The organism is Cyanobacterium sp. T60_A2020_053 (genome assembly GCA_015272165.1).
Taxonomy (GTDB): Bacteria; Cyanobacteriota; Cyanobacteriia; order Cyanobacteriales; family Cyanobacteriaceae; genus Cyanobacterium.
Genome location: JACYMF010000086.1, coordinates 1 through 57,671 on the forward strand (window position 1 = coordinate 1; position 57,671 = coordinate 57,671).

Sequence of the window (57,671 nt, forward strand, 5' to 3'; positions counted from 1 at the left end):
AAATCAAGAAGGGGGGAAATAAATAAGGGTGTCGCTATCCTTCCCCAATCCGCTTTGCTGAGATTGGGGACTGTCGCAACGAACGTTCAAAAGCGCCCTCATACTCTTTACCGGGCGTTTCGGAATGTACCACTCCGGCGGCATCAGGGCGAGAATTATCGATGGCATCAAATAAGTGCAAACGCAATTTTAACACCGAGGAAGATTTACTCACCGTTGGAGCAAACACATCGCGCAGATAAGTGCGGAATTGTTCCACCGAGATATGAGGTTGTTTTCTGAGCATGGTGTGGAATTTAACAGCGCCCGTCACCCCATTAGGAGTACCATCAGGGATACCATCCACATAGGTGATGGAATTACCCGCACTGGTGGTATAACCGATGGCTTTTTTAAAGATATTGCGCTCATCATCCATTAAAATTCCAGCCGCCGTAAACCATGTCGTGCGCTGGTTTTCATCGGTAAAAGTCAACTCAGCGATACCATCAAAATTATCCGCAGGATCAAAACGAGAACTTAAACCCGCCACAGGAGGGCAAAATCCCCCTCATTGTGGGCAACGTGTAATTGCCAGTATTGATATTGACCGGGGAGACGGGCGCACACTGGCCCATGTACATCCTTCCAGTATTCATCAAAAAGATCGAGGGAAATTCCGTCTCGTTTCCACAATAGAACATAGAAGGCAACTTTCCCTTTTTGATCCCTTGGGGAGTAATCTATCTTATTTGATTGATTGATCGTTGAAACCATGAAAGCATCCTTAAAATTAAAAATTAAGCGATTTTTTTATATACCAAGCAATGGAAAGTAATTACTTTAATCTGATCAGGATTGTGACAATTACTTCGGGTTAAATCCACTAATCTTAGCTATGTGATTTAGCTTAATTTTACTGTTGGTTATTGTTAATCTCCTTAATTCTTAATGTAGTTTTTATTTTTGACACATTTTTAGCAATTTTTGTAATATTTCTTTACACCAACTCAAGAAAAATCATGAAAAATGATGACTTTATGGAGAAAATATAGATTAAATTTAAAAGCAAAGATTTATTTAAGTATAAATTCTAGCATGGAAACTCATAGTTAATTACAAAATAGTTATTAAGTATAATAACTAATTAAAACTAACAATAAATATATTTTTCAAAGTAACAAAATAATAAAATTATGCATAGCGATAATTATCGTCAATTAGAACAAAAGTCGATTTATCTTTCTATCGGTACAACATTTATAATGTCAATTTTTGGCATTAGTTTTGGTATCTGGATTCAATCGGATGCGGTAATGTTAGACGGATTTTTCAACATGGTGAATTTCATCATGGCTTCTGCTTCTTTGTGGATTATTTGGTTAACCCAAAAATCTGAAAATAAGGTTTTTAATTTTGGTTATGCTGGTTTTGTCCCTTTACTCAATCTCTGTAAGGGTTTATTGATGTTTGGGGTATCTCTTTTTGCTCTTACCTCAGCCATTGGTGCGTTGTTTCACGGTGGGCGCCCGTCAAACACGGGGATAGCAGTTCTCTATGCCGTCATAGCGTCTGTTGTGTGCCTCGTGGTTGCCTTCATTCAGAACATTTTGGCAAAAAAGACCAATTCGCCCATTGTTAACGTGGACGCTAAAAATTGGTTGATTAACGGTATGATTTCCGTGGCAGTGGGGGTATCATTTTCCATTGCGACATTTTTAGGAAAAACTGATTTTGATTGGCTTGTGCCTTATGCTGACCCCACCATCGTTACAATTTTGGTGTTAATTGCTTTTCCCATACCCATTATGATCATTTCTGGTAGTCTAAAACAGTTGATGCTTGGTTCGGCTTCTCCTGAGATTCAAAATACTATTAACGGTATGATTGCCGATAGTTTGACTAATTTTCCTTGTCAGCGATACGCACTGAGAATGACGGAAGTGGGTAATTCTCTTTATTTACACTTTTATTGGTTGTTGCCTGTGGGGGCGCAGGATGTGACGATAGCGACTATGGATGGGTGGAGGGTGCACCTCACCGATCCATTATTACAGAAGTATCCTAACATGACGGTGGATATTATTTTCACGCAAAATGAGCCTTGGTTTTTGTCCATGAATGATGAAAGGGGGGTTAATTCCATTGAGGTAACAAGTTAGTAATTCTTCTCCCTCTCCTCCAACCCTTCCTAGTTTAAATTTTTGCTTCAACTTTGCAACTGGATATGAGGTGGAGGGCGCTTTTGCCTGAGTTTTTTTCACTTTCAGGTAAACTAAGCTAAATCTCTTCCAAAGGGAAATAAAGCAATCGGAATTAATTTAAAATGTTGTTTTGCAAACGGTAAACCAATAATTGTAATGGCCAAAATTAAGCCATGAATCAGGTGAGATAAAGCTATTTCCCAGCCAAATAAAAATAACCAAATTACATTAAAAATTGTGTTAATAGGGTTAGAGTAATCAGGAGAAACCATGTCTTTTTTACCAAAAGGTGTCATGGTTGCTACTCCTAACTTGATGGTTTGCCATCCGAAGGGAATACCAATAATAGTTAAGCAAAGACTTAAACCACCCAGAATATAACCCACACCACTAATAAAACCACCAAAAATTAACCAAATAACATTGCCAAGTAAAGTCATATTTTTCTTCAACAACAACATTTTTATTTTAACAGTGAAAGAAAAACATGAAGATTGGCATAATTTCAACAGTTGGAAAAATATATTTGTAAACTATAGAATTATGATTCGACCAATGATCGTATTTGGAGCAATGCAGAACCATTATCAGATTTTCAGGGTATAAAAAATGTAGAAAATGGGTTAATTAATGACTGTGAGAATTTAAAAAAGCGCCCTCCATCATCACTTAACAATAACTTAACTTAATAAACATTTACAATCTGTTGCAGAGAGAAAAAAGATCGACATAATCAAAGTAGTGCAAGTGATCGGGTTAAAAATGGCAAAAACAAAAACTGTTTATATCTGTAATGTCTGTGCCTCAGAATCTCTACAATGGTTTGGAAAATGCCCCACTTGCGATACTTACGGTAGTTTGGAAGAACAGGTCATTAACCCCAATAATAACGTAGGAGCTAGTTTTAGTCGAGCTGGCTGGCAATCCAAAACGAGAAATAATAGCCAAAGGGAAACGGAAGCAAAACCAAGGGCATCGGTTAAATTTTCTGACATTACCGAAGAAGAACAACCGCGCATCGAGTCAGGTTATCATGAATTAGACCGAGTTTTGGGGGGAGGTATTGTCCCCGGTTCATTAGTTCTCATTGGTGGGGATCCGGGTATTGGTAAATCAACTCTTTTATTGCAAACCGCCAACCAATTATCTTTACGTTTACCTCGTATTTTATATGTATCGGCTGAAGAGTCAGGACAGCAAATCAAATTACGGGCTACTCGTTTACAGGTAGGCGCCCTCCACCATCAACCACAAGAGTCAGAACAACATAAGCAGAATGGTAATGGGAAAAAAACCACTGAAAACGGCACAGGCAAAGCCCAAACCATCGCCTCACAACCTAATCTCTATGTCATGCCAGAAACTGATTTAGAGGAAATTCTCAAGGAATTAGAATCCCTCAAGCCTCAAGTGGCAATTATTGACAGTATTCAAACCCTCCATTTTTCTTCCATCACTTCAGCGCCCGGCTCCGTTTCCCAAGTGCGCGAATGTACTTCTGCATTAATGCAAGTGGCAAAAAGGGAAAGTATTACCTTATTTATTGTCGGTCATGTCACGAAGGAGGGCGCTATTGCCGGACCAAGAGTTTTAGAACATTTAGTGGATACAGTGCTATATTTTGAGGGAGATCGCTATGCTTCCCATCGTTTATTAAGGTCTGTCAAAAATCGTTTTGGTGCAACCCACGAAATCGGTATTTTTGAAATGGTCGATCATGGTTTAGTGGAAGTTTCCAACCCGTCCGAATTATTTTTAAGTAGTCGAGACGAACAAGCGCCCGGCACCGCCACCATCGTATCCTGTGAAGGCACGAGGTCTATTGTCGTAGAATTACAGGCTTTAGTAAGCCCCACCAGTTATACATCCCCACGCCGTTCTACCACTGGCGTTGACTACAACCGTTTACAACAAATTTTAGCAGTATTAGAAAAACGAGTGGGCATTCCCCTTTCCAAATTAGATGCTTATATGGCTTCAGCCGGAGGGTTAGGGGTAGAAGAACCGGCAGCCGATTTGGGCATGGCAATCGCTTTGGTGGCTAGTTTTCGAGATCGAGTAGTCGATCCGCGCACGGTGTTAATTGGCGAGATCGGCTTGGGGGGGCAAGTGCGCTTGGTTTCCCAAATGGAATTAAGGTTAAAAGAAGCGGCCAAACTGGGGTTTCGGCGCGCTATCGTACCAAAAGGGCAAACTTATCCCAGTGATCTTGGTTTAGATATTGTTACCGTTGGTCGAGTTATTGATGCTATCGTGGTGGCAATTCCTAATAATCAACAACCTGTTACCGATCCAGAGGAAGAAATGGAAGGATAGGCAGGTGTTGATGAAAAAGTGGGGTCATGAGGGCAAATTGACAATGGATAATTGACAATTATGGGGTTTTACGATACTCATGTAGTAACTATAGGTAGGAGGAGAATGGAAGAAAGGGAAGCAGGGGAGTTCATAATTCATAATTCATAATTCATTTAGCCTAGGTTAATGAGAATGAACAATAGCCGTTACTCCGTTTGTTTCTAACAAATCACCGTGATTAACCCTAGCGTAAATTAACCACTTACCCTCTAAAGGCATGACTTGTTCTACAGTACATTCTAAATGAGCTAAAGCCTCAGTGAAAATCAGACAATCATTATTAGCCCTTTGAGTCTCTAACGGCGTAAAGGATTGAGAAGAAACTGCCCAACGGGGGTCAAAATAATGGCGCACATTACGCCCTTCTCTGAGAATATTAACCACAAAACCCTTACCGATTTCTCCAAACAACTGCCCTTTTTGTTCTTCACTTACTGAAAACATAATACCGGGTGGAGTAAAACTAGCTTGAGAAATATTACTTGTTAAAATAGCCCAATCACTTTCCCCTTCTTGAAAAGTCACCACACACAAAGAACCAATAATACGATTTACCGCTTGTTCGGTGCGCGCTGAACTCAAACTACTACTCGACTCCAGCGTTATCGGTCGATTTTTTTTGAATTTTTGTAAAGTTTGGGCGAAATCTGAGCCTAATTTTTCTGCTTTAATCAAATCTTCTTCAGTAGGAGTAAAACGAACCCTGAGAGTTTCACCACCAAAGCGATAATTAGCATCCCGTAATTTGCCTTCAATTATATCCACAGCCTCTCCACTCCAGCCATAAGAACCAAATACTCCTGCTAACTTATTTTTATTAGCAGTATTAAGAATAATTCCTAAAGCCGTTTGAATCTGTACCGGCGCGTGACCTCCCAGAGTAGGAGAACCAATAATTAAACCATCCGCCCATTGAACAGCGCCCGTCATCTCTTCAGGAGTCGCTATCTCACAATTAATTAATTGAACAGCAACCTCTTGCCCTGATAGTCCTTGAGCGATGGAGTGCGCTAATTTAGTTGTATTACCATAAGCAGAAGCATAAAACAAAGCTACAGTTAAAGTCTTATTTTGTTGCTCTTGACACCACTGACGATAATCATAAGTTAAACGACTGAGACTATAACGAATTATCGGTCCATGATTCGGCGCGTAATACTTAGTTTGAAAAAGTTTTAACTTTTGTAATGTTGTTTCTACCTGCTTAATTTGATTACTATGAAGACAGTCAAAATAATAACGCCGATCCCTATCTAATTGCTTCCAATCATCATCCCAAAGAGTATCACCACAAACATGAACCCCAAAAAACTTATCCGTGAAAAGAATGGCAGTAAGAGGATCATAAGTAAATAAACCATCAGGCCAACGAGGCGTTGCCACAGGCATAAACTGTAATAAGTGTCCTTGCCCTAAATCCACATCAGAGTTAGCCGTCAAAAATTTATCCTTCCATTGAGGAAAAACAGTTTTTAAACTTTTAGCCGCCGGTTTAGAACAAATAACTTCAAGATGAGGGGCAATTTCTAAAATACTTTTTAAAGTAGTCATGCGATTAGCATTAATATGACCCAAAATTAGATAATCTAACTTTGCTAAATCCCAATATTTTTGTAATTGCTCTAAAAAGATATGGGTAAATGATTCCCCAGGTGGATCAATTAAAGCGGTTTTCTCCCCCTGAATTAAATAAGAATTAGCCGTAGTGCCTTTTTGTCGTGCATATTCCACCTCAAATTTAAGACGATCCCAAGTACGACACCTAAAAACTGTAGTATCATCAGCAATTTTTTCTACTTGAACATCACGGATATTAATATTTTGGTTCTTTAAACTTACAGTTGTCATAATTTTATCCTCTAATAATTTGATGTATCAAATTAACTTATTCTCTTTTGGTGTTTTTCCGAGACCTTTTTTTCTGGATCAATTCCCTCAAAAGTAGCTGGAAGCCAAACTCTCAATGTCATTAACACTCCCAAAACCAGTAAAAATGCACAGGTAGCCAAAACTTGAGTGGAAGCTGTTTCTAACACACCATTAACAAATACTTCCCTTAACACTGAAACAATAGAGACTTCCACAGCAACACCGATAGAAATTCGTTGTTCTTTGAGATAGATAATGAGTAACCGAAATAATTCGACTAAAATCAATAAAGATAGAATATCGGCAGTAATCGTATGAAACTGTAAAGGAGTTAATAAGGCGACAAACATAATCTTGATTTGCAATACCATGAAAGCAAATAAACCGAAACAAAGACTAACAATAATTAAATCTTGAATTAACTCTAAAATTCGCACAATACGATTTAGGTTTAACCAACTGTCTCTTTCTACGGGTGAATCAAGAAAAGATTTTTGCATAATTTGTATATTAATTAGGGTCTGCTGAAAAAGTATTTTGGTGAGGAGAGGTGTCAGGTGAAATGCTTATAAATCAAAGATTTTGCCAGAATAATCATTTTCTATAAATTGCTATTGTGTATCAATAATTTTTGATTAGGGGATCAGAAATACAGATTTTTTGGAGAAAAAAGATTATTTTTGGCACTTTTTTTCAGTTGTATTGTGCTTAAAACTTTCTCAATAATGATTGCCGACTTTGCGATGATGTACGGCGGTTTTGGCGCAAGGATGAGCAACTCGACCATTTTTAACTTTGCTATAAACAATCCAATGATCGTGACAATCTTGGCGACTCTCCACTTGACATTCCATATAGGCTAAGGCTTCCGCTAAAATTGGTGAACCGCAGTTACTTTGAACGGTTTTTACCCCTGCAAAGCGATCTTGTCCGGGTGCAAAACGCTTGAGAAAATGTTTCATTAAGTCTTGGTAGTTGTCTTCTTCTAAGACATTTAAGATAAAATGATCACCGACTTTTAGTAAGGATTCAATGGCTCGATCTTTAGCCACTGCAATGGCGACTCCCAAGGGAGAATTACTAGCTTGAATTACCCAAGAGGCTAACATGGCACTAGAAACCTCTCCTTTTGTGGCTGTAATAATATATAGTCCACCACTGATGCGCCCTAATGCTTTATCTAAGTTGTTGTCAAGGGATTTCATTTTTTTGAGGTTGCGATCTCTGGTTAGCCATTGTCCAAAATCTACTCCAGCCTCTTCAGCGCCCTTCACCATAGCAGGAGTCAGGTTTTCTTTAATCAAAATCGGTGGAAATGCCTCAGTTAAACCAATTTCTTGAAATTTATTGCGTAAAGGATAAATTGGTTCATCTTGCCAACCTCCTGTTTCAAAGAGTCCTATGGCTTGTTTTTGATGAGCAGAGGCTAAAATGGTGCTTAAAATAGTATGATTTTTGACATCCGTTTGAGAGGGCATCCCCATCACTAAACCGGCGGCTTGGCTGACTATTTCTCTGGTTTCGGTGGTGTCAATTTCTTCATATTCAATTAATTCTACCCCTACCCCCGTTTTTTCCATTCCCAAGGCAATTGCCCTAGCAATATCTGCGCTATAACCATAATCAGAACTATAAAATACTGCTCCGAAAGTTTGGGTTTTGGTTTGGGCTTCACTCCATTTTTGATAAGAGTTGACCCAATCGGCAAGATAATTTTTTAATAAAGGACCATGACCTGTGGCAATTATTTTTAGATCAAAATTACTAATTCGTTTAATTGCTCCTAAGACAGATCGGGCATTGGGTGCCATCAAGCAATCATAATAGTTTTGGAAGTCTTCTTGTAATAAGGTAGGTTCTTGATCATAGGTGTGATCATCACAATAGTGCATCCCAAAAGCGTCACAAGTAAATAAAGTTTGGGTTTTGTGATTATAAGTAAAAATAGTATCGGGCCAATGTAAATTAGGAGCAGAAACAAATTCTAATTGATGACCATTGCCTAGGTCTAATTGCTGTCCACTTTTGACGATTTGAGTTTGAAAGGGTTGATGTACCATATTTTTGAGAAATTCAATGGCAACTTTAGCGCCCACCACCGTGACATCGGGCGCTAGGGAGAGAATTTCTTGAACTAAACCACTGTGATCTGGTTCGGTGTGACTGATAATTAGGTAGTCTAAGGTGGATAAATCAATCAGTTGAGGGATAGTTTCTAAATATAAAGATTTGAATTTGCCATGGGAAGTGTCAATGAGGGCTTTTTTCTCCCCTTCAATAATAAAAGAGTTATAGGTTGTACCATTTTTTAAGCCAAATTCAATATCAAAACGATCTCGATCCCAATCTAAACAACGGATTGCGGTGGTATTGTCACCAATATTGACTGTTTCTATTGTTAGTCTCTGGGAAATTGCTTGATTTTTTTTCTCTGCAAGTATAACCATATCTAATATTCCTACAATAAAAAGATTTATTTACCTTATCTTCATTGTGACTTATAGTTTGTGCTTTTGTAAAATACTAATTATCAAAGTTTTAGATAGGTTTTATTTATCTTTTAAGATTTTAAAGATAAGTTAAGAGTATCAAGTGGGCAATGGATAATGGATAATTGATAATTGACAATGGATAATTTACGCATCAACCATTAAGTATTCAAACTTCATAATTGATAATTCATAACTCATAACTCATAATTCATAATCTCCCGACTTGGTGAAGGATAATCCTGTGATTTTGAGCAAAAAAAGAGAGATAATAAGAAAATTAAGAGATTTACTAAATCTTAGATTTTCTATATAAACGGATCTAAAATGACATAAAAGGACAAATAAATAAAAAGTTTGTGAAAGTATTCGATTTCGGTTTCAGAAAAGTAATATTTGATGTACGATAAAGGGAGATTTTGGTTGCCCCTTTTGGGGAAGTACCTTACAAAAATAGGATAGTAATACTATTAACGCTTCCGTGGGTGAAGCAGTCTGTTAAATCAGATAACATAAGTGTCTTAAAAATATTTTTTAAGGCTTTGAGGGATACCTCCTTTTGAGTATTTTACTCAAATGCTATTGCAGTTTATTACGGTATATGCCGTTTTATTCTGCATAAACGTATCAGCAGTAGATTAAAATAATTATTATGAGTAAGGGAACATTGTTTGATAAAGTTTGGGATTTGCATACCGTTGGCACGTTACCTTCTGGACAAACTCAATTATTTATCGGCTTACATTTAATTCATGAAGTAACTAGCCCTCAAGCCTTTGCGATGCTGAGAGAAAGGGGATTAAAAGTATTATTCCCAGCGCGCACCGTCGCTACCGTTGATCATATCGTGCCTACAGAAAGCCAAGCGCGCCCTTTTGCGGATACTTTAGCCGAAGAAATGATCCAAGCGCTGGAAAAAAATACCGCCGAAAACGGCATCAGATTTTATAATACTAACTCAGGCAATCAAGGTATTGTCCATGTTATCGCGCCTGAACAGGGTTTGACCCAACCGGGCATGACCATTGCTTGTGGTGACTCTCACACTTCCACCCATGGCGCTTTTGGAGCCATTGCCTTCGGTATTGGTACTTCTCAAGTGCGGGATGTGTTGGCTTCTCAAAGCCTCTCTTTAACTAAATTAAAAGTTAAAAAAATTGAGGTAAACGGCGCCCTTCCCCCCGGGGTTTACGCTAAAGATGTAATTTTACATATTATCCGCACCCTTGGCGTTAATGGTGGTGTGGGTTATGCCTATGAATACGCAGGTACTACTTTTGATGCTATGTCTATGGAAGAAAGAATGACAGTGTGCAATATGTCCATCGAGGGTGGCGCGCGCTGTGGTTACATTAACCCCGATCAAGTTACTTTTGACTATTTGCAAGGGCGTGATTTTGCACCGCAAGGGGAAGCATGGGAGGGCGCCGTGCGCTGGTGGCAAAGTATTCGCAGTGACGATGACGCGCAATATGATGACGTTGTTACTTTTAACGCTCAGGATATTGAACCCACCGTAACATGGGGCATTACACCCAGTCAAGGCATCGGTATTAATGAGCATCTTCCCACCGTAGAAACTTTAGGGGAAGGTGATAAAGAAATCGCCCAAGAAGCCTTTAGATATATGCAGTTACAGCCGGGGCAACCCATCAAAGGCATTCCCATCGATGTTTGTTTTATCGGTAGTTGCACCAACGGCAGATTAAGCGATTTACAAGAGGCTGCCAAATTTGCTCAAGGTCATCATGTGGCTCAAAACGTAAAAGCCTTTGTTGTACCCGGTTCTGAGCGTGTGAAAAAAGAAGCGGAAGCGGAAGGATTAGACAAAATTTTTGTTAATGCAGGTTTTGAATGGCGCGAACCGGGCTGTTCGATGTGTTTGGCGATGAATCCTGATAAATTGCAAGGGGATCAAATTAGTGCATCTTCTTCTAACCGCAATTTTAAAGGGCGACAGGGGAGTGCGCAGGGACGTACTTTATTGATGAGTCCGGCTATGGTGGTGGCTGCTGCCATTCATGGCAAAGTCTCAGATGTGCGAGAATTACATAATTAAACTAGATATTGCCAAAATTAATTGGGCATTTCATTGTTAATGTAGGGACGTTATCTGCAACGTCTCTATTGCAATTTGAAAGACTAAATAAACTTACCCATATACTAATTAGGGTTTACTGAAAAGTATTGTGGTGAGGGGAGGTGTCAGGCTTCGGGTGTCGGGTTTCAGGTGAAATGCTTATGAATTAAAAACTTTAGCCAAATAGTTATTTTTCATAAATTGCTCATTTGTATCAATTATTTTTGATTTGTAACTAAGAAATACAGTATTTTTGAAGAAAAAACGTTATTTTTTGCACTTTTTTTAAAGTAAATTATGCTTAAAGTTTTTGTTTAATTAAGTTTCTGAGTTATTCAGCAAACCCTATCTACTTTGTAAAACTTTTCTGCACCACTAAGGGTGATGACTTAAACTTTTTCAACAATTCAGACTTATGTATCGATCTCAATAACTGCAATTCAAGTTATTACCAAAAAATGCTGAAAAGTCACGAAAAAACGACGCTTTTTTTGATTCAATAAAAAAATGCACCAGTCAACTTTCGACTGATACATTGTAGGTGAATTAATTAGTCAAGTCAAAATCCCAATAAACGGTACAAATCATTAAAGATTCTTCCGTATCAGTTGCCCTTGCAATGATTCTTAATCCGCGCAGATTACCAGTCCATAATTCATAGACTGTATTCCGTAAGCACTTATCAAGTAGTGTCCATGTGAGCGCCCGACTATAAAAAGCAAACTCTCCATAGGCTAAAGCCACTTTAATCATATTGACGTCGATGGCTCTTGGTTGCATTCGTCTTTGAGCGTGGTTTTCATCTTTGAGATTGCCACCAATGACAAATTCAGGAACTTGATTAATTTTCGAGTCTTGGATAATGAGATCATGCAAAGCTGTGCTAAATTTCATGGGGTTTTTCTTACCAATCCAATTAACGTTCTATTTAATTATCAGTTAATTTTTCTCAATTAATGCACTTATTTACAAATTTTTAGTTAAGGTTTCATCAAGAGGTGCTGTTAAAGCTAATATAATTATTTCTGATCAAAATCGCCCTATAGCACTTTCTATTATTGTAGAAGTAAAAAAACTAATTTAAAAGACAGCAGTAATCAACTCAAACTTTATGGTAATGGGAAGGGCGCCCTTCACCCTGTGACAAAAAATAATCTAAATCTTCAGGACGATCTATATCACGCAATACGGGTAAGTTGTTATAAACCTTTAAACCAATATTTTTTGCTTTCTGCATCGTGCGCTGAAAAACTTCATCTGTTCCCCAATTAATATTGGTAAATAATTCTTTTTTTGGTTTTCTTAAACCTATTAAATAATAACCACCATCTTCTGCTTCTCCTATTACCATATCATGATTATCCAGCGCCCTCAACCCTTGTAATAAAATATCAGGGGTAATAAAAGGACAATCAATCCCTATAATTATTGCCCCTTGTGGAGACATAAAATAATTAGTTTCTATGGCGGAAAACATTTTTTCTCCTAAATCCTTTCCCTCTTGCGGAAAATAAGCCAAATCTTTTCCTAACCAGTCTTCAAATAACTTTAAATTGCCACCAGAAAAATAAATTTTTAAATCTAAATCTTCTTTAACTTGTAAAACAGTCTGTAAAGTCTTTTCCGTTAATTCTTTTTGTAAAATAGTTGCTTTCTCAGCACCAATGGCGGGAATTAATCTAGTTTTTGTTTTACCGACTTCAGGATAACGAGTAAAAACAATTAAGGTTTTTTTGCCCATTAATTTCAGCTAATTTATACCAATAATAAAAGTTAGAGTAGTGAAGTTTCAATTTTTTTTGATAAAAGATTTGGCTCTGCTTAGTTCCAGTGTGAAGTACTATTGTAGTATAGCAAGTATCTAATACTCAAACTGTTATTCTCATTACCTATCTAAACTGGAAATTATATCTTAATTCACCAACGTCAAGTATTTTAACATTTACTCCTCAGTAATGGAAGAAGTAAGATAGCCACTCAAAGCATTGAATTGAAGAGGATTTATTCGGTAATAAATCCAGCGCCCATCTTGTCTAGTTTGTAATAATTTTGACTCTCTTAACACTTTGAGATGGAAAGATAATTTAGGTTGGGCAATTTCTAAAACATCACAAATATCTCCCACACACATCTCATTACTTTGTAATAATTCTATCACTTTCAGTCGAGTTGGGTCAGATAAGGCACGAAAACAGGCTAACATTTCACCCAAGTTTGCTCTTGGTATTGATGACATTATTTTCTCTAGTAAATAGGACAATAATTTACTTTTGTTCGTAAACTTTAGAATACCATTATAATCACCCATACTTATTTTTTCATCAAGAGCTAATAAATTTTTTGTAAAGATAATATAAAGCTATTTTTATCTTTTTTCCCTACACTTTTTATTTATATAAAAATATTTTAATATTTTACAAAAACTAAAGATGTATAGATGAGATTAAAGGAAAACAACAACATAAGCTCAACCAAGTGCTAAAGATTAATTACTATATTTTAATTTTATTTATAGTAAAATGCTGTAATAAGTGTATATAAAAATTTAAAATATTTGTGATAAAAAGATTACTAAAATAAAAAAAGTAATAGCTTTCGTGTAATTATTTTATAACATTGATATTTAGGCTCATCAAATACTAATTACAGACTTAATAGATATTTTGTCGATGTAAATAAATATTATAATTTGTGATTTTGATCTGTATCTATTTTTGTTAAATATTTTATTTTTATTAACATGAATTAAATGATCATTTGAGAATATCCATATAAAAAAATTTGCACCTAACTAAAATTACTGGCTCTTTTACTTTGAGTATGTAAATTTTTAGTTAAGGTAGGCAACAGGCAAAAGGCAATAGAGAATTACTAAATAATAATTTATAAATTTTTCAATTTCATTTTACTATAAATGCTATTGAGTAAGAGTTATAAAGGTTATTTTCTATTAATTTATCATAACCACTGTATAAGAGCTAAATTACTAATCTTAAAATGCTAGGAGTAGGGAAAACTTTTCATTATAGTTTTACTAAACTTTTTTAATATATCCCCCCTCTAAAATAAAGCAAAACATGATAAATAAACTTTTATTTATACTTATATAGCGTTTTTCATAGTTACGAGGTACAAAAATAAAATTAAAGTTATTAGTTATTGTCATTAAAAGAATTAAGCGTACCGCATAAGGGTAGAAATTGCTATAAATTAATAAATGGGTTTTTTAATAATGATGATTTATATATATTATTTCTAAGTCTCCTTTTTTAACAATTTATGGTTGTCGCTTATCTTTCAAAAAATAATAATTGCTGTAAAATAAAATACAATAAGTAATTAGTTATGATCTAAAAATTGAAGTATAGTTAAAAAGATGTAATGGCTCCTTATCCTTTGATTAATATGGTTCTCAGCGCCCTCCATCATACCCTTAATAAACTGCAATTATATACTGATAACTATGGGAAGTTAAGTTTATTACAGCAAAATAAATCTCTTATTTATAAAAGTCCTATAGCTTTTATTTTAGCTAAAAAATATCATTTACCAGCGCCCGTCATCGCTACCAATATTCAAAAAAATTTTCCGAATGATAAATTTAACTGTCATATTTCAGGAGAAAGTTGGTTAGAATTCTCCATCACAACTATAACGTTATCTGACTATCTCAATGAACTAGCTAATTTTAAAGTCAATTATCCTGTTAATAATTATCCAGAAATTACTTTAAATTTTCCTCAAGTCTATATTTTTAGTCGTTGTTGTGCTTTACTTTATGCTGGTCATTATCAACAAATAATAACTTTAGATAATTCCTTATTTAAAGTTAATAAATGGAAAATAGAATTTCCTAAAACAATAGATTATATTACTGTAATAGATAAGAAAAGCTATGAAATGAATTTAATCAAAAAAATAATTAATAATCATGAAATATTATTTACTCATAATAAAATTAACTATTTGACCATGATTAATGAAGTGGGGAGGGCGCTGGAGGACATAGAAAAATATTGTCGTCTGCAAGGTAAATTTGGGATAAATAACCCTACATTAATAACTGCCAGACTAGGATTAATTGCTTTAGGGTTAAGGCATTATCAAAATTTGTGTCACCAAGTTTCCTCTCAATTTTTGCCACCCGAATTGTGAAGAATAATTACTTTTCGCCTCTTGCCTATTCTCACTTAACGACTTAAATACAGATTGCCTTACCATACTTTAGGCTGAAATTGGTCATCATTAAAAATAGTCACATTTTCGCCACTTTGGGCTAAGACAAACAAACCTTGACGAGAAGCATATTTATCAGCGCCCTCCTCAATTTCAATACCAGCCACCGCACCATATAGAATATGCGGACTATATTCGGGGAAAAATCGCTTAAATTCCTGTAAATCTTTAATTAATTCCTTTACATCACTGACACCCAAACTACTTTTCACTTCCACCACTAAAACATGATTTTCATTCGTTACCAATACATCAATTTCGAGAATATCACCGCCAAGACGTTTTTTAACCCGTTGACTAACCTGATGCACAGGAATACCACGACTAACGAATAAGGTTTCGCAGGAGGGCGCTATCATATTTTCCACAAAGCGCCCCCACTTTCCCCCCAGATTACCAATTTCTTTACTTAATCTCGTGATTTGACGATCTGTTTCTTTTTGAGCTTGTGTTAATTCTGCTAAAATTGCCCAAACATCATCGGCGGTTGTGGTCATAAATTTTTCCCTACTAATTATGTACTAAGATGATTATATCTTCTTTTTAAGCGCCCACTCTTCCTTAAAAGTTAAGCAAGTGCCAACTAAACAGAAACGAACTTATCAATGATAAAATTAAGGCTAAATTGGTAGTAAACCAAATTGTAAAATCGCAACATCAAGCCGTGAGTAACCCAGAAACAACGCCACTAGAAATAAACATCACTCCAAAAAATCCAGCGCCCTCCACCGTAGTAGATACCATGAAAGATTATTACGATCTCAAAAATAATCTCTTAATCGGTACAGTAGTAATTACCCTGATTAGTTTTGTCCTAGTATGGTGCTTCTATAACCTCAATACCAGCTTAAATTATTTGCTGGGCGCTTGTGTCAGCTTAATTTATGTCAACTCCCTAGCCAGAGAAGTACAACGAGTAGGAGTATCCAAGCGTAGCGTCGGCTCAACCCGTCTAGCAATGTTTCTTGGTTTGATGATTGTTACCCTCAAATGGGATCAGCTACAAATTTTACCCGTCTTTCTCGGCTTCATAACCTATAAAGCGTCCATATTATTTTATATTTTACCTGTAACACTACTACAAACCCAAAAAAAGTGAAAAGGGCAAAGGGCAAAGGAAATTCATAATTCAGAAATCAAAGAAAAAAAAGTCATAATAAAAGGTTGATTTTATGGTAAATTGTCTGAGATTCCTAAAATCAGGGAAAATCTTGCTTAATGGAACTGACAAACATAAACAATCTATTGCAAACTAATCACATCCTAGCAGCTATTGAAGTAGGAGAACATTTTTACTGGGAAATTGGTAAATATCGAGTTCACGGACAAGTATTTATGGTTTCTTGGTTCGTCATCGGTGTTCTGCTCATCGCCTCCATCGCCGCTACTCGCAACGTACAAAGAATCCCCACGGGCTTCCAAAACTTTATGGAATACGTCCTTGACTTTGTGCGGGGTTTAACGAAAGATCAAATCGGTGAAAAAGAATATCGCCCTTGGGTGCCTTTCATCGGTACTTTATTTTTATTTATTTTCGTGTCCAACTGGTCAGGTGCGTTAATCCCTTGGAAATTGATCGAAATTCCTGAAGGAGAATTATCAGCGCCCACCGTCGATATTAATACTACTGTAGCTTTTGCCCTCTTAACCTCCCTCGCTTATTTCTATGCAGGAATTAGCAAAAAAGGTTTAGGTTATTTCGCAGACTACGCTAGACCAACACCCATCATGGTACCCTTTAGGGCTATTGAAGACTTCACTCGTCCCCTTTCCCTGAGTTTCCGTTTATTCGGTAACATCTTAGCGGATGAATTGGCAGTGGGTGTATTAGTATTTCTCGTGCCAGTGTTGATTCCTTTACCTTTGATGGTTTTAGGACTATTTACCAGCGCCATTCAAGCCTTAATTTTTGCAACCTTAGCAGCATCCTACATCGGAGAAGCCTTAGAAGGACATGGCGAAGAAGAACACGAATAGTAAAAAAATTTTACTAGCATAAAACACCAAAATATAGTTAAATACATTTTGGGCTTAAATAAGTTGCCATTGTGTGATTAACTAACATAGGGAATAGATTGTAAAATCAACTCCCCAACACAAAAAACTAAAAATTCTTGTTGTACTAATTTAATTAAAAAGAAAAAGGAAAAATTATGGACGTTCAAGCAGCATCAGTAATCGCAGCAGCTTTAGCAGTAGGTTTAGCAGCAATCGGACCCGGTATTGGTCAAGGTAGTGCAGCAGGTCAAGCGGTAGAAGGTATCGCTCGTCAGCCTGAAGCTGAAGGCAAAATCAGAGGTACTTTATTATTAAGTTTGGCTTTCATGGAAGCGTTAACTATTTATGGTTTAGTAGTAGCTTTAGTATTATTATTCGCTAATCCTTTCGCATAATTATTAAGAATAAATTAAGCAAGGGGTTTAACCCCCTTGCCTAAGTATAGTTGAGCAAAATTAGTTTTAGGCTTTACTTATTGCCTCAAAATTTGCCCAATTAAATCAAGTACATCTTGACAATATAGAAACAGTAAATACTGCCCCAAACGATCATGACACAATGGATTTTATTGGCGGCTGAAACCGCAGAAGGGGGTTTATTTGATATTAACGCTACCTTGCCTCTTATGGCAATTCAGTTCTTACTGTTAGCAGTTATACTCAATGCCCTTTTTTACAAACCTTTAGGACAAGCCATTGACGAGAGAGCAAGTTATGTTCAAGGTCAATTAAGTCAAGCTAAAGAGAAGAAACAACAATCTTTAGCGCTTGTCGCCCAATACGAGCAGGAATTGAAAGAAGTCCGCAAACAATCCCAAGAAATTATTGCCGAGGCTCAAACAGAAGCTCAAAAAATTGTTTCTGAGGAAACCCAAAAGACACAGCAAGAAGTAATTGCAGAACGTCAAAAGGCATCAGAACAAATTGAAGCAGAAAGAGCTAACGCTATGCAGTCTTTAGAGCAACAAATTCAAGCTCTCAGTCGGCAAATTTTAGAGAAGGTGGTGGGCGCTGAGTTTCTTGCTTAATTTTTTTAAGAATTGAGGGAGAGAGTTAGGACATTTTCCTGCTCAAACTTTCAAGATATATCAAACAAGCCTAGTTTACACAAAAATTAATTATGGTGACTTTATTCTATCTAGCCACTGAATCAGCAGAGGGTGGATTTGGTTTAAGTTCAGACATTCTAGGCTCTAACCTAATTAACTTAATTATTGTAATTGGTTTATTAGTTGTTTATGGTGGTAAATTCGTCAGTAATTTATTAACGGAAAGACGTAATAAAATTGCTGAGGAAATCCAAGAGGCAGAAGCTCAAGCCCAAGCCGCCGCCAAAGCCTTAGCGCAAGGAAAAGAAAACTTAAATCAAGCTCAAGAAAAGGCAAAACAAATTATCAGTGATGCCAAAGCTACTGCTGAGAAAGTAAGAGCTGAAATTTTGGCTCAAGGTCAAAAAGATGTTCAAAGAATGAAAGCTACAGCCGTTCAGGAGTTAGACTCCGAAAGAGGAAAAGTAGTGAACGAATTAAGAAGAACTATTGCTGTTTTAGCCCTTGAAAAAGCAGAACAACAATTAAAAGATACCTTAACTGATGAGGTACAAGGGAAAATTATCAGTCGTGCCGTTGACCAGTTAGGAGGTTAGAAAAATGCAAAATAGCGCTGTTACCGCCGAAGTGGTAGAGCCGTATGCGGAAGCCTTGATGTCTCTAGCTAAAGAAGGAAACATCACTGATAGTATCGGTGATGATGTGCGTAGTTTGATGAATTTGTTAAAAGATTCTCCTGAATTAAGCACTTTTTTTGCTAGTCCTACGGTTAAAGCTGAAGAAAAAAAAGCAGTTATTAAGAGTATAGCTGGTGAGCAAATTAATCCTTTTTTGCTCAATTTTTTATTATTATTGGTTGATCGAAGACGAATTACTTTCGCTCAAGGTATTTTTGCTAAATACTTAGAGATTTTGCGTCAACTTAATAATATTGTTTTAGCTGAAGTTACCTCAGCAGTGAGGTTATATGAAGGTGAGGCAGAGAGATTGACTGAGAAAGTAAAAACGCTGACGGGCGCTACAGGGGTAGAAATTGAAACCAGAATCGATCCTGATATTATTGGCGGTGTCATTATTAAAGTTGGTTCTCAGGTCTATGATGCCAGTTTAAGAGGACAATTACGCCGAATTAGTCTAGGTATGATTGGTGCTAATTAAATCAAATTGATAAGGGCTTTAGCTCTCACTATAAGCCCAAAAATAAAACCATCATGCCGTGATGGTAATAAATTTACATAATAATTGACCAGCAAATTGTTACATAAAAAGTAGCTCAAAAATAAGCATATGATCAACATTAGACCAGACGAAATTGCTAATATTATTCGCCAACAGATTGAATCTTATGATCAACAGGTTCAAGTTTCCAATGTTGGGACTGTATTACAGGTAGGTGACGGCATTGCTCGTGTTTATGGCTTGGATAAAGTCATGGCCGGTGAATTGGTAGAATTTGAAGATGGTACTGTAGGTATCGCTCTTAACCTCGAAGAAGATAACGTCGGGGTGGTATTAATGGGTGACGGTATCCAAATTCAAGAAGGTAGCAACGTTCAAGCTACTGGTAAAATTGCTCAAATTCCCGTGGGTGAAGCCTTAGTGGGTCGAGTATTAGACGCTTTAGCGCGCCCCATCGATGGCAAAGGTGATTTAGATACCACTGAAACTCGTTTAATCGAGTCTAATGCTCCCGGCATCGTGGATCGTAAATCTGTGTGTGAACCGATGCAAACGGGCATCACAGCTATCGATGCGATGATTCCCGTAGGACGTGGACAACGTGAGCTTATCATTGGCGACCGTCAAACTGGTAAAACCGCTATTGCTGTGGATACCATCATCAACCAAAAAGAAGAAGATGTAATCTGTGTGTATGTAGCGGTAGGACAAAAGGCTTCTACGGTTGCTAACGTGGTGGATACGTTAAGGGAGAAGGGCGCTTTAGATTACACCGTAGTGGTAGCTGCTAATGCTAACGATCCTGCTACTTTACAATATCTCGCCCCTTATACTGGTGCAGCTATCGCTGAATACTTCATGTATAAAGGCAAAGCTACTCTGGTAATTTACGATGACTTGTCCAAACAAGCTCAGGCTTACCGTCAAATGTCCTTGTTGTTACGCCGTCCCCCCGGACGTGAGGCTTATCCCGGCGACGTATTTTATTTACACTCCCGTTTGTTAGAAAGAGCCGCTAAATTAAGTGATGAGTTAGGCGGTGGTAGTATGACTGCACTACCGATTATTGAAACCCAAGCTGGTGACGTATCTGCTTATATTCCCACCAACGTAATCTCTATTACTGATGGTCAAATTTTCTTATCTTCTGACTTGTTTAACGCTGGTTTCCGCCCTGCCATCAACGCTGGTATCTCTGTATCCCGTGTAGGTTCTGCGGCACAAATTAAGGCAATGAAACAGGTTGCTGGTAAATTAAAATTAGAATTGGCTCAGTTTGCTGAGTTGGAAGCCTTCTCTCAATTTGCTTCTGATTTAGACGCAGCAACCCAAGCTCAATTAGCTAAAGGTCAAAGATTACGCCAGTTATTGAAACAGGCGGAAAATGCTCCTTTGGCGGTATGGGAACAGGTAGCGCAGGTTTACAGTGGCATCAATGGTTTATTAGATGATATTGCGGTGGATCAAGTCGTTGAGTTTGTTTTGAGTTTGAGACAATACATCAAAAACAGCAAACCCCGATTTGTGGAAATCATTAATGCTGAGAAAAAATTAACTGATGAGGCAGAAACGCTTTTAAAAGAAGCTATCACCGAAGCTAAACAGGCTTTTTCTGCTTAATTGATTGCTTAATCCAATTCTTCTCCCATGGGAGATACCCTCACCCTAACCCCTCTCCCATAGCAGGGTGTTTTCAAAGTCAGGATCAAAATTGATTTGTTTTTGACAAGAAGACAATATAAGGATGATCCCCCCCAACCCCCCTTAAAAAGGGGGGAGATTCAGGGAGACAGGAGGATTTTTTACTATTAATTGATTTATTAGTAGTTAAAAACCTCTGAATTTCAGATTATTGGCTAGTTTGAGAAACTAACATTTTTGAGAATGAAAACGCCCCTCTCCCATAGGAGATACCCTCACCCCAACCCCTCTCCCATAGGAGAGGGGCTAAAGAGAAAGGGGTATAAATAAAAAATCAATATTTATAATCAATATCAGTTAAGATTATGTCCAATTTAAAAGCCATTCGAGATCGTATTGACTCGGTAAAAAATACGAAAAAGATTACGGAAGCCATGCGTTTAGTAGCGGCGGCTAAAGTGCGGAGGGCGCAGGAACAAGTTACCGCAACTCGTCCTTTTGCTGATGCTTTAGCTCAAGTTTTATACGGGTTGCAAGGGCGCTTACGCAATGAAGATGTGGATTTACCTTTGTTACAACAAAGAGAAGTTAAAACCGTTGCTTTGTTAGTAGTGACGGGAGATCGTGGTTTGTGCGGTAGCTACAATTCCAGTATTATCAAAAAAGCTGAACAGCGCGCGGCGGAATTGAAAGCACAGGGGCTTAATTACACTTTTTTAACGGTAGGTAAAAAAGCATCCCAGTATTTTCAGCGCCGAGAAGAACCTATTACGCAAAAATATTTTGGTTTAGAGCAAATTCCCACGGCGAATGATTCTGGCAAAATTGCTGATGAGTTATTATCGCAATTCTTCTCAGAAAATGTGGATAGGGTAGAGTTAATTTATACTCGTTTTGTGTCTTTAATTAGTTCTAAACCTGTGATTCAAACTCTTTTACCTCTTACTCCCCAAGGTTTAGAGGTTCAGGATGATGAAATTTTCCGTTTAATTGTGCGTGGTGGCACTTTTGCGGTGGAAAGAGAAGCGGTATCAACCCAAAAAACTGATTTTCCTAAAGATATGATTTTTGAACAAAATCCTGTGCAAATTCTTGATTCTCTTTTACCTTTATACATCAATAATCAATTATTGCGCGGTTTACAAGAGGCGGCGGCTAGTGAGTTGGCGGCACGGATGACGGCAATGAATAATGCTAGTCAAAATGCTAGTGATTTGATGAAGACTCTTACTTTATCTTATAACAAGGCTCGTCAGGCTTCTATTACTCAGCAAATTCTTGAGGTTGTTTCTGGTGCCAACGCGCTGGGTTAGCCCTCACCCCAACCCCTCTCCCACTGGGAGAGGGGCTTTTTTTTTAATTTTGATCAACTATAATGATATAGATATATGGCTCGATTAAGCTAACTATATTTTCAATAACATATAAAAATGACTACTATTAATCTTCAAGAAGCAAAAAAACAGTTAGATATTTTGTTAGAAAATGCGCTCAATGGAGAGGAAGTAATTATCACAGAAGATAATGAACCAGTCTTAAAATTAACTCTTCTTAGATCAAAAACACCAAGAAAACCGGGGAGTGCCAAGGGGAAAATTTTGATTTCTCAAGATTTTGATTCTCCATTGACAGATTTTAAGGATTATATGTAATGAAAATAATCATTGATACTCATATTTTTCTTTGGTATGTAACTGATGATAATAAACTAAGCGATAATTCTAAAAAAATTATTAATCAAAGAGAGAATATTATTTATTTGATTCAGGCTAGTATTTGGGAAATGGCAATAAAATATAGTCAGGAAAAACTTAATTTTGACTCCCCTTTTTTAGAATTTATTAACCAACAAATTAAAATTAATAGTTTTGAAATTTTGAGTTTTAATTTATTACATTTTGAACAAGTGACAAAACTGCCTTTTCATCATCGAGACCCATTTGATCGTATGATTATTTCTCAAGCTATGGTCGAAAAAATTCCCTTGATTAGTTATGATTCTCTGTTTAATTGTTATGATATTAAGCTAATCAAATAAACCAGCAATTAATTTTTTTATAATGAGTAAAGAGGATCCCCCTAAATCCCCCTTAAAAAAAGGGACTTGACGAGAATCAATGTACCTCATTATCGTGAAAAACGCTATATCCTTATTTTTTGATTATAACCACCCCAACCCCTCCTAGCCTCCCCTTAATAAGCAGGGTGTTTTCAAAGTCAGGATCAAAATTGATTTGTTTTTGACAAGAAGACAGGTTGACAGGGAGACAGGAGGATTTTTTACTATTAATTGATTTATTAGTAGTTAAAAACCTCTGAATTTCAGATTATTGGCTAGTTTGAGAAACTAACATTTTTGAGAATGAAAACGCCCTGCTTAATAAGGGGAGGGGAAGAATATAGATTTAATTTATTTTTGTTGGGTTTTGTTGCCTCAACCCAACCGACAAGGTTTGTTTTTATGGGCGACTATATTCAGGGTATAATCCCAAGATTCCTTCAGCCGAAACGTTACAGATACCTCTATCGGTGATTAAACCTGTGATGAGGCGCGCTGGTGGAGGGCTCTAAAAAAAATTTTATGGTGAGCTTTCAGGCTGAAAAGGTTGAGTATCACCACTCCAGTTAAAATTACTAAGACGAAAATTAATAGAGCCGATTTCTAAAATGGGATTATAGCGTAACAAAACACCATAGGAACGGCGACTATATTCTAAAATATAATCAGTGCTAATGGTGTCACCACTGTCAAGGTTTAAATATGTTTGTACTCCTCCCCGCACGGGACCGTAAAATTGTTGACTTAAACCCATGCTTAAAACTCGATTATCAGCAAAGCGATCAAATAGAAATGGGGAGTTACCATCACCGAAGCCCTGACTATAGCTCACATTAAAGCCAGTATAGTCGAAATACTGACGAGAAAAATTACCAATTTGTCCTTGTAAACCCACTGTACCAATAATCGATGTCTGTAAGTCTGAGCTACTGTAATGACTAGCAACGGCGGTTAAACCGGTGGTAAAGTTTAAAAATGGGGTGATGGGCGCTGGGGTATATTTTAAGCCACTATCAGGAGTTGGAGGTAAGGCTTCTCCTTGCCAAAGGGGTATACTACCGTTAATAATTCCCGCCACTTGGCTTCGAGTTAAATTAGTCAGGCGATCTTCATTGTTGTTACTTAGTAATTCTGGGCGATCGGTGTCGGCAGTTATATTTTGAATGCCCCCTTGATAGGTAAAACCATAGCGCCCTCCATCGAGGCGAATCAAGGGGGAGGTAATAACTGCACCGATACTTTGTTCAACGGTTTGAAAGCCCAAAGAGCCGTTAAAAAGCCGTTCTCGACTGCTGAATGAGCCTGTTAAGGTGTAGGGATTATTAAGATTACCGATTTTATGTTCTATGGTACTATTACCACGCAAACGGTTGCCAATATTACTTAAATCTAATCCCGTGACATTAACGGTAGAAATTAACTCCGTGCGCTCGTCAAATGCCCAATCTAATTTAACTACCAAACCAAAACTGGAGGGGTTGAGGATGCCACCATTATCATCAGGATTGGGGATATTTTCATCTCGGATGGAGTCAGGATATAAAGCTCGTTGAATTAAAAATTGTGGAGTGATACTAAGAACAATATTATTCTCATCGTAGAGGTTGAAATCTCGCTCGAAATATAAACCTCCTAAGTCTTCTCCGTCAAAGCCAAAGGAAAACAAAAAAGGGCGGCGACGACGGGGGCTAAAAATTAATTCATTAAAAAATAAAGGAGCAGTCAAACCTTGTTCAAATACTACCCTAGAATTAGTTGTTGTTAATTTATCCCGTTGTGGAGCAATGTTCTCCAGACGGGCGCTGTCTGCCCGAACTTCTATATCTGGAGGCGAAAAGGGATCATTGGTAATGCTAATACCTTTTGCTGTCCAATTTTCCCCGTCAAATTCCACTGTGTCTGCTTCAAATCTTAACTTAGTCACCTTTCCCCCACTTTCAATGAAAGGTGTTCCTAATCGTCTTTGTAACACAGAAATATCATCTGTACTACCTAAAACAAAATTAATGCCATCGATAGAGCGCACTTGGGTAATGGGTTGATTAGCTTGGGGTTGAGGTCGAAAACCAATAGCGCCCTCCCCCTCAAGGTCAAAATCCACGTCTTGTTCTAAAGTAGTTTGGTTAATAACGCCACGGGCTTGGGTGATTACCCCTTGATTCTGCACGAAATAGTATTCAAATTTTTCTCCTTTGAGAATTTGTTCTCCCCTTTCGAGGGTGACATCCCCTGTGGCTACGGCGATGCGAGTATTAAGGTTAACTTGTACCTCATTAGCAGTTAATATTCCATTGGCAAAACGGATGGTAACATTTCCTTTGGCATTGATGACCCGATTTTGATCTAAGTATTCCTGCTCATCGGCGGTAATTTCTACTACATTTAAAACTTCTTCGATGGTAATGGTGGGAGAGTCTTGCACCATCTGCCAATCTTGTGATTGGGTATCAAAATCAATGCGATATTGTTTACCTTCCTTGGTGGTGGTAATTAATCTGACAATTTCTGTAGCGGTGGAGGGCGCTGGGTTACTCACAGAGGAGATTTCCGTTAAACTTCTAAAATCAGTTAATTGATTTTCTGTTACGGTAGGCAAGGTTATTAACGAACTGGAAAGGAAACCAATCATGGCGAATCAAGGGAGTTAGTTAAATGGACAACGGTTAGAGCTAAATAGGTAGATAAGCAAAATTAATTGTGATTTTTATTTTTTCTAAAGCTATGATAACAAGGGGTTTAAACCCCTTGCCCATATACAATTAACTTTGCACAATAACTTATAGGCTAAGTAGGTTGGGTTAGCCATAGCGTAACCCAACTTTGCTTAAAATTTCCTGTTCAATATAAATATAGCAATCCTAAGTCTTTAGTTTATAAGAATTTCACCCGGAACCTGACACCCGGAACCTGACACCTCCCCTCACCAAAATACTTTTTCAGCAAATCCTAGATAGAATCAAATAAATCTTCTAAACCAGCATCTTCTACTGAAATCATGGTAGTTTCAAAAAAACCAAGAATATCTTTCATCTCAGGATTTCCCTTACTAGCGCCCGTCACCCCCATAGCGAAAGCCACGGCACAACAACCATCAAACTCCTCCACCTTTTCTTGCCATTTATTTAAGGCTTTCATAAAACGAGCATCACAGTTAATTTCACTGAGCAAATAATATTCATCCTCATAAGTTTGAATCACCACCAAACAAACCTTTTCACCATCATGATTTCCTAACGCAAAGCAAAGGGATTCGATGCCATCATCTTCCGCTAAAACGTCAATTATTTCCTTAATCTTACCTCTGGTATTTTGAACCATAAAAGTAGGGATATTACTATCTGGTGCAAAATCCAAAATGTCTGTTAAATCCAGATGACTACCACGTTTATCATCAATTATTGGTAAAGCTAGAATCGGCACAAAACCAAAGTTAAACATCGACCCTGACGGAATTAAGTTAGTTTTTAAAACAACATCATCATCATCATCATCGTCTCCCATTTCCTCTAACTCTACCGCTAACTCTGGCATGGTGTTTACCTGCACAGAAAAAGATTCATTTTTATCCCAAGGTAAAGTTAACTTAAAAGTAGTGGTTAATAAATCTAAAGGCTCTTTTTCTAATTCCTTTTCAAATTGGGCAAAGAATAAGCCCAGCGCCCTCACCGCCAAATAAACGGGAATAGCCTCTTCCTGTTCGCTAATGGGTCGAATACCCTCATAAGGATGAATACTGCCAAATAACGCCTCAACTTCATCATCATCTTTACTAAATAAATCAAATAAATTTCCCTTCTTATCATCATCTTCATCATGAGAAAAATTTAAAAACCAACAATCCTGCTGTAAAAAAGACCGCTCCAACTCTGCTTCACTGGCTTCATCATCCAAATCCACCGCCAAACTTCTAAACTGTTTCATGGAGTCTAAAGAGCGATAAAAAATCACCCCAAACTCTTTACCCATCATGCCCATAACACAAGCATAAAGAGATTCAACATCATGGGTATTAAGCTGAATCTCGATAATGTCATACTCAGCGATTAAATTCCAAATTTCTTGATCCCAAATCAAGTTAATGGCTTCTTTCTCCAATTCTTGCATCCACGCAACTGGAATATTAATACTCGAATCTTGTTGAAAAAGTTTAAAATTACGCCAAATTTCGTCCAATAAAGGTAAATCTGGTTGATAATCCACAGTGATTGCTAAATCTTGTAGCGCCCCTCTTAAAAAAAACTGTAATTCTCGATCTTTAACAACCACTTTTTGGGGGCGACAAGGCTCACCCGGGCTATGGGGATTTTCAATGGCTTTTAATAAAGCCCTTACCATAGCTTCAAAACCGGTATCTTTGCGTATGACATCCATGGAACGTACAATGCCCTCTGACGCATCAATCCAGAGAATACACTGGGCTGTTTCTGCTAAATCAGGATCGATATTTTCCATCATTTCTTCTACCGGAAACATATTCCCTTCCCACACATTAGAAAGTTGTGGAATGCGCTGTAAACGTTTTTTCGTAGTGATGGGTAATGACGACATGGGCAGTGGTAATAATTTATCCTCTCAAGATAATAGCAAAAAATGCGTCAAAAGGGCAAAGTTAAAAGGGCAAAGGTTTTATGAATTATGAATTATGAATTATGAATTATGAATTATGAATTATGAATTATGAATTATAATCCTCCTCTGCTTCCCCTGCTTCCCCTGCTTCCCCTGCTTCCCCTGCTTCCCCTTCTCCCTCTGCTTCCCCTTCTCCCTCTGCTTCCCCAGCGCCCTTCACCGTAGTTAATTAATAACTAAAGGTTGATTGAGCGTAACATTAAGATCAGTTTCCGGACGAATAACCAATAAATCAACCCGATTCATGCCTAAAAACTGCGGAATTAAAGTGGCTAAAATTCCACCACCAGTACCGATTAAAAGTTCTTCTGTGGCAATGGCACGGTCTCCTGTTACGGCTGAAATGGCTGCTGCTGCTGCTGTGCCTAAAGCTGCATTTTTCAACAAATTACCAGTATCTGTGCCTCTGGCAACGCTTTCAGTCTCGGTAATTACTTGAGAAGATGCGTTGATGGTGTAAGTGCGCCCGTTGGTCAATATTAATTGTTGAGCAATGAAACGAGTACCGTTTTCTGTGGGGCGTAATTCTCCCTTGACTTCGCTATCTCTGGGAATTAAAACACTACCCTGACTATTAACAACATTTTGGGAAACCTTGAGGGTAATGGGTGCAGTTTCTTGTTTGGTAATTAAAATTTTATCGGCGCGGTAACTGACAGGAATTTGAGTTCCCGCCATAAGATTATTATTATTACTGACAGGTAATTGGGTAACAATATAAGGAGAATTGATTTGGCTAACTTGCCCTTGAGATAGTAAACCTTGATAAATAAGAGCAGCCACTTCTGCCCTTGTGGCATTACGTTGGGGGTTTAATTGCTGAGGACTAGGATAATTTACGACTATTTTTTTCTCTGTGGCTGCGGCGATGGGCGCTCTGGCAAAGTTAGAGATACTACCATTATCGTTATAAAAACCCACCACTGTATTAACATCATTGGTAGCACTATAGTTTAAACCGTTAGCAAGGGATACTAAGACTTGTTCTCTGGGAATATTTTGTTCAGGGCGGAAAACGTCTCCCGGATAACCAGACAAGAAACCCATACTATAAGCACGACTAATGGCATCATTCGCCCAATAGTTACTAGCTACGTCTTGGAAGCGAGGGGCGCTACGAATGTTATTTTTCGTCATGGCTTTTTGCACCATGGCGGCGAATTGCGCTCTGGTGACGGGCGCTTCTGGTTTAAATGTACCATCAGGAAAACCAGCAATTACCCCTCTACTCACTAAAGCTGTAATAAATTGATTTGCCCAATGGTTATCAGAAACATCATTAAATTGTCTTGCTGGTGTTTGGGCGGTGACGGGCGCTGGATTAATAAAACTTTCTACTAGGGGAATGGTAGCAGTTGAGCCTAACGCTAAGGCTAAAATTAAAGATGTCGTTTGCTTATACATAATATTGCTTCATAAGTTTTGTTCTCTTGACCATAACAATAACTTTTAAGTTCCTACTAATTAGGGGTTTCTGAAAAATTATTTTAGTGAAGGGAGGTGTCAGGTTTCGGGTGTCAGGTTTCAGGTGAAATGCTTATAAATTAGAGAGTTAAGCCAAATAGTTATTTTTCATAAATTGCTCATTTGTATCAATAATTTTTGATGGGAATGGAAAAAATACAGTATTTTTAGAGAAAAAAGACTATCTTTGGCACTTTTTCTGGGTTTCATTCTGCTTACAGCGCATTTCACATGAATAAACCACGTTTTTTGTTTCTCGCAAAGGGAATCTTTGTGACTATCTAAATTGTGGTTTAAGGAAATGAAAACTGCTGTAAAACCTTTCTTTTAAAAGAGTTTTGATTTATTTAGCAAACCCTAATTGTTTTCACAGGGTTGAATAATATTCAACCCCTACAAGTCGAGAAAAAATGATTTCAGGAGAAGTGTATTTTAAAACATACCTTTAATCAAATCCTCATAATGAGTTGTTACCATGGGGCGCTTAACTTTTAGAGTCTGGGTCATCATACCATTGGCAATAGAAAAAGGCTCTAAAATCAACTCAAAAACGGCAATACGGTCATCGGGACGGTAGCCGGGTCGATTTTTGACCTCACGGGTTAACTCTTGCTTAAACAGGCTCACAACTGCCTTAGCATAAAGATCGCTTTCTGTCACTTCTTGATGAGAAGCGTTAATATGGGGAATTTGCAAAGCAATTTTTTGCTCTTTTGCCCAATTTTGCAAAGCGTCTAAATTAGGCACAATCAGCGCCCCTAAGTATTTTTGATCTTGCCCCACTAACATAATTTGATCAATAAATGGGCTACGCAAACAAGCATCTTCTAGGGGTTGCGGTTCGATATTTTCCCCGTTACTTAGTACAATAGTATCTTTTGCTCTGCCTGTAATTACTAAATCATTTTGCGGTGTCACCCACCCTAAATCGCCACTATCAAACCATCCCTCTTTATTGATTGCTTTGGCGGTGGCTTCTGGTTTTTTGTAATATCCTTGCATTACTTGGGTACCACGAATGAAAACTAAGCCTTTTTCCCCTTGGGGGAGAGGGGTTTTGGTTTCCACATCCACAATCATAATTTCTGTTTCGGGGAGGGGTTGCCCAGAGGCGCTGACAATGTTACGGTTAAAACGGCGCGCGTTGGTGACAGGAGAGGTTTCGGTTAAGCCATAGCCTACCAAAAGAGGAATACCGACAATTTGAAAGAAGTTATCGATATGTCTAGCTAATGAACCACCGCCACTAATCCATGCTTTAATATTACCACCTACTCCAGCGCGCACCTTCCCATACACCAATTTATCACCGAGGGCATGAAGGGGATAGAAAGCCATACTTTTGATGGTGGCTATTAGTTTTTCTGTACCAGTTGGGTTCAAATTGTCGAGAGTTAATCCTTGTTGGATGCGTTTGTTGTCGAGATATTGTTGAGACATATTGAGAAAGAAGTTAACTATTTTTTCTTTGCCTGTGTCTCGGAATAGTTTTTGCACTCCTTCATAAATAGATTCCCATAAACGGGGTACTCCTACCATATAATGAGGTTGATATTCTTTTAAGTCTCCTTTAAAGTAGCGAATATTGGTATAAATTAGGGTTGTGCCTTTTGATAATAAGAAATATTCTGATGCTCTTTCGTAGGAATGCCAACTAGGTAAAATGGTTAAGATACGATCGGCGGGCGCTGGTTGGATGATACACTCAAGGTAGCGCACTTGGTGCAGTAGGTTACGATGGGTTAACATCACTCCTTTTGGTTTCCCTGTGGTGCCTGATGTATAAATTAGGGTTGCCAAGTCATCACTATTGACAACGGGAGGGATAAAAGAAACCCCGGCGCCCTTCGCCATTATTTCAGTAAAGTTATATACAGCGAAATGATAGTTGTTTTTAACTTCCTCGTCTGATAATAACCCCACAAATTTGAGAGATAATTTAATTAATTCTGGCTGGAGTTTCTCAAGGGTAGCTAAATCTTGCACAATTAAGGCAACGCTATCGCTATCTTCAAGGATATACAGTAATTCCTGTTTTTCTGCTTGGGATGAGCGCACGGCATCCACTGCACCAATTATAATAATACTTTGATCTGCCATCAACCAACGGGGGCTATTATCAGCAAAGAGGGAAATTTTATCCCCTGCTTTAATGCCTAGTGCCTGTAATCCTTGTGCAAAGTCTCGGATTTTTTGATGTAATTCCCCGTAAGTTAGTTTTAAAATCGGTTTACTATGGGGATCATGTAGTGCTAATGTATTATGGTGACGGGCGCTGATTACATCCCACATTTGCCCTAAACTTTGCAAGTCTAAATACTTTTTTTCTTGATTCATGGCTCAATTTTTCCCAACGATAGATGATTTATTTTGATTCTAATTGTTGAGGGGTTTTTTGTTGATTTCTGTGGGCTACCATTTCGATTGTCACAATCGTCAGAAGGGCAAAGGGCAAAGTTAAAAGGGCAAAGGTTAAAAAAGGGTAGAGAAAAAAAATAATCTTTGGCACTTTTTCTTGGTTTTATTCTTGTGGTTTTTCTTGAGGTTGTTCTTGATTTTTTTCTGCTTCTATGCCTTGTTTAATTATACTTAAAATTTCTTGATATTGTTGATTTTCTGGTTGTAATTCGACTAATTTTTCCATGTGGGGGAGGGCGCTTTTAAGGTCTTTATTTTGTAAGTGAATTTCTACTATTTTTTCTCTGGCAAAGCGGTTATCTGGTTCTTTTTCTAATACTAATTGATACCCTTCTATTTCCTGCACTAACTCATTATTAACAGGTGGATTTTCTACGGCGGAGGGCGCTGGTTGAGGGTTAGTTAACATTCCGATTACAGTAGAAGCGGAAAACCAAAAGAAAGATATTCCTGATAAAATTACCACCACTTTTTTAAAAATTTCTTTCCCAGAAGATTTCTTTTTCATAGTATCTATGTCAATTGATTTCAATATAAACCTTTACCATTTTACAGAATTTATATTATTTCTGTTTTAGGTAGTCGAAAGTGCCGTAGAAAAACAATTAATCATGAATTGTTCATTATGACTTTTTCTGATATTCTAGTTTATACAACTCTTGTAAAAACTGCACTATGATCATCGCCCTTGATTTTGGTACAAGTAACACTGTCATCGCCACTTTTAACCCTAAAACCCAACAAGAAGAATTAATTAATTTAAGTAAATTTAGCGAAAACATTACTAAAAATATTGACATAATTCCCACTTTAGTATATGTAGAAAATGCCAAAAATAAAGATATTTTATTAGGAAGACAAGCTAAAGAAAGAGAGTTGAAATCTGGTGAAAGTCAACGATTTTTTAGTAATTTTAAAAGAGGCATTGGAGTAAATATACAAGGATTTTTACCCGAATTAGATGGAGAAAAAATCAGTTTTGAAACGGTGGGCGAATGGTATTTATCTAGTTTAATTGAAGCATTACCAGAAAAGCCAAAATCTTTAATTATTACTGTGCCAGTGGATAGTTTTGAAAGTTATCGACACTGGTTAACTACAGTATGTCAAAAATGGGCAGTGGAGCAAGTTAAAATCATTGACGAACCGACGGCAGCGGCGTTAGGATATGGTTTAGATCAAGATCGTTTAGTGTTGGTAGTGGATTTTGGTGGTGGTACGCTGGATTTTTCTTTGGTAGAATTAGATTTAGGTAAAAGTGGCACTGCCCAAGGATTTATTTTAAAATGGGGCGAGAAAATATTAGGGGAAAATTCCAAGCAAAAACCTAAAGTTGCTAAGGTAATTGCTAAAGCTGGAATTAGTTTGGGGGGCGCTGATTTAGATAATTGGATTGTGGATTATTTTGTCAGAGAAAAAGGTTTAGAAAAGTCTCTTTATCTTACTCGTTTAGCAGAACAAATTAAGATTAGATTATCAAGACAAAAAAAAGTTCAAGAATCCTATCAAGAGGAAGAAAAAGAAGCTAAAGATAGACTATCTTTAAGTATTAATGAGTTTGAGCAAATTTTAGAGCAAAATAATTTTTTTACTCGGTTAGATGATTTGATGGCGGATATTTTGCAACAGGGAAAAAATAACGGTATCATCCAAGACAATATCGATTTAATTCTTCTGGTGGGGGGAGGTAGTCAAATCCCAGCTTTGCAAAATTGGTTACAGCAATATTTCCCCCCCGAAAAAATCAAAAGTGAGCGCCCTTACTCGGCAATTGCTACGGGTGCATTAAAATTAGAACAGGGGATGCAGGTTAAAGATTTTCTGTATCATAGTTATGGTATTCGCTATTGGAATCGCCGTCAAAATTGTCACAGTTGGCATACTATTATTTCTAGTGGGCAACCCTACCCCATGAAAAATCCCATTGAGTTAGTGTTGGGGGCATCCATGGTAAATCAACCTAGTATAGAATTATTGATTGGGGAGATGGGCGCTGAAAATATCACCACTGAGGTATATTTTGATGGGGATAGATTAGTAACAAAACAGGTAAGTAGTGGCACTAATGAGGTACAAATTCTTAATAGCGACAAGCAAACTATTGCTAATCTCAATCCTCTAGGTATGCCGGGCAATGACCGAGTTAAGGTATTATTTAAGGTGGATGAGTCTTGTCAGTTACGCATTACGGTGGAAGATTTATTGACTAATGAAATTTTAATCGATAATTCTATTGTGGCTCAATTAAGCTAGTTTGCCTTTAAGTCGTTTCAATAGTTTTCGACGGGGGAGAAGAAGCAAACCCACCATAAGGCAAGGGGTTTCAACCCCTTGTTAGATTAAGTTTGGATAATTAGTTACAACATAGATTATCTCTTCGCACTTTACTCACCGTGTAATGAATTACACGGAACCAACAGGATCACGTTCAATAAATTGAACTAAGATGTTGATATTATTAATTTGTCACCAATCAAGCGAACTTGATCTTAACTACAATAAAAATAAGAAAAAGTGCCAAAAATAGCCATTTTTCTCTAAAAATAACGTATTTTTTCTTCTCTATCAAAAATTCTATATTCTAAATTCTACATTCCCTTCACCACTCCACTTTTTCAGCAACCCCGACTTATAATAACTGACGATATTTTTTCACCTCGTCAACATAACCTCCCTGTTCATAATACTTGATAGCGGTGGGAATGTCATCCATTTTTAAACAAGCCTCAGCTGCTTTTTGCCACTGGCTAAGAAAATTCCACAACTGCGCAGCTTCTTCCCATTTATCTTGATACTCGCATACTTGGGCTAACTTTTCCCAATTATTCAACTTGCGCCAACAATTTTCAGCGTTTTCCCAATCCTCAATTTTTTCGTAATATTCCACTGCTTTAGCTAAATTATCAGTTAGCGCCCATGCCTTGGCAGATTCCGCCCATTTTTCTTGATATTCGCACATTTGAGCCACCTGTTCCCATTGCCAAATTTTACGCCAACATTCCTCGGCTTTCGCCCAGTGTTTTAACTGTTGATAACAAAGCGCCGCTTTTTCCATATCTTCAACTTTAAGATAAGCTGTCGCTGCGTCTTCCCAGCGCCCCATTTCTTCGCAGACGGGCGCTAATTTTTCCCAATTACCAGACATTCGCCAATATTTTTCCGCCCTCTCCCAATCCTGACAATTTTCATAACAAAGCGCCGCCTTTTCAATTTGATTTGATTTTAACCAATCATTAGCCGCCACTTGCCACTTACCTTGTTTAACACAGGCTTCATCCACTTTATTTTGATTTCCTACCAAGCGCCAACAGTCTTCCGCCGCGCGCCATTTTTCTGCTTTTTCATAGGCTTCTCCAGCTTTGGCATAATCTCCAGCTTCCTGATATGCCCTAGCCATTTTTTCCCAATCCTGCAAACTTTCCCACATTGGCACAGCTTGTAACCATTTACCCTGCTTCTCCAAACTCAATGCAATACCAGATAATTCATTTATATTACGCCAACAGCGCTCGGCATCCTGCCAATATTCTCCCTGCTCATAGCATAGCGCTGCTTTCTCCCATTCGTTAACTTTTTCCCATGCCTTCCCTGCATGATGCCATTCGCCCAAATTTTCCCAACTTTCGGCAGATTCTAGCCATTTTCCCTGTTTTTCAGCGCACATCACACTTTGTCGCCAATTATTGGCTTTCAACCAAGATTCTTCCGCTTTTTGCCAATCTTTTAATTGTTGATAGCATAGCGCTTCTAGTTCAAGGGCGCTGGTTTTTGCCCACATTTGAGCCGCTTCTTGCCATTTTTGTTGCTGTTGTAGTGCGATAGCAACATAACCCCAACACTCCAATTCACGCCATAAGTTCTCTGCTAAATCCCATTGATTTGCCCATTGATAACAAAAAGCGCCCTTCTCCGTGTTACCTTGTTTTAGCCAAGTTTGTGCTGCTTCCGTCCAATTTTTTTGTTGCTCATAGGATAGTGCTAAATCTTCCCATCTTTCCAACTCTAACCAACATTTTTGCGCTTCTAACCATTTTTCCGCTTTTTGCCAACATACGGCAGCGCTCTCAATTTCTCCTACTTTTTGCCAACAATTACCGGCTTTTTCCCACTGTTGTAAATGTTCCCAAATTACGGCGACTCGTTCTAATTTGCCTAGCTTTGTCCACATCTGAATAGATGCTTTGAAGTTGCCAATTTCTCGATAATATTGATCTGCTAATTCATAGTATTTTTGAGCTTCTTTTAACTGGCTTTTGCCTCGACATTTATCCCCTGCTAATTCCCATTGATTATTAGCTTCTAAACAACGTAATTTTCCAGCAAAATCGTCAGCTTTATCATAGCAATAATTAGCTAAATCAAAAAGATGCTTTTCCTCGAAATAAAGCCCTTTATGACTCCAATCCTCTTTTTTTGAACTAGCCCACTTTGCTTCCCATAGTTTTTTATCAACTTCATTCCAACAACGAATCGCCTCATCAAAAATAAATAATTTATTCCAAATATCTCCAGCTTTACCCCAATTTCCCTGAATTTCTTCTAATAGTGCTTCAATTTTTGCTGCTCCTAAAATATCATTAGCTTGGAAGTAAAGTTGACTAACAATTTTGTAGGCTTTTTCATTACCTTGCTGAAAATAAAACTCGGTAATACTATTAATATCTTGGTTATTTTCCTCGAATAGATTATCTAATTCTGTGGGATAACCTAATTCGATTAAATCGCTAATCCCTGCTAAATTCCAAAATTCATTAACTTCTTGATCATAAAAATATAGTTTTTCGGTAGCGCAACGAATGGAGTTATAAATAAGTCGATATTTTTGTGCTAATAAGCTATTTGATGATTGAATATTTTGACCTAAATTACTAAATAATTTCCACACTAAAACTCCTTTAAATTGTAAATCTTCTAGTTGATTGATTAAAACAATTCTTTCTGAGTCTTGAGGAAAATAACTTATTAATTTTTTCTTGTCGTTTTCGTTCATCACTACGATAGCATTACCTGCTCCTAAACGAAAACCTTGTTCTAAGATTTCACTTTCTAAACCAGAAATAATTAATGGTTTTGGATAGTTTTTTAACCATGAAGATTGAGGGGTAATATTTTCTTCATATTGAGCATTTATCGCAGTCAAATTGACTAAAGAGGCTTTTAAATTAGCGATAGCGTCACCGCTTTGGAAATTGTAGCTTAATTCTTTTGGTTCAAATGCTGAACGAATTTTTATCCATAATGGCGATTTTACATACTCTTCAACGGCAATTTTTTTAACTTTTCCCCACCCTAAATTAACGTTATTTGTTAGGGAGTTATCTTCTCCAATGAAGAATAGTTGCGGTAAGTAATTATCTTTATTACCAATTTTTAAGACATCAAAAATAAGCTGAATTTGTACTTCATTTAAGTGGTGAGTATCATCGATGTAAATAACATGATAAGTTTGGCTATTGTCGGGGGATAAGTTTTTATGAAGATATTGTGCTAAATCTGTTTCATCCCAATAGTTATTTGTTTCTAGCCAGTTTTGATATTGATTGGCTATTTCATAAATATTGTTAAAGTCACTTGATTGAGGAAAAAAACTTTGGTTTCTCAAGGCTAAATAGTCAGCAATGCTAATTAAGTTATTTTCACTTTTTAGGGCTTTTTTTGATCCTTTAATTATCTGTTTTATTTCTTGCCATAAAATGGAGTAGTCTAAGCCTAATATCTTTTTCTCTTGGCAAAATTGTTCTAAAAATTTATACTTAGTTACTTGTCTTTGGGCTAAAAATTGGTTTCTACTGATTAAGTTATTAGCAATGGCTAAATTTTTGGCAAAACTTTGGTAGTCTTCAATAATTAGGTTGGGTGAAGGGCGCTGGATTGTTTCTTTGATTAAGTTATTAACTTGTTTCTTTTCGTGTTGATTTTTCGTTATATAAATTATTTTATAGTCGCTTATATTTCTTTTTTCGTAGCTGTGTTTTAATGCTGAATAAACGGCTGTGGTGGTTTTCCCAGCGCCCTTCTCCCCTGATAAAATAAAAGGTAATTGAGGGTTATTAATATTTTTATACTGCTCTGAAGATACTAATAATTGAAACTGTTTATTTTGACTTTGAGAGAGAGAAAAGTTATAAAAATCGTCGTCTTTTTTTAACCAATCATTTTCTGTTAGATTAATTAAATTTTCTGTGGAGGGTAATTGATTGATGAAATTATTATCTAATCCTTGAATTTGATAATTATAAAAAGTAAATTGTGTTAGACTATCTTTGATTTGAGTAATATTTTGATTAACTATAGCAACTAAACGAATTAAAGAATCTGTGGGGGAAAAAGTTGCTATTAGATGGTAAAATTCATTAGCAGAAAAAGCAATCACCCCTTGTCTTGGTAGAGTAATATTAGGGTTAGTAATGTTATCCTTAATGGTAGTTTGGAGGGCGCAGGTTAAGGTGTTATATTGCTGATAACTAAGCTGATTTAGCTGACTCCAAAGGGAAAAGGAAAAGATAACTTGCATGGGAAAAATACTCACTAATAATAATCAAAAACAGTGTTAGGAAAAAGGGCAAGGGGCAAAGGGCAAAGGGCAAAGGTAAATTGAAAGATAGCTTAAATTAGCAGTTTTTTGCTAATGTCTTAAAAGATGGGGTTATAAACTTTTTATTATTGAAAAAGAATCTTTCATTTGTCATTGTGATTATTAAATTGTTTTGGTGAACCGTATAAATAGTAATCGTGTTCTAATGCCCAATCTTCAGGTGCTTCAACACTACCAATTAATTTTTCGATGCAATCCCAACCCTGTTGGTCATCAGATATTTTCTTTTCTGATTCAATGGTAATTGTATAAGTTTGATTAGGAATTAGTTTCAATGGTTTTTCTGGAAGCAATACTTTTCCATCAAATAAGACTGTAACAACTTCGCTCATCTTTTTACTTATAGATAAAATGGCACATCAAGATAAATATAGCAGTTTTCTGGATTTTCTCAACCTTTGTTTATGAATGAAATTTTAAAAATTGGTAATCCTCAACTAAGAAAAATGGCTACGGCGGTGGATGATATTACCCATCCCCAAGTTCAAAAATTAATCGATGATTTACTTTCTATCGTCATCCCTGTTAATGGTGTGGGCATTGCGGCACCCCAAATCAATCATTCCCAACGGGTGATAGTAGTGGCATCTCATCCCAATATTCGTTATCCCTACGCTCCACAAATGGAAGCTACACCCATGATTAATCCTCGTATTTTGCACCATAGTGATGATTTTGTGGATGGTGAGGAGGGTTGTCTTAGTGTACCTCAACAGAGGGGGAATGTGTTGCGGTGGAGGGCGCTGGAGGTAGAATTTTTTGACCGACAAGGCGCACGACAACAGCGAGAATATGATGGTTTTATCGCGCGTATCGTGCAACATGAAATAGATCATCTCAATGGTATTCTATTTGTAGATCAAATGAATTATGAATTATGAATTATGAATTATGAATTATGAATTATGAATTATGAATTATTATCCCTTGTCTTCTTATAACAAAGCGGTTTTTGCTAAACCGCAAATAATGATAAGATTAAATCTGCTATAGCTAGAAATAATAAAGGAAAATAAATGGCAGAAACTTTGATGTTTAACGCTTTGCGTGAAGCTATTGACGAAGAAATGGGACAAAATGAGCAAGTTTTTGTCCTTGGGGAAGATGTAGGACTTTATGGCGGATCGTACAAAGTTACTAAAGGTTTATATGAGAAATACGGGGAGTTTAGGGTTTTAGATACTCCTATCGCCGAAAATAGTTTCACGGGAATGGCGGTGGGCGCTGCGATGACGGGATTACGCCCTATTATAGAGGGTATGAATATGGGCTTTTTATTACTGGCGTTTAACCAAATTGCCAATAATGCTGGTATGATGCGTTACACATCGGGGGGTAATTTTAAAATTCCCATAGTAATTCGTGGACCTGGGGGCGTTGGCAGACAGTTGGGTGCTGAACATTCCCAAAGGTTAGAGGCTTATTTTCAAGCGGTGCCGGGGCTTAAAATCGTGGCTTGTTCTACTGCTTACAATGCCAAAGGTTTATTAAAATCAGCCATTAGAGATGATAACCCTGTGTTATTTTTTGAACACGTTTTACTATACAATCATAAAGAAAATTTGCCGGCGCATGAATACACTTTGCCGTTAGATAAAGCGGAAATGGTACGCAAGGGTAAGGATGTGACGATTTTAACCTATTCTCGCATGAGACATCATTGCACCCAAGCTCTTAAACAGTTGGAAAAAGAAGGTTTTGATCCAGAAATTATCGATTTAATCTCCCTCAAGCCTTTGGATATGGAAACTATTGGCGAATCTATCCGTAAAACTCACAAAGTGATTATTGTGGAAGAATGTATGAAAAGTGGGGGCATCGGCGCTGAGTTAACGGCTTCTATTAATGATCAATTATTTGATGAGTTGGATGCGCCCGTCGTCCGTTTAGCGTCTCAGGATATTCCTACCCCTTACAATGGTACTTTAGAACGTTTAACCATTGTGCAACCTGAACAGATTGTGGAAGCGGTGCGCAAAATTATGAGTCATCAAATTTAGTTTTGAAGAAAACCCACCAATCCCTGCTTCGTAAGGGGGGTTGCAAAGTCAGGTACAAAATGCTTTGCCCCCATCCCCTCTCCCACAGGAGAGGGGTGTATTTAATTTATTAAAAATATTTATATTACATTGTGGAAAAACAAAGAACTTTTATACTTTTAATTATTGTGTTGGTGGTAATATCCATCGTGACTCTAATTAATTTACCATTACAACTGGGTTTAGATTTGCGTGGTGGTTCGCAGTTAACTATTCAGTTAAAAACCACTGAGGAAGTGCCAGAAATTACCGAAAATCGCTTGGAAGCCGTGCGCCAAGTTATTAGCAATCGGGTTAACGGTTTGGGTGTTTCGGAAGCGGTGGTGCAGAGTGTGGGAGAAGACCGCATTTTGGTACAATTACCCGGTGTAAGTGATCCTCAAGAGGCTGAAAGGGTATTGGGTGGCACAGCGCAGTTAGATTTTCGCACGGAAACTAATGATGCTGAAATTCGCGCTCAGTTAGAGGTGAGACAACGGGAATTAACGGAGTTGTTAATCGAGGCTCAGGGTGTTACAGATGATGAGGCTAAAAATGCGGAGATTTTAGCCCAAATTGAAGCTAAACAAGCTCAAATTGCTGAAATTAGTGAAAATCTTTATGTCAAGAGTGAGTTAAATGGTGAAAAATTAAGCTCCGCCGGATACCAACCTAGTCAGCAGGGGGATACTTGGGAAGTAATTTTGGAGTTTAACAATGAGGGGGGAAGGTTATTTGCTGAGTTAACTAAGAGTATCGCAGGAACCGGGAGAAGGTTAGGAATTTTCCTCGATGATCAATTAGTCAGCGCCCCCGGCGTAAGCGCAGAATATGCTTCTACCGGCATAGCTGGAGGCAGGGCTAGTATTTCCGGTGATTTTACGTTGGAGGGCGCTAGGGAGTTAGCTTTACAGCTTGAGGGAGGGGCGCTACCTGTGCCGGTGGAGATTGTGGAAAATAGGACGGTGGGCGCTACTCTTGGACAAGATAGCATTCGCCGTAGTATTATCGCTGGTTTAGCTGGTTTGGTGCTAGTTTTAGTTTATATGGGCGTTTATTACCGCTTACCCGGTGTTTTAGCCGATATTTCTTTAATTATCTATGGTTTGCTCAATTTAGCTTGTTTTTCCTTAGCTGGAGTTACTTTGACTTTACCCGGTATTGCTGGTTTTATCCTTAGCATCGGCATGGCAGTAGATGCTAATGTACTCATTTTTGAGCGCACGAGGGAGGAGTTACGAGATGGTAAAACTCTTTATCGGGCTGTGGAATCAGGTTTTCATCGAGCTTTTTCCAGTATTCTCGATAGCAATGTGACGACTTTAATTGCTTGTGGGGCGCTATTCTGGTTAGGTTCGGGTTTGGTAAAAGGTTTTGCTTTAACTCTTGCTATTGGGGTAGCGGTGAGTATGTTTACGGCTTTAACTTGCACTCGCACTTTGTTGTTAATTGCGGTTTTAGGTTTTCCGAAGGTAAGACAAAAACCTGAGTTATTTTGTCCTAATCTTACTCCTGTTCAAAGTAAAGCTACCAGTTAATTATTAAATAGAATCTTGTAGGGGTTGAATAATATTCAACCCCTACAAGCCAATGAAAAATAATTAATTATCTATTATCAATTATTCATTATTATTCATTATTCATTATTTTTATGATTCATTTTAGTGTTGTTAAGTGGGAAAAACTGTGGTGGACTATCTCTGCCGTTTTATGTCTTATAAGTATCATCGCAATGGTAATATCTTACAATGTCATCGGCGCCCCTCTGCGCCCCAGTATCGACTTTGTGGGTGGCACAAGGTTACAGTTAGAAAAAGATTGTAGCATTGCTGATAATTGCTCTCAACCTATCACGGTTAATGATGTAAGAGTGGTTTTAGAAAAACAAAATCTCGCTAATAGCAGTATTCAAATTATTGGCGAGGAAAAACAGGGTATTTCTATTCGCACTCAAACCCTCGATGTGGAAACGAGAACTATTTTACAGGAAGCCTTAACTGCGGAAATTGGCACATTTGACCCGGAAACTGTGCAAATTGACACCGTAGGTCCTAGTATTGGTCAAGAACTCTTTACTTCTGGTATTCTCGCCCTTTTAGTGTCATTTTTTGGTATCATCGTCTATCTAAGTATTCGTTTTAAAACCGATTACGCTGTTTTTGCTATTGTAGCGTTGGTTCATGATGCGCTAATTGCGACGGGCGCTTTTGCTATTCTCGGTTTAGTGGCTAATGTGGAAGTGGATACGCTATTTTTAGTTGCATTACTAACTATTATCGGTTTTTCGGTTAACGATACGGTGGTAATTTATGATCGCATTCGAGAAATCAGCAAGGATGAAAATATGGACAATGCCACCATGAATGAAACGGTGGATATTGCGGTTAATCAAACTTTAACACGCTCAATCAATACCAGTTTAACTACTTTATTACCTCTAGTAGCTATTTATTTATTTGGTGGTGAAACTCTCAAATATTTTGCTCTTGCTTTAATTATTGGTTTTTTGGCGGGCGCTTATTCTAGTATTTTTGTGGCTAGTACCCTTTTAGGTTGGTGGCGTAAAATTAGTCGTAAACCACAATTATCCCAAAGTTAGCATGAGAAAAATTGACAATTGATAATGGATCATTGACAATGATGAGGCTTTACCATCTCATGTTATGTCCTTTCGATCACTTATAAATCAATTCAAAATAATCTTAGTTCAATTTATTGAACGGGATACTGTTGGTTCCGTGTAATTCATTACACGGTGGGTGTAGGGCGAAGATACAATCTTTTAATAACTAATTATCCGAATTTGATATAATAAGGGTTTTGATTTATTCAGCAGACTGTAATTGTTTTTTAATTCTAAATTGTTTCTTCCCTTTGCCTTTTTAACTTTTCCCTTTTTTCCAGCGCACTCCAGTTAATTTTTAATTTGAGAATTGCGCACTAGCCAATAACTTAAAGATAAACAGAGCGTGGCAATTCCTAAAGCAATTAAATCCATTTTTTCGTATTGTTTTGGATCAAAAATAACTATTTTTCTGGCAACGGCGATTAACGCTGTTACCAAGACTAATTCGACTCGTACTATATGTTTACGAAGGTAGGCAGTAATATTTTCTAGTAATTCCAAGGCAATTAAAATATTCAAAAATAATCCAAAAATTTCAATAATTGTTGTGGTAAAAAAGCCTACTTGACCTTGATATAATAAATCTTTTCCTAATGTAATAATCAAGTCTATCGATGAGGTAAAAATCACTACAATAAGAGTAATAGATAATATTTTAGAAACGATATTTTCTGTAATATGAATTAATTTTAAAAAAATTTTATCGTTTAAAGCTACACTTAAATATTTAATAATTTGCTTCATAGTTAGGGTTTGCTGAAAAAGTGGAGTGGTGAGAGGAGGTGTCAGGCTTCGGGTGTCAGGTTTCAGGTGAAATGCTTATAAATCAAAGACTTTAGCCAAATAGTTATTTTTCATAAATTGCTAATTTGTCTCAATAATTTTCGATGGGAATGGAAAAAATAGAGTGTTTTTAGAGAAAAAATCAATTTATGACACTTTTTGTTGTGTAGAATAGACTTTAAACCTTTATTTGACAAGGGTTTTGATTTATTCAGCAGACCCTAGTTAAATTTTAATAAAAAATTATTTCAGTTCTTCTACAATTAACATTAGCATCCCAAAATACACATCTCCAAATCTGGCTAGAAGCCCAAAATAAGGGAACAAAATATTTTTTGCTAAAAATCCCAATCTTCTTCCTCGTCATAATAATCATCGTTGGGGGAATTTTTGCTAGGGGTAATTACTCGATAGGAAACGTCATAAATATCATCAGGACTTCTATTGGTAGCTTGATTAGTTCTTACTTTAGCGCTTTTGGGGACAATTTCTGTTCTTTCCTTGGGCTGATAGGAGTAAGGCGCTGCTTGACGAGGTTTGACACTAACGGGGGAGGGCGCTTCTTTTAATGGGTTTTTTGGTAATGAATCATTTTTATCAGGAGTTTCTGTGGATATTTCTTCGGAGGGTATATCTATGGGTAAAGGATTTTTTGCTTCGTATTCTGATGATGGTGGCTGGGGTGAGGAACTTTTTTCTGTTTCATATTCTGATGATGGTGGCTGGGGTGAGGGGCTTTTTTCTGTTTCGTATTCTGATGATGGCTGGGGTGAAGGGCGCTGGTTTATTTTATCTTCTATATATTCTTCTTTTTCTTGGGATGATATATTCAAATTATCTTTGATTTTGATTGATTTTTGAGTAACTTCTTCTGCATAAAAATCATCATCATTATTATTTATTGAATTATCGTTATCTTTTTGATATGAAAACTGATTTTTTTCTTGGTTATATTCGGGTATATCATCTTCATAAATAGGTGGTTCTTTATACTGATAAGAAGGCTGAGGATTAGTGGGAGGTGGATTATTCTTGATTGGTGGTTGTGGAGATGTGTAGAATTGAGGATATTTAGGGATGGATAATTTAATGATTAGCTGAATAATCACACTAGAAATCAGCCCTGCACAAAAAGCGAGTAATAAGGTAATAGAGAATGGTAAATTAAGAAAGTTTATGCCAAAAAATACTATGGATATTTGCTGAAAATTTTGTATAAAAAGCAAGGCTATTAAACCTAGTATTATCAGTAAAAATAAATTTTTAACACCCATTAAAATAATCTGTATGTATAATTAAATTTTTTTGCTCACCATAGGCAAAATTATAGCAAAGATAGCGTTTTTAATAGTTATAAGGTAGAAAAGTAAAATTAAACTACTTCATTATTACAAGATTTAAGCTCACCTCATTAGTCGGAAAATTGCTATATGTTATGAATACTGTTTAGAAAATGCTGACTCAATGATATGATCTGTTCAGTCTATTTGTAGTTATATATTCTGTTAAAAATTAAAGCAATGGCAAAGTATCTTTTATTTGGTAGTTATTGTGATGATGTGTTGGTGCGGAGGGCGCCCTTCCGCAATGCGCACCTCACCGGTTTACAACAACAAAAAGAACAAGGAATATTAATCACCATCGGACCTACCAAAGATAATAGCAAAGTCTTTGGCATCTATGAAGCAGAAAATGAAGAAATAGTTAAAAAATTGGTAGAATCAGACCCCTATTGGGAAAATGGTATTTGGACAGATTATGAAATCAAAGAATGGATACAAGCGTTTTAAGGGATTCCCAACTCTTGTAAAGGGCGAATAATCGTCGGTTCATTCACCTGATCTGGTGCAAAAATACTATCCAGCGCCCCTCGCAACGTATTAGCCATCACGATTTGATTTTCATAAACCACGATTACCCTAGTTAAAGCTGGAATACTATTTTGATCCGCCTCTAAATACACAGGCTCAACATACAATAAAGATTGTTCGATAGGTATTACCAATAAATTACCCTGTATAGCTTTTGAACCTTGACGATTCCATAAAGAAATCTGCTCAGAAATAATCGGGTCTTGATTTATCAACGCTTCCACCTGATCCGGTCCAAAAATTAACCGTTGTTTCGGAAACTGATACAACAACAACTTACCATAATTATCCCCATCACAGCGCGCGGCTAACCATGCAATCAAATTAGAACGAGAAACAGGAGTATAAGGCTGTAATAAAATAAACTCCTCTTGAGTTTCCGTCGGTAACTTCATAATTAAATAATAAGGATCAATAGATAAAGGCTCATCCCCATAGATTTCCTGTGGCACTTGCCATTGATCTTCCCTGTTGTAAAATACTTGAGGATTCTCCACATGATAAGTTAAAAGCCTCTCCGACTGAGTATTAAATAAATCAATGGGATAACGGATATGTTGACGAATATCCACCGGCATTTCCTCTAAAGGCAAAAATAAATCAGGGAAAATCTCACCCCAAGCACGAATTAACGGATCATTTTCATCACTAATATAAAACTTAGTCGTACCGTTATAAGCATCTACCACCACTTTAACCGAATTACGAATGTAGTTAAAATGATTCTCGCCTCCATCAGAATAGGGATAATAATTAGAAATGGTGTAACCATCAACTAACCAATATAGATGGTTATAATCTCCCTCTCGACCATCCGCTACCACAATATAAGGATCACGGTCATAATGGAGGAAGGGCGCTATGGCTTTAATACGTTCATTTATATTGCGACGAAAGAAAATACGAGTATCCTCAGTAAAATTATCCGTCAATAACATCCGCCAATCTCGTAAATAAACTGAAAAAATCAACTTTTTAGCAAAATCACCAATATTAATACCCCCCAAACCCTTATGAACCGTATTAAAATTTTCCTCCCCACTAGGAAAATCAAACTCTGGCACCCTCGTATTAGTCATCACATAATTATCCGTCAACTCCCCAAAATAAATTCTTGGGCGCACAAAAGGGATAGTTTCTTTAATTAAAGGTGAAGAAGTATTTAACTCCCCCGGATCGCGCTCAGAGCCAATATCATTGATAAAATAAAATGGTAATCCTCCCTCCACCACACGATTAACAGGAGACATGGTAAAACCGTAACCATGAGTATAAATTAGATGTTCATTAACCCAAGTTTTGGCGGGGAGAGGCATAAAATCAGTATCTAATTCTCTTGGTGCAACAATTACCTGTTTATACCTTAATTCTTCATTTTCATTATAAATATTGTAACGATCAATATCACCATCAGGAAAAACATAATAAGGTCTAATTTGTTGTAACTGTCGATTAGCCTGTAAAATTGGCTTAGTGTCCCATAAACGAATATTATCAACAGTTAAATTATTTTTTTCTAAATCTTCCGCCGTTAAATTGCCCTCTGGATTAAAAGTTTGTACCTCAATTTGATCCAAATTAAAAGCCGATTTTGTTGCCTCAATATTTCTAATTAAATAAGATTCTTCTAGGCTTAACTCATTAGGTTGTACAATGGTATTTTGTACTAACTCCACCAACAATAAACCGCTACCATAAAAAGCCAAATAAACAAGAAAAGGTAATACAGAAAAAGACCAAATTTTTTTACCTTTGTTATTTTTTCCAGCGCCCGTCACCCCTTTCACAAATAACCAAAGAGCCAGAAAAATAACCATATAAGAAGCAATAGTTTCAAGAGGTAAAGAAATTCTCACATCTGCATAACCAGCGCCCGTCACCACCCCTCGCTTAGATAATAATAAACCATAACGATTTAACCAATGAACACCAGCTAAAGTAAATAAAATACCACTAGCTAAAAAATAAATATGCCTTAATTGTTGACGACATAAACCATTAAATTTCCCCTCACTCAAACTATTATTAGCTGTCAAATAAATTAATAAACAACCTAAAATACTATAAATAAATAAACCCTGTAACCAAAAATCTATTAACTGTAAAAGTGGTAAATTAAAAATATAAAAACTATAATCAATATTTAATAGAGGATCACTTTTGTCAAAAGAAACACTGTTAAAAAATAACAAAAACTTATACCAATAACTGCTACTGATAAAAGTAAATGAAAAGCTAAATATAACTGTTAAAAGATATAAACTAAATCTTGTTTTCAGAATTAGTAAAAAAGCCACGAAAAATACCAGAAATATTTGCCAAGTAGTCTCCGAAATATTGCCCACCAAAGAAGCTAATTGATTTAACTTAAAAGGTGATTCTACCGAAGTGCTTAAATTAGGAAGATTAATACTAACTTGCCATGCACCATTAACAGTCTCAGTATAAAAAATTAAACTTACACTAATTAAAAAACTAAAAAGAATAACACAAAATAATAAAACTCTTATCTTAACAGGTGAAGATTGAGGAATATATTTTTTATTGCCGTTTTCATAATATAGTTTTTGTAAGTTTTTACTTTTTTCTGCATAGATTAAATTACTAAATATAAACAGTATTGAACTTAAAAAAGTACCTAATCCCAAAATTATTTTAGTATTGAATCTTGTCAAAAATACCTCAAAATAATTCAACTCTTTAAACCATAAAGTCTCTGCTCCAAAATAACTCAGACCGAGCAGAATTAACCAAGTAAATAGTAACACTATCAATATAGTGTAAATAATTTTTATAGGGGAATCAAATAAACTCTTTTTTCTGGTTATTTCTATCATATTTTTTCAAAAATACTTAATTAGGCAAATCATATCAAATCTATTTGGTTTTTTAAAACCCGGTCAGTAATATAGCAATCCCTTCTCAGTTGTGAAATATCCAAAGATACAGAATAAATTTATATTTTTTATGACAATTATTTCAAAATAATCTTAGTTCAATTTGTTGAACGAAATAACATTAGTTCCATACAACAAATTACACGGAGGGTAAATTATGAAGATATAATCTTTTATAAAAGATTACCCGAACCTGATATTACTTATTAATTTGATAAGGTAAAATTAAAAAATTAGTCAATAAGCAAAGTTATATCATAGAGAGGAAACTTAGTATCAAGGGTGATAATCGTTAAGTCCTCAATCATCGCTTGAGCAATTAACATTCTGTCAAAAGGATCTTTATGATGTAATGGTAAATCCGTTACTTTTAATCCATGCTCTGCTGTAATATCTAAAACTCTAAAATAATTATCTTTCAGCTTTTCTAATAAGTTATTAGGCACAAATAACTTACCCAAAGACTTTTTTATAGACATTTCCCATACCGTCGCCGCACTAACAAAAATCATATTTTCAGGGTGACAAATAACTGCTCTTATTTGGGGAGATAATTTTGCTTCATCTCCTAACCACCATAAGAGAATATGAGTATCTAATAAAAACTTCATTCATCTTCTCCGTAAAACATAGCGTTAATTTCGGGAGACTCATCATCAAAATCATCTGCAATCCAAATTTGTCCTTTCCAACCACCAGCAGTGCGAGGTTTTAATGGCTTATTATCTGTAGTCACCTTTGCCTCACTGGATGAAAAAGGTAAAACTGTCGCTAAGGGCACACCATCACGGGTTAAAATAACTTCTACCTGATTTTGAATAGCTGACAATAACTCCGAAAACCTATCCTGTAATAAATTGACATCAAAGGTTTTTTTCAACATGGTCAAAATTTATTTGTTGGTATAATTTCATTATAGAATGCAAGAAAAATATACTATATACCCAAGACCTTGCTAAAAGATAACGAAAATAATTTATTCTCGCCAAATCAATAGTTGTACATAGACTAAAATAAAAGCGATAGCTAATAAGATACTGGTATTAGCGGCGGCATAACCAAAATTAAACTGCCGAAAAGCCTCCTGATAGATATAGTATGCCAATATATTGGTACTATTAGCAGGACCCCCATTAGTCATAACATAAATTTGCTCAAAAGAACGAAAAGTAAAAATAGCTGTAGTAATAGAAGTTAAGATTAAGGTCGGTTTTAAACCGGGTAAAGTAATATACCAGAATTGCGCCCAAACATTAGCGCCATCCAACTGCGCCGCTTCATAACGATTTTGAGGAATAGCCTGTAAACCAGCGAGAAATAAAATTAAATTAAAGCCAATTTGTCGCCAAACACTGAATAAAATTACTACGGGCATCGCCCAAATAGTGCTATTTAGCCAAGGAATTGGAGTTATATTTAAAGATAATAAAAATTGATTAATAGGTCCTTCATTTTGAAATAACCAACGAAAACCTAACCCCATGGCTACCAATGATGTTATGGAAGGAAGAAAGTAGCTGGTACGAAAAAAACTTTTTAAAATAATTTGCTCTTTTAGTAAAATTGCTAATAGTAAAGGAATGATAATACTAGGGATAATTGTCGCAATAGAAAAGTAAACTGTATTAATGATAATTTGCCAAAAATCCCCATCTTGAAAAATATTTTGATAATTTCTCCATCCTATCCATTGATTATCGATAAAATTACCATCGGTAAAACTTAAGAAAATTAGGTATAAAATCGGGATAAATAGGAAAATACTTAAAAGAATTAAGGCTGGTGATAAAAATAACCATGCCGTAAAATTAATTTTAACTTTGGAGTTAGAAAACATTTTGATACGGTTTACTTTTTTTGATTGATAAATTACTACTATTTATTATTTGTTAGATTAAATAAATTTGTAAGTAAAACTACTATTTAGAGTAATCTAATCATTATTTTATCTAATTTTTTCTATATTGAGTTTGTCTTAACCATTAATTTTGTTGCTTCAGCGCCCGTGTCTCATCCAATAAGGCTTCTACTTCCTCATCAGAAAGTTTACGAATATAGTTAACTTTAACTTCTTCTATAAAGCCTAATAAAAGAGATTCTAAAACTTCTAAATTATGTTTAGCGCCCACCGACAAGGTCAAAGTTTGCCCTGATTTACTAATAATCTTTTCTAAATATTGATCAAAAACGGGATCACTTTGTAATAATTTTTGAATAGTATCTAATAATACTTGATAAAGTTGATGAGAAATGGGATAACTGAGCTTTTCGGGAAAATTATTAAAGCCGGGTAAATGAGCAATATTTTGATAAGCCGGAGAATCAAAAATGCTTTTAATAATAATATAATTTAATAAATCTTCCACTTCTTGGCGAATTTCTGGCAAAACCTGATTGGCAACTAAATCAATAATTAATCTGACAATTTCGCTAATTTCATTAGTATCATTAAGGTCAATATAACTTCGGCTTTGTTTTTCAGGAGAAAGTAATTTTTCGATATTGCCATCTTCCACAAAATTTTCCACTTGATTAACAACTCTTAATAAAATTATCTCTGTAATATCTCCAGCAATAGTTGCAGCAAAACCTTGGCTGGTTTGTTTTTTAATCGATTTTAAAGAAATTAATTTACTTTGATCTAAACGAATAGCAACGGGAATAATTCTTAGCCATCTAAAAATAGGTAAAAAGAATAATAAATCATACCAACGCCAGAGAAAAGCATCATTAATTTTAACACCATTATATCTTAAACTAATGACAAAAGACCGCAAAATAAAATCAGTTAAAATAATGACAATAAAAGGAAAATCAATTAAACCAAAATAATCAACAAATTGTCCATTTTCACCGATAGGACGAAAATAATTAGTATTAACTAAAGGGACAATCTCTTCATTAAAAAATTCTAATTCTTCATTTAATCTTCCTTCTAAATAATCAACAGTCCAAAAATTATTAAAAGCATCTTTAGCTGAATTACGAGGATTATTAATATACGGTGAAGTGCGCTGACGCATTAAATTTTTGATCTTTTCTAAATTACCACTTTTATTAGCTAATTGAAATGGATTTTGCTCGATCATTTGTATGCTAAGTTCTCTCAACATAGCCAACGTTTCTTTTGTTTGAGGAGAAGATAAACCATATCGATTAATATTATTTTCTAATTCTTGAAAAGTGTCTAAATATTCCTGAGTATCTCGATAAGGTACAATACCTTTTATGGCATCATATTGAATTACTTTTTCTCGCACATTTTTAGGCACTATAGTTAATTTATAGCCCTCATACTCATAAGGTCCAAACTTGAAACTGCCCACCGTAATTATGCCATTTAACCAAATATCTCGAAAAGGAATATAAGTTAAATCAAAAGCCACTACCCCTAAATTAGCCACTGAAATTAGTGCCATTACTTTGGCTACGAAAATATTGTCAAACCAAAAATTGTAAATCCAAGTAATTGGTTTTGTGGTAGTCTTTATGCCTTTTTTAATTTGACGTTTCATCCTAATCTTTATAAAACTCTTACGGCTACATTATAGATTAGTGCTAAATCAATTGTGGCAGATTAGTCAAAAGAGCAAAAAGCAAAGATAAATTTACAGGAGTTTTTCATTTTCTTAAACAACACTTTTGTTTGTTGCAAAAATGCCCTTTGCGTCTTTGCAACTTTGCGAGAAACAAAAAACAAAGTAAGAGAGCCGAAATTATTATCTGACGTTACGCACTGATTCAAATGTTAAGTTAAGGGAGGTTTCAGGTAGCAGGTTTCAGGTTTAAAACTCTCAATAGACTCTTGTACAAGAAAAAGAAAAAGATCAATAAACATAAGTTTTTTGTCAATTCTTTAACCTGACACCCGACACCTGACACCTAAAACCAACAATTAATTCTATTTTTGCCTAACATCAATTATTATCAGAAAACCATAATAGATATTATGATGTGATCAAATAAAAAATGATCAACTTTGCCATGAAAAAAAATATCATATTTGGCGCTTTATTAGTCTTTGTTCCGATTTCTGTGGTAGGGCATTTCTTACATTGGGGTGAAGGGGTAATTTTTATCACTGCATCTCTAGCTATTGTACCTTTAGCTGCCTTTATGGGGGAAGCCACAGAAGAAATTGCTGTGGTGGTAGGACCTAATTTAGGGGGACTATTAAACGCTACATTCGGAAATGCTACTGAATTAATCTTAGCTTTTATCGCTCTGAAAAGTGGTTTTGTGCAGGTAGTAAAAGCAACTATCACAGGCTCAATTATCGGTAATTTACTCTTAGTAATGGGCTTTGCCATGTTTTTAGGAGGATTGCGTTATAAAGAGCAAAATTTTCAACCTACCACAGCGCGCCTCAACGCATCAGTAATGAATTTAGCAGTAATCGCCATTCTGTTGCCCACTGCGGTAGAATACACCTCCACAGGTATCCCAGAAGCAACTTTACAACAGTTATCCGTAGCTGTGGCAATAGTGTTAATTCTAGTATATTTATTGACTCTACTATTTTCCATGAAAACCCATGCTTATCTTTACGATGTGGGAGTAGCGGAAAATGAAGACGAAGGAGAAGGGGGGGAAAACTATCAACCCAACTTGTGGTTTTGGGTAGGTATCTTGTTAGTTGTTACCCTTGGGGTGGCTATCGAGTCAGAATTATTAGTAGAATCATTGGAAGTTGCCACGGCTGAGTTAGGCTTACCTGCGCTCTTCACCGGCGTAATTTTCTTACCGATTATCGGCAACGCCGCCGAACACGCCACCGCCGTCACCGTGGCCATGAAGGATAAAATGGATTTATCCGTGTCAGTAGCCCTAGGCTCAAGTTTACAAATTGCCTTATTTGTAGCGCCCATCTTAGTCATTGCTGGGTGGTTTATGGGGCAACCTATGGACTTAAATTTTAATCCTTTTGAACTGGTAGCAGTAGCTGTATCAGTGCTAATTGCCAATTCTATCAGTTCTGATGGTAACTCTAATTGGTTGGAAGGAGCATTATTGTTGGCAACTTATGCCGTCATTGCTTTAGCTTTCTTCTTCCATCCCGCCATTGAGGGATTTTAAGGCTTAGGTTTAAGCTAAAAATGTTATATCATCGAGAGGGTACTTGAAAAACCTTCTCGGAAGTGCTATGATAGTATCTGCTTTATAAGCGGACGTGGCGGAATTGGTAGACGCGCTAGATTTAGGTTCTAGTATCTTTGATGTGAGAGTTCGAGTCTCTCTGTCCGCATTTTTTTTGATCCTTAATCGTAAAGATTAAAAAATATCCCTTCACACTGTTACAATTTTAATATTAATTTTTAACAGGTGATGATATGATTATTTTACCCGGTTCTACAGTCAAAGTGACTAATAGTGAAGACACTTATTACAATTTTGAGGGTTTAGTACAAAGAGTAACGGATGGAAAAGCCGCCGTTTTATTTGAGGGTGGAAATTGGGATAAATTAATTACTTTTCGTCTTTCTGAATTGGAAATTATTAATCCTAAGAAAAAGTAAATTAGGTTATTTTCACAAGGGGTTAAAACCCCTTGTCACAGCTTTGGCTCTATTTGAAAATCTAATTTTTAACGCATTCCGCTAGTTGTTCTTTGATTAAATCTCCATCAATATTTTGACCAATAAAAACTAACTTATTTTCTCTTTTTTGTGCTGATTTCCATGTGTCGTCTTCAATGGTAAATCTTTTACCGCTTAAGTGAAAAATATGCCGATCTGGACTTTCATGAAACCATAAAATTCCCTTCGCCCTAAAGACATTTGCTGATAATTTATTATCAAGAAAATCTTGTAGTTTACGAATATAAAATGGTTGCTCACTCACAAAAGAAACCGATGTGAAACCATCATTTTCGAGGTGCGCTGAATGATCATGGTTATGATGTTCATGGTTATGATGTTCATGGTTATGATGTTCATGTTCATGATGTCCACTATAATATTGGTCAGATTCAAATAACCCCACACTGAGAATTAGGGGGAGGGGCGCTTGAGAATTAGTAGTGCGCATAATCCGAGCATCAGGTTTGATTTCTTTGAGGCGATTTTCTAAAGAATTTACCTCATTTTCACTAACTAAATCAGTCTTATTAAGAAGAATAATATCCCCATAGGCGATTTGACTATAAGCCGCCTCGCTGTTAAATAAATCTAAGCTAAAATTAGCACAGTCAACTAAAGTAATGATAGAATCCAACCTTGTCATTTCTCTTAATTCTGTACCTAAAAAAGTCAACGCAACAGGCAAAGGATCAGCTATTCCAGTGGTTTCTACAACTAAGTAGTCGATTTTATCACTTTTTTCTAAAACTTGATAAACCGCATCAACTAAATCATTATTAATATTACAGCAAATACAACCATTACTTAACTCGATCATGGTTTCATCTGTACTAACAATTAAATCATTATCAATGCCAATTTCTCCAAATTCATTGACTAAAACAGCAGTTTTAACACCTTGTTGATTACTTAAAATATAATTTAGTAATGTTGTTTTGCCACTGCCTAAAAAACCTGTAATAATGGTAACGGGTAATCCTCTTTTAGGAGCATCCATAACATCTTTATCTTGTTGTTGTGATATTGTAGTGGTCATCTTTTTCCTAACTCACATCGATAATTCTTTAACTTAACATCATATCCTACATAACGATCCTAAGTCACTTATGGCAACTGTTAAATAAGAATTTAAGCGTTGCTGAATCAAGGTATGGTGCAGGAAAAGAAGTAATATCAGGTTCGCTTAAACAGTTACAATTAAATATCTGCTGAAAACTCAAAAGACAGACTTTGTTTTATAAGTGATTATCCGAACTTGATATAATACAAGGGGAAAACGCCAGATTAAGCCACTATCTTGCTAGGCTATATCGAAAAACTTTATGTTATTCAAAATCAATAGAGACGCTAAGGTACTATACTTTATCACTGATTCACTATCTAAAATTCAAAGATGTACCAACTTCTTTTCGCAGAAGGGAAGATGTAGTTTAAGTCTTTTGATACCTACGGCAACACCGTGAGTAAATTTAATGGCAGTCTAAGCTATATTTAAATTTACCTCTGCCCTTGTCATCGCCAAGATACTTTTTCACCAACCCCTATCGACACATACCCAAAAAACTAATCACATCCTTAACCAAATCAGGTTTTGTCACCACCAAAATAGTTGATCCTTGCTCCAAAATAGTTTTACCATTAGGTATAATCAAATCCTCGTTGGGGTGCGCTTGATAACCAATAATTAAAGTGCCTTTAGGAAAACGGGGGTTTTGTGCCAACTGAGCTAAAGTTTGACCCACAATATAACATTCATTAGGAATAGATAATTTTAACACCTCTACCTGTCCCTGCTCAAAGTGCATCATCGCATCAACTTGGGGATACTCAATGGCATTGACAATGCGATTAATCGCTAATTGATTTGTACTAACTACATGGGTAGCGCCCGCCAAAAGATAAGGCTCATAAAAATCACTATCTTTCATTCGTGCCACAATCTGCCCAACCCCATAATGTTTAGAAAGTGTCACCATGGCAAGATTAAGAGCATCTTCTCGCAGAGTAGCGATAATACTATCAGCCTTACGAATACCCGCCTCAATTAAAATGCTAGTGTTAACTGCGCTACCCTCAAAAGCCATCACCCCGATTTTTTCTCGCACATATTGACACGCCGTCATATCGGTATCAATCATCGCTACAGTATGATTCATTTTGACTAAGGCTTGAGCTAATTCCCTTCCCATCATCCCAGCACCCCCCACAATTACATACATATCTACCAATCCTATTTAAGTTGTGTTGATTATTTTGTCAGAAAAGGGAAGTCAAGAATTATTGAGAATTGGCACGCGCATCTTTCACTGCAAAAATAAAAGATAAAACCGTAATGGGAATGCTCAAACCGAAAATAAATCGAGTCAAATCTTGTCCTAACTCCGGATTTCCTGAACTTAACTCAAACACACAACCGACACAAGCAATGGCACTGATACAGGATAATAGTAGCAAAACGCCACTTTTGGGGGTCATATACATGGTTTTCTTATTGATTTTTATAAAAAGAGCTAATGGTAAATAATTTTACCTTAGATGCCGATCAAATTCTCCCCGAATCTCCGCCATTTTAAACTAGGGCGATTTCAATAATATTACTCCCCTCTCCTATGGGAGCAGGGTGTTTTCAAAGTCAGGATCAAAATTGATTTGTTTTTGACAAGAAGACAATATAAGGATGATCCCCCCCAACCCCCCTTAAAAAGGGGGGAGATTCAGGGAGACAGGAGGATTTTTTACTATTAATTGATTTATTAGTAGTTAAAAACCTCTGAATTTCAGATTATTGGCTAGTTTGAGAAACTAACATTTTTGAGAATGAAAACGCCCTGCTATGGGAGAGGGGTTGGGGGTGAGGGTAAATTTTTTAGTAAAATCTTGATAAGCACAAAAAAAATTATGGTATAATCATAGATTGCAGTATTGATAAATTAAAGGAAAAATGAGTTTAACCCAAGAGAAAAAACAAGAAATCATGAGTCAATTTCAAGCCCATGAAACTGACACAGGGTCTTCCAACTTACAAGTAGCATTACTAACAGCGAGAATCAGTCAATTAACCGAACACTTAAAGATTAACAAAAAAGATCACTCCTCTCGTCGTGGCTTGTTGAAATTAATCGGTCAAAGAAAACGTTTGTTAGGATATATCAAAAGAAAAAATCCTAGAGGATACCAAGAATTAATCCAAAAACTCGGTATTCGTGGTTAAACTAACACCATAGTAAATTATGCCATCTCCTTCAGAAAGAAAGCCTTTACCTTTTGAACCAAAAAAAAATAAGGAAAAAGTCATCAAAAAGCTTCCCACTACCGGCAAAAATGACCAAAAAAAAGAACCCGTAGCCACAAAAGCAAAAAAAACCAGTAAGCAAGATGCTTCCTTGCGCTCAATTCCCGAAGAAGTCAGTCGCAGAATGGTCAGAAGAATGGCTATCTTTAGTGGTATTCCCACTGGTTTAGGGATTTCTTCCTTTTTTGTGTTTTACTTAATCGTCACCCAAGACTGGTTTAAAGTGCCTAACACTGCTGTTTTATTAGTAAGTTTTGGCTTATTTGGGTTAGGTGTGTTAGGTTTAAGTTATGGTATTCTTTCCACCTCATGGGATGAGGGTAGAGTCGGCAGTTGGTGGGGCGCTGAAGAATTTAGCA

At 36.5% G+C, this 57,671-nt stretch carries 49 protein-coding genes, 1 tRNA gene and 2 pseudogenes (1 of these 52 running past the window's edge); 26 read left to right on the top strand and 26 right to left on the bottom strand.

The window, feature by feature from the left end; genetic code table 11:
- Positions 1-85 precede the first annotated feature (85 nt).
- Positions 86-756, bottom strand: a pseudogene (locus IGQ45_11615) (EthD domain-containing protein).
- Between the two features lie 419 nt (positions 757-1,175).
- On the opposite strand from IGQ45_11615, the gene IGQ45_11620 reads away from it, so the two are divergent.
- Positions 1,176-2,141 (top strand): cation transporter, encoded by a 966-nt coding sequence (locus IGQ45_11620; protein ID MBF2057835.1) that lies wholly within the window; start codon positions 1,176-1,178, stop codon positions 2,139-2,141.
- Between the two features lie 113 nt (positions 2,142-2,254).
- Here the strand turns inward: IGQ45_11620 and IGQ45_11625 are convergent, their stop codons facing one another.
- Entirely contained in the window at positions 2,255-2,623 is a 369-nt protein-coding gene (locus IGQ45_11625) for a YccF domain-containing protein (protein ID MBF2057836.1), read from the bottom strand.
- 322 nt (positions 2,624-2,945) lie between these two features.
- Here IGQ45_11625 and radA point away from each other — a divergent pair, with 322 nt between their 5' ends.
- Positions 2,946-4,499 carry a DNA repair protein RadA gene (radA, locus tag IGQ45_11630; GenBank protein MBF2057837.1) on the top strand — a complete coding sequence of 518 codons (1,554 nt, stop codon included), beginning with the start codon at positions 2,946-2,948 and terminating at the stop codon, positions 4,497-4,499.
- Between the two features lie 165 nt (positions 4,500-4,664).
- On the opposite strand, the gene IGQ45_11635 is transcribed toward radA, so the two are convergent.
- The 3 genes from IGQ45_11635 to IGQ45_11645 all read right to left on the bottom strand — a co-directional run bounded on the left by IGQ45_11635 (position 4,665) and on the right by IGQ45_11645 (position 8,857).
- Positions 4,665-6,389 carry a flavodoxin domain-containing protein gene (locus IGQ45_11635; protein ID MBF2057838.1) on the bottom strand — a complete coding sequence of 575 codons (1,725 nt, stop codon included), beginning with the start codon at positions 6,387-6,389 and terminating at the stop codon, positions 4,665-4,667.
- Positions 6,390-6,421: 32 nt separating this feature from the next.
- Entirely contained in the window at positions 6,422-6,910 is a 489-nt protein-coding gene (locus IGQ45_11640) for a phosphate-starvation-inducible PsiE family protein (GenBank protein MBF2057839.1), read from the bottom strand.
- A gap of 219 nt (positions 6,911-7,129) precedes the next feature.
- Positions 7,130-8,857 (bottom strand): diflavin flavoprotein, encoded by a 1,728-nt coding sequence (locus IGQ45_11645; GenBank protein ID MBF2057840.1) that lies wholly within the window; start codon positions 8,855-8,857, stop codon positions 7,130-7,132.
- A 694-nt stretch (positions 8,858-9,551) separates the two neighbouring features.
- Here IGQ45_11645 and leuC point away from each other — a divergent pair.
- Positions 9,552-10,958 carry a 3-isopropylmalate dehydratase large subunit gene (leuC, locus tag IGQ45_11650; GenBank protein ID MBF2057841.1) on the top strand — a complete coding sequence of 469 codons (1,407 nt, stop codon included), beginning with the start codon at positions 9,552-9,554 and terminating at the stop codon, positions 10,956-10,958.
- A gap of 567 nt (positions 10,959-11,525) precedes the next feature.
- Here the strand turns inward: leuC and IGQ45_11655 are convergent.
- From IGQ45_11655 to IGQ45_11665, 3 genes are all read right to left on the bottom strand, one after another.
- A complete protein-coding gene (locus tag IGQ45_11655; protein MBF2057842.1) occupies positions 11,526-11,873 on the bottom strand; it encodes a DUF4258 domain-containing protein in 348 nt (115 codons plus the stop codon).
- Between the two features lie 208 nt (positions 11,874-12,081).
- Complete coding sequence (locus tag IGQ45_11660; protein MBF2057843.1) at positions 12,082-12,720, bottom strand: TIGR04282 family arsenosugar biosynthesis glycosyltransferase; 639 nt, start codon at positions 12,718-12,720, stop codon at positions 12,082-12,084.
- Positions 12,721-12,921: 201 nt separating this feature from the next.
- Positions 12,922-13,215 (bottom strand): winged helix-turn-helix transcriptional regulator, encoded by a 294-nt coding sequence (locus IGQ45_11665; protein ID MBF2057844.1) that lies wholly within the window; start codon positions 13,213-13,215, stop codon positions 12,922-12,924.
- A 1,145-nt stretch (positions 13,216-14,360) separates the two neighbouring features.
- On the opposite strand from IGQ45_11665, the gene IGQ45_11670 reads away from it, so the two are divergent.
- On the top strand, positions 14,361-15,134 hold the full coding sequence (locus IGQ45_11670; GenBank protein ID MBF2057845.1) for a hypothetical protein: 774 nt from the start codon (positions 14,361-14,363) through the stop codon (positions 15,132-15,134).
- Between the two features lie 59 nt (positions 15,135-15,193).
- Here the strand turns inward: IGQ45_11670 and IGQ45_11675 are convergent, their stop codons facing one another.
- Complete coding sequence (locus tag IGQ45_11675) at positions 15,194-15,712, bottom strand: DUF3782 domain-containing protein (protein ID MBF2057846.1); 519 nt, start codon at positions 15,710-15,712, stop codon at positions 15,194-15,196.
- Between the two features lie 245 nt (positions 15,713-15,957).
- On the opposite strand from IGQ45_11675, the gene IGQ45_11680 reads away from it, so the two are divergent.
- The 10 genes from IGQ45_11680 (at position 15,958) to IGQ45_11725 (ending at position 23,119) form a co-directional block, all read left to right on the top strand.
- Positions 15,958-16,314 (top strand): ATP synthase subunit I, encoded by a 357-nt coding sequence (locus IGQ45_11680; GenBank protein ID MBF2057847.1) that lies wholly within the window; start codon positions 15,958-15,960, stop codon positions 16,312-16,314.
- 119 nt (positions 16,315-16,433) lie between these two features.
- The gene (locus tag IGQ45_11685) at positions 16,434-17,192 is read left to right on the top strand and encodes a F0F1 ATP synthase subunit A (protein MBF2057848.1); all 759 of its coding nucleotides are present in this window, start codon (positions 16,434-16,436) and stop codon (positions 17,190-17,192) included.
- A gap of 173 nt (positions 17,193-17,365) precedes the next feature.
- Entirely contained in the window at positions 17,366-17,608 is a 243-nt protein-coding gene (atpE, locus tag IGQ45_11690; GenBank protein MBF2057849.1) for an ATP synthase F0 subunit C, read from the top strand.
- 155 nt (positions 17,609-17,763) lie between these two features.
- A complete protein-coding gene (locus IGQ45_11695; protein ID MBF2057850.1) occupies positions 17,764-18,240 on the top strand; it encodes a F0F1 ATP synthase subunit B' in 477 nt (158 codons plus the stop codon).
- Between the two features lie 92 nt (positions 18,241-18,332).
- The gene (locus IGQ45_11700) at positions 18,333-18,857 is read left to right on the top strand and encodes a F0F1 ATP synthase subunit B (GenBank protein ID MBF2057851.1); all 525 of its coding nucleotides are present in this window, start codon (positions 18,333-18,335) and stop codon (positions 18,855-18,857) included.
- Between the two features lie 4 nt (positions 18,858-18,861).
- The gene (locus IGQ45_11705) at positions 18,862-19,419 is read left to right on the top strand and encodes a F0F1 ATP synthase subunit delta (GenBank protein ID MBF2057852.1); all 558 of its coding nucleotides are present in this window, start codon (positions 18,862-18,864) and stop codon (positions 19,417-19,419) included.
- Between the two features lie 129 nt (positions 19,420-19,548).
- On the top strand, positions 19,549-21,060 hold the full coding sequence (gene atpA / locus IGQ45_11710; GenBank protein MBF2057853.1) for a F0F1 ATP synthase subunit alpha: 1,512 nt from the start codon (positions 19,549-19,551) through the stop codon (positions 21,058-21,060).
- Positions 21,061-21,446: 386 nt separating this feature from the next.
- Positions 21,447-22,394 carry a F0F1 ATP synthase subunit gamma gene (locus IGQ45_11715; protein ID MBF2057854.1) on the top strand — a complete coding sequence of 316 codons (948 nt, stop codon included), beginning with the start codon at positions 21,447-21,449 and terminating at the stop codon, positions 22,392-22,394.
- A 117-nt stretch (positions 22,395-22,511) separates the two neighbouring features.
- Entirely contained in the window at positions 22,512-22,733 is a 222-nt protein-coding gene (locus IGQ45_11720) for a type II toxin-antitoxin system Phd/YefM family antitoxin (GenBank protein ID MBF2057855.1), read from the top strand.
- Complete coding sequence (locus IGQ45_11725) at positions 22,733-23,119, top strand: type II toxin-antitoxin system VapC family toxin (GenBank protein MBF2057856.1); 387 nt, start codon at positions 22,733-22,735, stop codon at positions 23,117-23,119. The genes IGQ45_11720 and IGQ45_11725 overlap by 1 nt, the downstream gene beginning before the upstream one ends.
- A gap of 541 nt (positions 23,120-23,660) precedes the next feature.
- Here the strand turns inward: IGQ45_11725 and IGQ45_11730 are convergent.
- From IGQ45_11730 to IGQ45_11750, 5 genes are all read right to left on the bottom strand, one after another.
- Entirely contained in the window at positions 23,661-25,736 is a 2,076-nt protein-coding gene (locus IGQ45_11730) for a DUF3769 domain-containing protein (GenBank protein MBF2057857.1), read from the bottom strand.
- A gap of 350 nt (positions 25,737-26,086) precedes the next feature.
- On the bottom strand, positions 26,087-27,688 hold the full coding sequence (locus IGQ45_11735) for a hypothetical protein (GenBank protein ID MBF2057858.1): 1,602 nt from the start codon (positions 27,686-27,688) through the stop codon (positions 26,087-26,089).
- Between the two features lie 246 nt (positions 27,689-27,934).
- A complete protein-coding gene (locus IGQ45_11740) occupies positions 27,935-29,173 on the bottom strand; it encodes an S-layer homology domain-containing protein (protein ID MBF2057859.1) in 1,239 nt (412 codons plus the stop codon).
- 492 nt (positions 29,174-29,665) lie between these two features.
- Positions 29,666-31,570: a long-chain fatty acid--CoA ligase gene (locus IGQ45_11745; protein MBF2057860.1), complete on the bottom strand. Its 1,905-nt coding sequence runs from the start codon at positions 31,568-31,570 to the stop codon at positions 29,666-29,668.
- A 184-nt stretch (positions 31,571-31,754) separates the two neighbouring features.
- Positions 31,755-32,159, bottom strand: a complete 405-nt coding sequence (locus tag IGQ45_11750) for a tetratricopeptide repeat protein (protein ID MBF2057861.1) — start codon at positions 32,157-32,159, stop codon at positions 31,755-31,757.
- A gap of 167 nt (positions 32,160-32,326) precedes the next feature.
- Here IGQ45_11750 and IGQ45_11755 point away from each other — a divergent pair, with 167 nt between their 5' ends.
- Positions 32,327-33,904 (top strand): Hsp70 family protein, encoded by a 1,578-nt coding sequence (locus IGQ45_11755; protein MBF2057862.1) that lies wholly within the window; start codon positions 32,327-32,329, stop codon positions 33,902-33,904.
- A 376-nt stretch (positions 33,905-34,280) separates the two neighbouring features.
- On the opposite strand, the gene IGQ45_11760 is transcribed toward IGQ45_11755, so the two are convergent.
- Both IGQ45_11760 and IGQ45_11765 read right to left on the bottom strand, forming a co-directional pair.
- Positions 34,281-38,180 (bottom strand): hypothetical protein, encoded by a 3,900-nt coding sequence (locus IGQ45_11760; protein MBF2057863.1) that lies wholly within the window; start codon positions 38,178-38,180, stop codon positions 34,281-34,283.
- A 149-nt stretch (positions 38,181-38,329) separates the two neighbouring features.
- The gene (locus tag IGQ45_11765; protein MBF2057864.1) at positions 38,330-38,578 is read right to left on the bottom strand and encodes a hypothetical protein; all 249 of its coding nucleotides are present in this window, start codon (positions 38,576-38,578) and stop codon (positions 38,330-38,332) included.
- A 72-nt stretch (positions 38,579-38,650) separates the two neighbouring features.
- Between IGQ45_11765 and def the strand changes: the two genes are divergently transcribed.
- From def to secF, 4 genes are all read left to right on the top strand, one after another.
- Positions 38,651-39,127 carry a peptide deformylase gene (gene def / locus IGQ45_11770; GenBank protein ID MBF2057865.1) on the top strand — a complete coding sequence of 159 codons (477 nt, stop codon included), beginning with the start codon at positions 38,651-38,653 and terminating at the stop codon, positions 39,125-39,127.
- A 135-nt stretch (positions 39,128-39,262) separates the two neighbouring features.
- Complete coding sequence (locus tag IGQ45_11775) at positions 39,263-40,246, top strand: alpha-ketoacid dehydrogenase subunit beta (GenBank protein MBF2057866.1); 984 nt, start codon at positions 39,263-39,265, stop codon at positions 40,244-40,246.
- 131 nt (positions 40,247-40,377) lie between these two features.
- Positions 40,378-41,802 carry a protein translocase subunit SecD gene (secD, locus tag IGQ45_11780; GenBank protein MBF2057867.1) on the top strand — a complete coding sequence of 475 codons (1,425 nt, stop codon included), beginning with the start codon at positions 40,378-40,380 and terminating at the stop codon, positions 41,800-41,802.
- 113 nt (positions 41,803-41,915) lie between these two features.
- Positions 41,916-42,863 carry a protein translocase subunit SecF gene (secF, locus tag IGQ45_11785; protein MBF2057868.1) on the top strand — a complete coding sequence of 316 codons (948 nt, stop codon included), beginning with the start codon at positions 41,916-41,918 and terminating at the stop codon, positions 42,861-42,863.
- Between the two features lie 315 nt (positions 42,864-43,178).
- Here the strand turns inward: secF and IGQ45_11790 are convergent, their stop codons facing one another.
- Together IGQ45_11790 and IGQ45_11795 are read right to left on the bottom strand one after the other, a co-directional pair.
- Positions 43,179-43,634, bottom strand: a complete 456-nt coding sequence (locus IGQ45_11790) for a phosphate-starvation-inducible PsiE family protein (GenBank protein ID MBF2057869.1) — start codon at positions 43,632-43,634, stop codon at positions 43,179-43,181.
- 377 nt (positions 43,635-44,011) lie between these two features.
- Positions 44,012-44,899: a hypothetical protein gene (locus IGQ45_11795; GenBank protein MBF2057870.1), complete on the bottom strand. Its 888-nt coding sequence runs from the start codon at positions 44,897-44,899 to the stop codon at positions 44,012-44,014.
- Positions 44,900-45,193: 294 nt separating this feature from the next.
- Between IGQ45_11795 and IGQ45_11800 the strand changes: the two genes are divergently transcribed.
- Positions 45,194-45,463: a YciI family protein gene (locus IGQ45_11800; protein MBF2057871.1), complete on the top strand. Its 270-nt coding sequence runs from the start codon at positions 45,194-45,196 to the stop codon at positions 45,461-45,463.
- On the opposite strand, the gene IGQ45_11805 is transcribed toward IGQ45_11800, so the two are convergent.
- From IGQ45_11805 to IGQ45_11825, 5 genes are all read right to left on the bottom strand, one after another.
- Positions 45,460-48,381: a UPF0182 family protein gene (locus IGQ45_11805; protein MBF2057872.1), complete on the bottom strand. Its 2,922-nt coding sequence runs from the start codon at positions 48,379-48,381 to the stop codon at positions 45,460-45,462. The two genes, IGQ45_11800 and IGQ45_11805, sit on opposite strands and share 4 nt — an antisense overlap.
- A gap of 293 nt (positions 48,382-48,674) precedes the next feature.
- Positions 48,675-49,052 (bottom strand): type II toxin-antitoxin system VapC family toxin, encoded by a 378-nt coding sequence (locus IGQ45_11810; protein MBF2057873.1) that lies wholly within the window; start codon positions 49,050-49,052, stop codon positions 48,675-48,677.
- Positions 49,049-49,324, bottom strand: a complete 276-nt coding sequence (locus IGQ45_11815; protein ID MBF2057874.1) for a hypothetical protein — start codon at positions 49,322-49,324, stop codon at positions 49,049-49,051. The genes IGQ45_11810 and IGQ45_11815 overlap by 4 nt, the downstream gene beginning before the upstream one ends.
- A 93-nt stretch (positions 49,325-49,417) precedes the next feature.
- Complete coding sequence (locus IGQ45_11820; GenBank protein MBF2057875.1) at positions 49,418-50,278, bottom strand: sugar ABC transporter permease; 861 nt, start codon at positions 50,276-50,278, stop codon at positions 49,418-49,420.
- Between the two features lie 145 nt (positions 50,279-50,423).
- A complete protein-coding gene (locus tag IGQ45_11825; protein MBF2057876.1) occupies positions 50,424-51,956 on the bottom strand; it encodes a hypothetical protein in 1,533 nt (510 codons plus the stop codon).
- 469 nt (positions 51,957-52,425) lie between these two features.
- Here IGQ45_11825 and cax point away from each other — a divergent pair, with 469 nt between their 5' ends.
- From cax to IGQ45_11840, 3 genes are all read left to right on the top strand, one after another.
- Positions 52,426-53,517, top strand: a complete 1,092-nt coding sequence (cax, locus tag IGQ45_11830; protein ID MBF2057877.1) for a calcium/proton exchanger — start codon at positions 52,426-52,428, stop codon at positions 53,515-53,517.
- An 88-nt stretch (positions 53,518-53,605) separates the two neighbouring features.
- Positions 53,606-53,686, top strand: a tRNA-Leu gene (locus IGQ45_11835).
- A gap of 85 nt (positions 53,687-53,771) precedes the next feature.
- The gene (locus IGQ45_11840; protein ID MBF2057878.1) at positions 53,772-53,957 is read left to right on the top strand and encodes a DUF3252 domain-containing protein; all 186 of its coding nucleotides are present in this window, start codon (positions 53,772-53,774) and stop codon (positions 53,955-53,957) included.
- Positions 53,958-54,018: 61 nt separating this feature from the next.
- Here the strand turns inward: IGQ45_11840 and IGQ45_11845 are convergent, their stop codons facing one another.
- Positions 54,019-55,056 (bottom strand): GTP-binding protein, encoded by a 1,038-nt coding sequence (locus IGQ45_11845; GenBank protein ID MBF2057879.1) that lies wholly within the window; start codon positions 55,054-55,056, stop codon positions 54,019-54,021.
- Positions 55,057-55,283: 227 nt separating this feature from the next.
- Between IGQ45_11845 and IGQ45_11850 the strand changes: the two are divergent.
- Positions 55,284-55,454 (top strand): annotated as a pseudogene (locus tag IGQ45_11850) (IS1 family transposase).
- A 107-nt stretch (positions 55,455-55,561) separates the two neighbouring features.
- Here the strand turns inward: IGQ45_11850 and IGQ45_11855 are convergent.
- A complete protein-coding gene (locus IGQ45_11855; GenBank protein MBF2057880.1) occupies positions 55,562-56,239 on the bottom strand; it encodes a TrkA family potassium uptake protein in 678 nt (225 codons plus the stop codon).
- A 58-nt stretch (positions 56,240-56,297) separates the two neighbouring features.
- Positions 56,298-56,495, bottom strand: coding sequence for a hypothetical protein (locus tag IGQ45_11860; protein MBF2057881.1), 198 nt, complete (start codon positions 56,493-56,495; stop codon positions 56,298-56,300).
- A 466-nt stretch (positions 56,496-56,961) separates the two neighbouring features.
- Here IGQ45_11860 and rpsO point away from each other — a divergent pair, with 466 nt between their 5' ends.
- Positions 56,962-57,231, top strand: a complete 270-nt coding sequence (rpsO, locus tag IGQ45_11865; GenBank protein MBF2057882.1) for a 30S ribosomal protein S15 — start codon at positions 56,962-56,964, stop codon at positions 57,229-57,231.
- A gap of 19 nt (positions 57,232-57,250) precedes the next feature.
- Positions 57,251-57,671, top strand: partial view of a PAM68 family protein gene (locus IGQ45_11870; protein MBF2057883.1) — the 5' portion only. The gene runs 101 nt beyond the window's last position; 421 of the gene's 522 nt are visible here — the first part of the coding sequence; the start codon lies at positions 57,251-57,253; the stop codon falls past the right edge of the window.

Coding starts and splice junctions, on each gene's coding strand:
- IGQ45_11620 (MBF2057835.1), top strand. CDS start 1,176: ATGCATAGCGATAATTATCGTCAATTAGAACAAAAGTCGATTTATCTT.
- IGQ45_11625 (MBF2057836.1), bottom strand. CDS start 2,623: ATGACTTTACTTGGCAATGTTATTTGGTTAATTTTTGGTGGTTTTATT.
- radA (MBF2057837.1), top strand. CDS start 2,946: ATGGCAAAAACAAAAACTGTTTATATCTGTAATGTCTGTGCCTCAGAA.
- IGQ45_11635 (MBF2057838.1), bottom strand. CDS start 6,389: ATGACAACTGTAAGTTTAAAGAACCAAAATATTAATATCCGTGATGTT.
- IGQ45_11640 (MBF2057839.1), bottom strand. CDS start 6,910: ATGCAAAAATCTTTTCTTGATTCACCCGTAGAAAGAGACAGTTGGTTA.
- IGQ45_11645 (MBF2057840.1), bottom strand. CDS start 8,857: ATGGTTATACTTGCAGAGAAAAAAAATCAAGCAATTTCCCAGAGACTA.
- leuC (MBF2057841.1), top strand. CDS start 9,552: ATGAGTAAGGGAACATTGTTTGATAAAGTTTGGGATTTGCATACCGTT.
- IGQ45_11655 (MBF2057842.1), bottom strand. CDS start 11,873: ATGAAATTTAGCACAGCTTTGCATGATCTCATTATCCAAGACTCGAAA.
- IGQ45_11660 (MBF2057843.1), bottom strand. CDS start 12,720: ATGGGCAAAAAAACCTTAATTGTTTTTACTCGTTATCCTGAAGTCGGT.
- IGQ45_11665 (MBF2057844.1), bottom strand. CDS start 13,215: ATGTCATCAATACCAAGAGCAAACTTGGGTGAAATGTTAGCCTGTTTT.
- IGQ45_11670 (MBF2057845.1), top strand. CDS start 14,361: ATGGCTCCTTATCCTTTGATTAATATGGTTCTCAGCGCCCTCCATCAT.
- IGQ45_11675 (MBF2057846.1), bottom strand. CDS start 15,712: ATGACCACAACCGCCGATGATGTTTGGGCAATTTTAGCAGAATTAACA.
- IGQ45_11680 (MBF2057847.1), top strand. CDS start 15,958: ATGAAAGATTATTACGATCTCAAAAATAATCTCTTAATCGGTACAGTA.
- IGQ45_11685 (MBF2057848.1), top strand. CDS start 16,434: ATGGAACTGACAAACATAAACAATCTATTGCAAACTAATCACATCCTA.
- IGQ45_11695 (MBF2057850.1), top strand. CDS start 17,764: ATGACACAATGGATTTTATTGGCGGCTGAAACCGCAGAAGGGGGTTTA.
- IGQ45_11700 (MBF2057851.1), top strand. CDS start 18,333: ATGGTGACTTTATTCTATCTAGCCACTGAATCAGCAGAGGGTGGATTT.
- IGQ45_11705 (MBF2057852.1), top strand. CDS start 18,862: ATGCAAAATAGCGCTGTTACCGCCGAAGTGGTAGAGCCGTATGCGGAA.
- atpA (MBF2057853.1), top strand. CDS start 19,549: ATGATCAACATTAGACCAGACGAAATTGCTAATATTATTCGCCAACAG.
- IGQ45_11715 (MBF2057854.1), top strand. CDS start 21,447: ATGTCCAATTTAAAAGCCATTCGAGATCGTATTGACTCGGTAAAAAAT.
- IGQ45_11720 (MBF2057855.1), top strand. CDS start 22,512: ATGACTACTATTAATCTTCAAGAAGCAAAAAAACAGTTAGATATTTTG.
- IGQ45_11725 (MBF2057856.1), top strand. CDS start 22,733: ATGAAAATAATCATTGATACTCATATTTTTCTTTGGTATGTAACTGAT.
- IGQ45_11735 (MBF2057858.1), bottom strand. CDS start 27,688: ATGTCGTCATTACCCATCACTACGAAAAAACGTTTACAGCGCATTCCA.
- IGQ45_11740 (MBF2057859.1), bottom strand. CDS start 29,173: ATGTATAAGCAAACGACATCTTTAATTTTAGCCTTAGCGTTAGGCTCA.
- IGQ45_11745 (MBF2057860.1), bottom strand. CDS start 31,570: ATGAATCAAGAAAAAAAGTATTTAGACTTGCAAAGTTTAGGGCAAATG.
- IGQ45_11750 (MBF2057861.1), bottom strand. CDS start 32,159: ATGAAAAAGAAATCTTCTGGGAAAGAAATTTTTAAAAAAGTGGTGGTA.
- IGQ45_11755 (MBF2057862.1), top strand. CDS start 32,327: ATGATCATCGCCCTTGATTTTGGTACAAGTAACACTGTCATCGCCACT.
- IGQ45_11765 (MBF2057864.1), bottom strand. CDS start 38,578: ATGAGCGAAGTTGTTACAGTCTTATTTGATGGAAAAGTATTGCTTCCA.
- def (MBF2057865.1), top strand. CDS start 38,651: ATGAATGAAATTTTAAAAATTGGTAATCCTCAACTAAGAAAAATGGCT.
- IGQ45_11775 (MBF2057866.1), top strand. CDS start 39,263: ATGGCAGAAACTTTGATGTTTAACGCTTTGCGTGAAGCTATTGACGAA.
- secF (MBF2057868.1), top strand. CDS start 41,916: ATGATTCATTTTAGTGTTGTTAAGTGGGAAAAACTGTGGTGGACTATC.
- IGQ45_11790 (MBF2057869.1), bottom strand. CDS start 43,634: ATGAAGCAAATTATTAAATATTTAAGTGTAGCTTTAAACGATAAAATT.
- IGQ45_11800 (MBF2057871.1), top strand. CDS start 45,194: ATGGCAAAGTATCTTTTATTTGGTAGTTATTGTGATGATGTGTTGGTG.
- IGQ45_11805 (MBF2057872.1), bottom strand. CDS start 48,381: ATGATAGAAATAACCAGAAAAAAGAGTTTATTTGATTCCCCTATAAAA.
- IGQ45_11810 (MBF2057873.1), bottom strand. CDS start 49,052: ATGAAGTTTTTATTAGATACTCATATTCTCTTATGGTGGTTAGGAGAT.
- IGQ45_11815 (MBF2057874.1), bottom strand. CDS start 49,324: ATGTTGAAAAAAACCTTTGATGTCAATTTATTACAGGATAGGTTTTCG.
- IGQ45_11820 (MBF2057875.1), bottom strand. CDS start 50,278: ATGTTTTCTAACTCCAAAGTTAAAATTAATTTTACGGCATGGTTATTT.
- IGQ45_11825 (MBF2057876.1), bottom strand. CDS start 51,956: ATGAAACGTCAAATTAAAAAAGGCATAAAGACTACCACAAAACCAATT.
- cax (MBF2057877.1), top strand. CDS start 52,426: ATGAAAAAAAATATCATATTTGGCGCTTTATTAGTCTTTGTTCCGATT.
- IGQ45_11840 (MBF2057878.1), top strand. CDS start 53,772: ATGATTATTTTACCCGGTTCTACAGTCAAAGTGACTAATAGTGAAGAC.
- IGQ45_11845 (MBF2057879.1), bottom strand. CDS start 55,056: ATGACCACTACAATATCACAACAACAAGATAAAGATGTTATGGATGCT.
- IGQ45_11855 (MBF2057880.1), bottom strand. CDS start 56,239: ATGTATGTAATTGTGGGGGGTGCTGGGATGATGGGAAGGGAATTAGCT.
- IGQ45_11860 (MBF2057881.1), bottom strand. CDS start 56,495: ATGACCCCCAAAAGTGGCGTTTTGCTACTATTATCCTGTATCAGTGCC.
- rpsO (MBF2057882.1), top strand. CDS start 56,962: ATGAGTTTAACCCAAGAGAAAAAACAAGAAATCATGAGTCAATTTCAA.